General features: G+C 64.2%; 51 protein-coding genes (2 of these 51 cut by a window edge). 30 read left to right on the top strand and 21 right to left on the bottom strand.

From position 1 onward, the window contains the following. The 3 genes in view from UIB01_RS21120 to UIB01_RS21110 are tightly spaced (at most 43 nt apart) and all read left to right on the top strand, a layout consistent with a single transcriptional unit that may run on beyond the window. Positions 1–1,324 carry the 3' portion of a 3-hydroxyacyl-CoA dehydrogenase NAD-binding domain-containing protein gene (locus UIB01_RS21120; protein ID WP_038664936.1) on the top strand. Its footprint begins 782 nt before the window's first position, so the window shows 1,324 of its 2,106 coding nt (coding positions 783–2,106); its start codon lies off the left edge, out of view; the stop codon is at positions 1,322–1,324. A gap of 43 nt (positions 1,325–1,367) precedes the next feature. Next, complete coding sequence (locus UIB01_RS21115; RefSeq protein ID WP_038664933.1) at positions 1,368–2,564, top strand: acyl-CoA dehydrogenase family protein; 1,197 nt, start codon at positions 1,368–1,370, stop codon at positions 2,562–2,564. Between the two features lie 12 nt (positions 2,565–2,576). Continuing rightward, the gene (locus tag UIB01_RS21110) at positions 2,577–3,719 is read left to right on the top strand and encodes an acyl-CoA dehydrogenase family protein (protein ID WP_038664930.1); all 1,143 of its coding nucleotides are present in this window, start codon (positions 2,577–2,579) and stop codon (positions 3,717–3,719) included. A 310-nt stretch (positions 3,720–4,029) separates the two neighbouring features. Here UIB01_RS21110 and UIB01_RS21105 read toward each other — a convergent pair whose 3' ends face one another. The 5 genes from UIB01_RS21105 to UIB01_RS21085 all read right to left on the bottom strand — a co-directional run bounded on the left by UIB01_RS21105 (position 4,030) and on the right by UIB01_RS21085 (position 10,572). Continuing rightward, positions 4,030–5,073: a hypothetical protein gene (locus UIB01_RS21105; RefSeq protein ID WP_038664927.1), complete on the bottom strand. Its 1,044-nt coding sequence runs from the start codon at positions 5,071–5,073 to the stop codon at positions 4,030–4,032. Next, positions 5,070–6,971, bottom strand: a complete 1,902-nt coding sequence (locus tag UIB01_RS21100; protein WP_038664924.1) for a hypothetical protein — start codon at positions 6,969–6,971, stop codon at positions 5,070–5,072. The genes UIB01_RS21105 and UIB01_RS21100 overlap by 4 nt, the downstream gene beginning before the upstream one ends. Beyond that, complete coding sequence (locus UIB01_RS21095) at positions 6,971–7,855, bottom strand: SH3 domain-containing protein (RefSeq protein WP_038664921.1); 885 nt, start codon at positions 7,853–7,855, stop codon at positions 6,971–6,973. The genes UIB01_RS21100 and UIB01_RS21095 overlap by 1 nt, the downstream gene beginning before the upstream one ends. Before the next feature lie 340 nt (positions 7,856–8,195). Continuing rightward, positions 8,196–9,542: a spinster family MFS transporter gene (locus UIB01_RS21090; protein WP_038664918.1), complete on the bottom strand. Its 1,347-nt coding sequence runs from the start codon at positions 9,540–9,542 to the stop codon at positions 8,196–8,198. 145 nt (positions 9,543–9,687) lie between these two features. After that, entirely contained in the window at positions 9,688–10,572 is an 885-nt protein-coding gene (locus tag UIB01_RS21085) for an alpha/beta hydrolase family protein (RefSeq protein ID WP_038664916.1), read from the bottom strand. A 100-nt stretch (positions 10,573–10,672) separates the two neighbouring features. Between UIB01_RS21085 and UIB01_RS21080 the strand changes: the two genes are divergently transcribed. Continuing rightward, positions 10,673–11,251 carry a TetR/AcrR family transcriptional regulator gene (locus UIB01_RS21080; RefSeq protein ID WP_038664913.1) on the top strand — a complete coding sequence of 193 codons (579 nt, stop codon included), beginning with the start codon at positions 10,673–10,675 and terminating at the stop codon, positions 11,249–11,251. Positions 11,252–11,254: 3 nt separating this feature from the next. On the opposite strand, the gene UIB01_RS21075 is transcribed toward UIB01_RS21080, so the two are convergent. Then, positions 11,255–12,040, bottom strand: a complete 786-nt coding sequence (locus tag UIB01_RS21075) for an IclR family transcriptional regulator (RefSeq protein ID WP_038666060.1) — start codon at positions 12,038–12,040, stop codon at positions 11,255–11,257. A gap of 169 nt (positions 12,041–12,209) precedes the next feature. On the opposite strand from UIB01_RS21075, the gene UIB01_RS21070 reads away from it, so the two are divergent. The 6 genes from UIB01_RS21070 (at position 12,210) to UIB01_RS21045 (ending at position 18,867) form a co-directional block, all read left to right on the top strand. Continuing rightward, positions 12,210–13,835, top strand: a complete 1,626-nt coding sequence (locus UIB01_RS21070; RefSeq protein ID WP_038664910.1) for an AMP-binding protein — start codon at positions 12,210–12,212, stop codon at positions 13,833–13,835. Positions 13,836–14,133: 298 nt separating this feature from the next. Then, positions 14,134–14,370 (top strand): 50S ribosomal protein L28, encoded by a 237-nt coding sequence (gene rpmB / locus UIB01_RS21065; RefSeq protein ID WP_015278852.1) that lies wholly within the window; start codon positions 14,134–14,136, stop codon positions 14,368–14,370. 11 nt (positions 14,371–14,381) lie between these two features. Beyond that, on the top strand, positions 14,382–14,537 hold the full coding sequence (rpmG, locus tag UIB01_RS21060; protein ID WP_003284185.1) for a 50S ribosomal protein L33: 156 nt from the start codon (positions 14,382–14,384) through the stop codon (positions 14,535–14,537). 176 nt (positions 14,538–14,713) lie between these two features. Continuing rightward, complete coding sequence (locus UIB01_RS21055) at positions 14,714–16,861, top strand: adenosylcobalamin-dependent ribonucleoside-diphosphate reductase (protein ID WP_038664907.1); 2,148 nt, start codon at positions 14,714–14,716, stop codon at positions 16,859–16,861. A 61-nt stretch (positions 16,862–16,922) separates the two neighbouring features. After that, a complete protein-coding gene (locus UIB01_RS21050) occupies positions 16,923–17,630 on the top strand; it encodes a TSCPD domain-containing protein (protein ID WP_038664905.1) in 708 nt (235 codons plus the stop codon). 364 nt (positions 17,631–17,994) lie between these two features. Continuing rightward, positions 17,995–18,867 (top strand): DMT family transporter, encoded by an 873-nt coding sequence (locus UIB01_RS21045; protein WP_038664902.1) that lies wholly within the window; start codon positions 17,995–17,997, stop codon positions 18,865–18,867. Positions 18,868–18,906: 39 nt separating this feature from the next. On the opposite strand, the gene ppnN is transcribed toward UIB01_RS21045, so the two are convergent. The 3 genes from ppnN to UIB01_RS21030 all read right to left on the bottom strand — a co-directional run bounded on the left by ppnN (position 18,907) and on the right by UIB01_RS21030 (position 21,782). Beyond that, entirely contained in the window at positions 18,907–20,280 is a 1,374-nt protein-coding gene (gene ppnN / locus UIB01_RS21040; RefSeq protein ID WP_038664899.1) for a nucleotide 5'-monophosphate nucleosidase PpnN, read from the bottom strand. 239 nt (positions 20,281–20,519) lie between these two features. Next, positions 20,520–21,473, bottom strand: coding sequence for a homoserine kinase (locus UIB01_RS21035; RefSeq protein WP_038664895.1), 954 nt, complete (start codon positions 21,471–21,473; stop codon positions 20,520–20,522). A gap of 24 nt (positions 21,474–21,497) precedes the next feature. After that, complete coding sequence (locus UIB01_RS21030; protein ID WP_003291686.1) at positions 21,498–21,782, bottom strand: DUF2782 domain-containing protein; 285 nt, start codon at positions 21,780–21,782, stop codon at positions 21,498–21,500. A gap of 76 nt (positions 21,783–21,858) precedes the next feature. Here UIB01_RS21030 and polA point away from each other — a divergent pair, with 76 nt between their 5' ends. The 6 genes from polA (at position 21,859) to UIB01_RS21000 (ending at position 32,087) form a co-directional block, all read left to right on the top strand. After that, positions 21,859–24,603: a DNA polymerase I gene (gene polA / locus UIB01_RS21025; protein WP_038664891.1), complete on the top strand. Its 2,745-nt coding sequence runs from the start codon at positions 21,859–21,861 to the stop codon at positions 24,601–24,603. A 530-nt stretch (positions 24,604–25,133) separates the two neighbouring features. Next, the gene (locus UIB01_RS21020) at positions 25,134–25,652 is read left to right on the top strand and encodes an Hcp family type VI secretion system effector (RefSeq protein ID WP_003286458.1); all 519 of its coding nucleotides are present in this window, start codon (positions 25,134–25,136) and stop codon (positions 25,650–25,652) included. Positions 25,653–25,835: 183 nt separating this feature from the next. Beyond that, positions 25,836–27,890, top strand: a complete 2,055-nt coding sequence (locus tag UIB01_RS21015) for a type VI secretion system Vgr family protein (protein ID WP_038664887.1) — start codon at positions 25,836–25,838, stop codon at positions 27,888–27,890. After that, positions 27,887–28,462: a DUF4123 domain-containing protein gene (locus tag UIB01_RS21010; protein ID WP_230585271.1), complete on the top strand. Its 576-nt coding sequence runs from the start codon at positions 27,887–27,889 to the stop codon at positions 28,460–28,462. The genes UIB01_RS21015 and UIB01_RS21010 overlap by 4 nt, the downstream gene beginning before the upstream one ends. Continuing rightward, complete coding sequence (locus tag UIB01_RS21005) at positions 28,459–31,140, top strand: toxin VasX (RefSeq protein ID WP_038664884.1); 2,682 nt, start codon at positions 28,459–28,461, stop codon at positions 31,138–31,140. The genes UIB01_RS21010 and UIB01_RS21005 overlap by 4 nt, the downstream gene beginning before the upstream one ends. Beyond that, positions 31,131–32,087: a hypothetical protein gene (locus tag UIB01_RS21000; protein WP_038664881.1), complete on the top strand. Its 957-nt coding sequence runs from the start codon at positions 31,131–31,133 to the stop codon at positions 32,085–32,087. The genes UIB01_RS21005 and UIB01_RS21000 overlap by 10 nt, the downstream gene beginning before the upstream one ends. 90 nt (positions 32,088–32,177) lie before the next feature. Here the strand turns inward: UIB01_RS21000 and UIB01_RS20995 are convergent, their stop codons facing one another. From UIB01_RS20995 to UIB01_RS20970, 6 genes are all read right to left on the bottom strand, one after another. After that, positions 32,178–34,133: a DUF7844 domain-containing protein gene (locus UIB01_RS20995; protein WP_038664878.1), complete on the bottom strand. Its 1,956-nt coding sequence runs from the start codon at positions 34,131–34,133 to the stop codon at positions 32,178–32,180. Beyond that, positions 34,130–34,450 (bottom strand): DUF2388 domain-containing protein, encoded by a 321-nt coding sequence (locus tag UIB01_RS20990; RefSeq protein WP_038664875.1) that lies wholly within the window; start codon positions 34,448–34,450, stop codon positions 34,130–34,132. Before UIB01_RS20990 ends, UIB01_RS20995 begins: the two co-directional genes overlap by 4 nt. 42 nt (positions 34,451–34,492) lie before the next feature. Further along, complete coding sequence (locus tag UIB01_RS20985) at positions 34,493–34,789, bottom strand: DUF2388 domain-containing protein (RefSeq protein ID WP_038664872.1); 297 nt, start codon at positions 34,787–34,789, stop codon at positions 34,493–34,495. Between the two features lie 108 nt (positions 34,790–34,897). Beyond that, entirely contained in the window at positions 34,898–35,215 is a 318-nt protein-coding gene (locus tag UIB01_RS20980) for a DUF2388 domain-containing protein (protein ID WP_038664869.1), read from the bottom strand. A 111-nt stretch (positions 35,216–35,326) separates the two neighbouring features. After that, positions 35,327–35,527: a DUF1127 domain-containing protein gene (locus UIB01_RS20975; RefSeq protein ID WP_038664866.1), complete on the bottom strand. Its 201-nt coding sequence runs from the start codon at positions 35,525–35,527 to the stop codon at positions 35,327–35,329. Between the two features lie 164 nt (positions 35,528–35,691). Next, the gene (locus tag UIB01_RS20970; protein ID WP_038664863.1) at positions 35,692–36,492 is read right to left on the bottom strand and encodes an AraC family transcriptional regulator; all 801 of its coding nucleotides are present in this window, start codon (positions 36,490–36,492) and stop codon (positions 35,692–35,694) included. 88 nt (positions 36,493–36,580) lie between these two features. Between UIB01_RS20970 and UIB01_RS20965 the strand changes: the two genes are divergently transcribed. Together UIB01_RS20965 and mdaB are read left to right on the top strand one after the other, a co-directional pair. Beyond that, complete coding sequence (locus UIB01_RS20965; protein WP_038664860.1) at positions 36,581–37,570, top strand: bile acid:sodium symporter family protein; 990 nt, start codon at positions 36,581–36,583, stop codon at positions 37,568–37,570. A gap of 120 nt (positions 37,571–37,690) precedes the next feature. After that, positions 37,691–38,281, top strand: coding sequence for an NADPH:quinone oxidoreductase MdaB (gene mdaB / locus UIB01_RS20960; protein ID WP_038664857.1), 591 nt, complete (start codon positions 37,691–37,693; stop codon positions 38,279–38,281). 69 nt (positions 38,282–38,350) lie between these two features. Here mdaB and UIB01_RS20955 read toward each other — a convergent pair whose 3' ends face one another. The 3 genes from UIB01_RS20955 to UIB01_RS20945 are packed head-to-tail and all read right to left on the bottom strand — an operon-like array spanning position 38,351 to position 41,243. Further along, positions 38,351–39,787 carry an NAD(P)(+) transhydrogenase (Re/Si-specific) subunit beta gene (locus UIB01_RS20955; protein ID WP_038664854.1) on the bottom strand — a complete coding sequence of 479 codons (1,437 nt, stop codon included), beginning with the start codon at positions 39,785–39,787 and terminating at the stop codon, positions 38,351–38,353. Between the two features lie 3 nt (positions 39,788–39,790). Further along, entirely contained in the window at positions 39,791–40,108 is a 318-nt protein-coding gene (locus UIB01_RS20950) for an NAD(P) transhydrogenase subunit alpha part 2 (protein ID WP_003284152.1), read from the bottom strand. 13 nt (positions 40,109–40,121) lie between these two features. After that, positions 40,122–41,243, bottom strand: a complete 1,122-nt coding sequence (locus UIB01_RS20945; protein ID WP_038664851.1) for a Re/Si-specific NAD(P)(+) transhydrogenase subunit alpha — start codon at positions 41,241–41,243, stop codon at positions 40,122–40,124. A 521-nt stretch (positions 41,244–41,764) separates the two neighbouring features. Here UIB01_RS20945 and gspE point away from each other — a divergent pair. The 9 genes from gspE (at position 41,765) to UIB01_RS20900 (ending at position 49,427) form a co-directional block, all read left to right on the top strand. After that, positions 41,765–43,279, top strand: coding sequence for a type II secretion system ATPase GspE (gene gspE, locus UIB01_RS20940; protein ID WP_038664847.1), 1,515 nt, complete (start codon positions 41,765–41,767; stop codon positions 43,277–43,279). Between the two features lie 156 nt (positions 43,280–43,435). Further along, positions 43,436–44,650 (top strand): GspF family T2SS innner membrane protein variant XcpS, encoded by a 1,215-nt coding sequence (gene xcpS / locus UIB01_RS20935; protein WP_038664845.1) that lies wholly within the window; start codon positions 43,436–43,438, stop codon positions 44,648–44,650. Between the two features lie 5 nt (positions 44,651–44,655). Continuing rightward, positions 44,656–45,090 carry a type II secretion system major pseudopilin GspG gene (gspG, locus tag UIB01_RS20930; protein ID WP_038664842.1) on the top strand — a complete coding sequence of 145 codons (435 nt, stop codon included), beginning with the start codon at positions 44,656–44,658 and terminating at the stop codon, positions 45,088–45,090. 3 nt (positions 45,091–45,093) lie between these two features. Continuing rightward, a complete protein-coding gene (gspH, locus tag UIB01_RS20925) occupies positions 45,094–45,663 on the top strand; it encodes a type II secretion system minor pseudopilin GspH (protein ID WP_038664840.1) in 570 nt (189 codons plus the stop codon). Then, positions 45,660–46,079: a type II secretion system minor pseudopilin GspI gene (gspI, locus tag UIB01_RS20920; RefSeq protein ID WP_038664837.1), complete on the top strand. Its 420-nt coding sequence runs from the start codon at positions 45,660–45,662 to the stop codon at positions 46,077–46,079. The genes gspH and gspI overlap by 4 nt, the downstream gene beginning before the upstream one ends. Continuing rightward, positions 46,076–46,789 (top strand): type II secretion system minor pseudopilin GspJ, encoded by a 714-nt coding sequence (gene gspJ / locus UIB01_RS20915; protein WP_038664834.1) that lies wholly within the window; start codon positions 46,076–46,078, stop codon positions 46,787–46,789. The genes gspI and gspJ overlap by 4 nt, the downstream gene beginning before the upstream one ends. After that, the gene (gspK, locus tag UIB01_RS20910; protein ID WP_038664831.1) at positions 46,786–47,775 is read left to right on the top strand and encodes a type II secretion system minor pseudopilin GspK; all 990 of its coding nucleotides are present in this window, start codon (positions 46,786–46,788) and stop codon (positions 47,773–47,775) included. The genes gspJ and gspK overlap by 4 nt, the downstream gene beginning before the upstream one ends. Before the next feature lie 3 nt (positions 47,776–47,778). Continuing rightward, on the top strand, positions 47,779–48,912 hold the full coding sequence (gspL, locus tag UIB01_RS20905; RefSeq protein WP_038664829.1) for a type II secretion system protein GspL: 1,134 nt from the start codon (positions 47,779–47,781) through the stop codon (positions 48,910–48,912). Continuing rightward, entirely contained in the window at positions 48,912–49,427 is a 516-nt protein-coding gene (locus UIB01_RS20900; protein ID WP_038664826.1) for a type II secretion system protein M, read from the top strand. The genes gspL and UIB01_RS20900 overlap by 1 nt, the downstream gene beginning before the upstream one ends. A gap of 66 nt (positions 49,428–49,493) precedes the next feature. On the opposite strand, the gene UIB01_RS20895 is transcribed toward UIB01_RS20900, so the two are convergent. The 3 genes from UIB01_RS20895 to UIB01_RS20885 all read right to left on the bottom strand — a co-directional run bounded on the left by UIB01_RS20895 (position 49,494) and on the right by UIB01_RS20885 (position 53,970). Continuing rightward, complete coding sequence (locus UIB01_RS20895) at positions 49,494–50,897, bottom strand: aminoacyl-tRNA deacylase and HDOD domain-containing protein (protein ID WP_038664823.1); 1,404 nt, start codon at positions 50,895–50,897, stop codon at positions 49,494–49,496. Between the two features lie 75 nt (positions 50,898–50,972). Further along, positions 50,973–53,045 (bottom strand): ATP-dependent DNA helicase RecG, encoded by a 2,073-nt coding sequence (gene recG / locus UIB01_RS20890; RefSeq protein ID WP_038664819.1) that lies wholly within the window; start codon positions 53,043–53,045, stop codon positions 50,973–50,975. A gap of 4 nt (positions 53,046–53,049) precedes the next feature. Further along, the gene (locus tag UIB01_RS20885; RefSeq protein WP_015278820.1) at positions 53,050–53,970 is read right to left on the bottom strand and encodes a hydrogen peroxide-inducible genes activator; all 921 of its coding nucleotides are present in this window, start codon (positions 53,968–53,970) and stop codon (positions 53,050–53,052) included. Between the two features lie 134 nt (positions 53,971–54,104). Here UIB01_RS20885 and UIB01_RS20880 point away from each other — a divergent pair, with 134 nt between their 5' ends. The 3 genes from UIB01_RS20880 to UIB01_RS20870 all read left to right on the top strand — a co-directional run. Continuing rightward, the gene (locus UIB01_RS20880; RefSeq protein ID WP_038664816.1) at positions 54,105–54,965 is read left to right on the top strand and encodes an SDR family oxidoreductase; all 861 of its coding nucleotides are present in this window, start codon (positions 54,105–54,107) and stop codon (positions 54,963–54,965) included. 149 nt (positions 54,966–55,114) lie between these two features. Then, a complete protein-coding gene (locus tag UIB01_RS20875) occupies positions 55,115–56,287 on the top strand; it encodes a zinc-dependent alcohol dehydrogenase (protein ID WP_038664813.1) in 1,173 nt (390 codons plus the stop codon). Positions 56,288–56,348: 61 nt separating this feature from the next. Beyond that, positions 56,349–56,526, top strand: partial view of a hypothetical protein gene (locus UIB01_RS20870; RefSeq protein ID WP_038664811.1) — the 5' portion only. It continues 341 nt past the right edge of the window; the window shows 178 of its 519 coding nt (coding positions 1–178); the start codon lies at positions 56,349–56,351; its stop codon lies off the right edge, out of view.

Here is a 56,526-nt window from a genome sequence, read left to right as displayed (position 1 = left end):
CCTGAACTCGCCTCAGCGTGGCGCTCTGGTTCATTCGTTCTTCGCCGAACGCCAGGCTGGCAAGATCAACGATCTGCCGGCAGACGTGAAACCTCGCTCGATCAACACCGCCGCGGTGATCGGCGGCGGCACCATGGGTGTCGGCATCGCTTTGAGCTTCGCCAATGCCGGAGTGCCGGTGAAGCTGCTGGAAATCAACGACGAGGCCCTGCAACGCGGCCTGCAGCGCGCCCGCGACACCTACGCGGCGAGCGTCAAGCGCGGCAGCCTGACCGAAGACGCGATGGAGCAGCGCCTCGCGCTGATCGAGGGCATGACCGAGTACGCCGCGCTGGCCGATGCCGACGTGGTGGTCGAGGCGGTGTTCGAGGAAATGGGCGTCAAGCAGCAGGTGTTCGAACAGCTGGATGCCGTCTGCAAGACCGGCGCGATTCTCGCTTCCAACACCTCATCACTGGATCTGGACGCCATCGCCGCCTTCACCAAGCGTCCCGAGGACGTGGTCGGCCTGCATTTCTTCAGCCCGGCCAACGTCATGCGCTTGCTGGAAGTGGTGCGTGGCGAGAAGACCAGCAATGAGGTGCTGGCCACCGCCATGGCTATCGGCAAACAGCTGAAGAAGGTCTCGGTGGTGGTCGGTGTCTGTGACGGCTTCGTCGGCAACCGTATGGTCTTCCAGTACGGCCGCGAGGCGGAATTTCTGCTGGAGGAGGGCGCCACGCCACAGCAGGTCGACGCTGCGCTGCGCAATTTCGGCATGGCCATGGGACCGTTCGCCATGCGCGATCTGTCGGGCCTGGACATCGGCCAGGCGATCCGCAAGCGTCAGCGCGCGACGCTGCCGTCGCACCTGGACTTCCCCACCGTCTCCGACAAGCTCTGCACCGCTGGCATGCTCGGGCAGAAGACCGGCGCCGGCTATTACCGCTACGAGCCGGGTAACCGCACCCCGCAAGAGAACCCCGAGCTCGCGCCCATGCTGGAAGCCGCGTCGCGGGAAAAGGGCATCGAGCGAAAGGCGCTGGACGAGCAGTACATCGTCGAGCGCTGCATCTTCGCGCTGGTCAACGAGGGCGCGAAGATTCTCGAAGAGGGCATCGCCCAGCGCTCCAGTGACATCGACGTCATCTACCTGAACGGCTACGGCTTCCCGGCCTTCCGTGGTGGCCCGATGTTCTATGCCGACAGCGTCGGCCTGGACCGGGTGCTGGCGCGGGTCAAGGAACTGCACGCACGTTGCGGCGACTGGTGGAAGCCAGCGCCGCTGCTGGAAAAACTGGCCGCCGAAGGCCGCACCTTCACCGACTGGCAGGCCGGGCAATGAGTGCCGCCCGCCTGCAAACCGAACGCAGCATGAGGACTTTCCCATGAACGTCAACTACACGGCCGAAGAGCTCGCCTTTCGCGATGAAGTGCGCGCCTTTCTGAAAAGCGAGCTGCCGGCGGACATCGCCGCCAAGGTCAAGCTCGGCAAGCACATGTCCAAGCAGGATCACGAGCGCTGGCAGCAGATCCTGGTCAAGCGCGGCTGGTATGCACCGGGCTGGCCGGTGGAGCTGGGCGGCACCACCTGGGGCCCGGTGGAAAAGCACATCTTCGACGAGGAGTGCTCGGCCTTCGGCGCGCCGCGTACCGTGCCCTTTGGCGTCAACATGGTCGCCCCGGTGATCATCAAATTCGGCACCCAGCAGCAGATTGACCATTACCTGCCACGCATCCTCTCCGGTGAGGACTGGTGGTGCCAGGGCTATTCCGAGCCCGGTGCCGGCTCCGACTTGGCAAGCCTGAAGACCCGCGCCGTACGCGACGGCGACCATTATGTGGTCAACGGCCAGAAGACCTGGACCACCCTCGGCCAGCACGCCAACATGATTTTCTGCCTGGTGCGCACCGATCCCGAGGCGCAGCAGCAGCGCGGCATCAGCTTCCTGCTGATCGACATGAAAAGCCCAGGCATCAGCGTGCGGCCGATCATCACGCTGGACGGCGACCACGAGGTCAACGAAGTCTTCTTCGACAACGTCCGCGTCCCGGTGGAGAACCTCGTCGGCGAGGAAAACCAGGGCTGGACCTGCGCCAAGTACCTGCTGACCCATGAGCGTACGGGCCTCGCCGGCATCGGCTCGTCCAAGGCAGTGCTGGCGCATCTGAAGCGCATCGCCATGAAGGAAGTCTGCGACGGCAAGCCGATGCTTGAAGACCCGCTGTTCCGCGCCCAGGTCGCGGAGGTCGAGATGCAGCTGATGGCCATCGAGATGAGCACCCTGCGCATCCTTGCCGCGGCGAAGGAGGGCGGCGTACCCGGCGCGGAGTCCTCGATCCTCAAGGTCAAGGGCACCGAGATTCGCCAGGCGATCACTCACCTCTTGCGCAAGGTCATCGGTCCTTACGCGTTGCCGTTCCTCGAAGAGGAGATGCAGCTGGGCTACGACGGCGAGCTTTTGCACGCCGACTACAGCGCGTCGCTGGCCGGCGACTACTTCAACATGCGCAAGCTGTCGATCTTCGGCGGCTCCAACGAAATCCAGAAGAACATCGTCTCGAAGATGATTCTCGAGCTGTAAGGGGGCACCGCCATGGACTTCAAACTGACTGAAGAGCAGCAAATGCTGCAAGACACCGCGGCGCGCCTGGTGCGCGACGCCTACCCGTTCGAACAGCGCGAGAAATTCAGCGAGTCGGAGCTGGGCTTTTCTGCCGAGTTCTGGGGCCAGCTGGGCGAGTTGGGCCTGACCGCCGTGCCGTTCTCCGAGGATATCGGCGGCTTTGGCGGCGGCGGCGTGGAAACCATGCTGGTCATGACCGAGCTGGGCCGTGGCCTGACGCTGGAGCCCTACCTGCAATCGGTTATCTATGGCGGCGGCCTGCTTAACCAGCTGGGCGGCGACGCGCAGAAAGAAGATTTGCTGCCGCAGGTCGCGGCCGGTTCGCTGCAACTGGCGGTGGCCTTCGACGAGCCGCAGAGCCATTACAACCTCCACGACGTGCAGGCCAAAGCCGAAGCAGTCGACGGCGGCTATCGCTTGTCCGGACGCAAGGCAGTTGTCATCGGTGGACACAGCGCCGGCAAGATCATCGTCTCCGCGCGCACTTCCGGTGACAGTCGCGATGAAACGGGCATCAGCCTGTTCCTCATTGATCCGAACGCCCAGGGCGTCAGCCGTCGCGTCTACCCGACCATCGACGGGCGCAAGGGCTGCGACTTGTTCCTCGACAACGTGCAGGTCGGAGCCGATGCGCTGCTTGGAGAGATTGGCAATGCCTTGCCCGCGATGCGCTACCAGCAAGGCCGCGCGATCGCCGCGCAGTGCGCCGATGCCCTCGGCAGCATGGACGAAGCCTGCAAGCTGACCCTCGACTACCTGAAGACGCGCAAGCAGTTCGGCGTGCCGATCGGCAAGTTCCAGGTTCTGCAGCACCGCATGGTCGACATGCAGACCGAGCTGGAGCAGGCCACCAGCATGGCGATCCTCGCGGCGACCTTTGCCGACGGTGAAGACAACGACGAGCGCAGCCGCATCATCGCCGCCGCCAAATACATCTGCGCCCGCGCCGCGCGCAAGGTAGCCGAAGAAGCGATCCAGCTGCACGGCGGCATCGGCATGACCTGGGAATACAACCTCGCCCACCACGCCAAGCGCCTGGTGATGATCGCCCACCAGTTCGGTGACGATGACCATCATCTGAAGGCGTACGCCAAGCTGATGCAGGTGGCGTAAGGCGCCAATCGCGGCACTACGACCGGGCCCCTTGGCCCGGTTTTGCTTTGCAGAGAAAGGCCGGGTGCTTAGCCGACTGCGGGCAGGTGTGGAGAGGCATCGTTTTCATTTTTTTGTTGGGCGGCGTTCCGCTTCAGCTCGCCGCCAGCGCGGTAGGGTGGAGGTCGCCTTTATATCCAAGCGAAGCAACTTGGGTCGTGTCTCGGTGGATTATCCAGCGGGCGGTGATTGCACCGCTGTGAGTCATTTGATCCAGACATAAAAAAGCCGGGCAAATGCCCGGCCTTTCTACGACACGATTAGCTAGCGATCAGATGCTGTCGAGTTGGGGGTTCAGGCGGTCCAGCAGTCGCTTGCTGCGGCGGCTGTCCTGCAGGTCGCCCAGATCTGTCAGGCGCACGCGATCCTTCGGCTCGACCTTCAACTCCACGCCGCTGACCTTGCCGAGCAGAGCCTTGCTGAGCAGTTCGCAACCGTCTTTCATGCCCTTTGGCAGGTCCTTGAATTCACGGCTGCAGTCCTTTTCGGTCTGTTCAACGACCTTCTCGTAATGCGTCTTGCGCTGTTTTTCGGCGCTGCCTTCGGTGGGGTTCAGCGGGGTGTTGTAGCGCTGATACAGGGCAATGCTGCGCTCGGCCATGCCGCGATCCTTGACGCTGAACGAGGCGCTTTGCAATTCGGCGCGCTCGACGCTCGATGCCAACTCGCCCAGCTCGCTCATGAATGCCCGCTGCCCCCGGTCGTCGCCACCGAAGCTTTCGCTCAGGCGCTGCAGCTTGCGATTCAAATCCCGCAGGTTGCTCAGCCGGTAGCTGACACGCGAATCGAACAGTTCTGGCAGATTGACCGCCAGCTCTGTCTCCAGGGTGCCAGCATCGTCATCGATATCCACGTAGATCTCGACGTCGTAGGGCTTGAGTTCGGCCAGGCCGCTGATCAACGCGGGTTCGAAGCCGCGAGCGGTAGCCATGCCTCGGCCGAAGCCGCCGCCGGCCATCGCGCCGAGGCTGCTCAGGCCGCCGAGGGCACGGTTATCGGCCTCGACGCCATTGAAGCGCAGGCGCAAGCGGGTCCGCTCGTCATTGATGGAGCGGTCGCTGATGATCAACTCAGCCACCTGCAGGCTTGGCTCGCGTCCACCGGCTTCCACTTGCAGCTCGGAGATCGTCACGCGGCCGCCGAATGGGCTGGACGAAACCGACTTCCAACGCAGGGTGTCCTCAAGCTCGTGCTCGTAAACCCAGTCTTCGATCAGCTTTTCTGCCTGGCTGCTGCTGTAGGCGCTCAGGCCGAAGTAGCCGGCCACCAGTACGGCAACGGCAGCGCCGGCGATCAGGGGTAGGCGCTTGCTCATTCGTCATCTCCTTGGAGCTCGGCACGTTCGGGCCAGGCTTGTTGTATCAGCGATCTGGCCTCTTCCGGCGTCCAGTCCGGGTCACCGATTTCATGGCGTGCAAGTTTCAGCGGGTCGCGTAGATCGGCGCAGCCCTTTTCGCTGCAGGCTTGTAGCGTGGTGGCGCTGATTAGCGTCAGCGGCAGGTTTTGCTCATCCTTGCGCGACGCGTCCAGCCGCGCCTCGCCCTTGACCAGGAACCAGCCCTTGTCGGCGCTTTGCTCGCTGTCTTTGGTATCCAGTACGGCGGCGTACGGATAGTCGACCTCCCAGCCACCATCGGTTTTGCCATCGATATGCACGATCTGGCTGTAGCGTTGCGCACGGCCTTGCATCATCGAGGCATAGCCGCCGCCACTGAACGGCGCGTAGCTGGCATCGCTGAGGATGCGTCCATAGAGCTCTTCGGGTTTGCGGGTTTCACGGCGCAGCTGGCGATACAGTTGCAGCTGTTGCTCTGCCTGGCGGGCAAGCAATTCGCGCTGACGCTGGGCTTCACGCTCGCGCTCCAGCTCGGCTCGGCGCTGCAGTTCAGCTTCCTTGCGCTCGTAAGCGAACAGGTGGTTATCGGCCCGAGCCGGGTCGTATTCCCACTTCTGCGTACGGTAATGACGTGACAGCGATATGTCGTAAAGCCAGAAATCGCGGTCGCCTTCGTGCAGTCCTTTTTCCAGATCCCGCATGCCGTAGAAATGGATCGCCCTGATCTTCGGCGCGCTCTTGTCCAGGTGTGCAGTGGCGAGGTCGATTGTCCGGCGAATGCTTTCCAGATCGCGGAAAAGCTCACGATTCTCGGTCAGTGCGATCAGCGTGACGCTGCCGGCATTCCAGTGGCCGTTATAGCTATGGCCCATGCGCAGCAGGTAATGCACCTTGCTGGCAGGTTCGCTATGCAACAGCAACAGCAGATTCTTGCGCTGGTCGATGCCCACTACCGGAAGCTGCGGCGCGTCGCCGTAGATTTCCAGGCCATCGAGGAAGCTGCCTTTGAACTGATGCAGACGCACGCCGTCGCGGCGGTTGAGCGTCAGCGAGCCGGAGCCCTGCGCATAGCCGTCCGGGCCGCACGTCACGCCGCTGGATGTCGCGGAGATATTCGCTATGTCGTCCTCCGGCTTGAAGCCCAGGCGGAAGCGACAGCCGTTCTGATCGACAATTGCGGTAATGAAGTCGGCCTTGGCGAATACGTCGCGGGCCAGTGGCGGTTGCCAGCCGTTGACGCTGAACTCTTTGGCGATAACGGGAGCGGCGGCCACGGCCTGCGCAGCCGGGACTGGCGCTTCTGCCCGCTCAGCGGGTTTGGCATCGGCGACAGCCGCTACCGGCGCAGGTGATGCAGCCGGGGCTTGTGGTGCTTCGGCCTGCGTCGGCTTGGCCGGTTCCGGCTCTGCACTGGTCGGAGCGGTCTCGCTCGCAACAGGTGCAGCGGAAGCGGGGGCCTCAGCCGGTGCTTGGGCGACGGTTGGCGCAGGTGCTTGCTCGACTGCAGGTTGCGGGGCTGCCGGGGCAGTACTCGTCGCTTGCGCCAGCCAGCCGGCGGCCTGGCTGGCGTTACCGCTGGCCTGGGTCTTGCCCGTGCTATCGACGCCGCTCCAGCTCAGTTGCGTGGCGCTCGAGCACTGGCTGGCGAACAGGCCACCAAGTTTTGGCAGCAGGCGGTTGATGGCGTCCTGATCGGCTGGGCCGGCAAACGCGAAACGCAGCTTCAGGTTGTCGCTGCACCAAGGTTGGCCATCGGCATGGTCAACGAAAACCTCGACGTTCTCCGCCTTGGAGTAGGCCAGGCGGTGGCTGGCTGCCTGGGCCGAAGCCGCTACGGCCAGGCTGATGGCCAGTAGGGAAATGTGGCGTACGTTCATCAGATCAGCTCCCAGGCACCGTCGGCCGCCTGGCACGCCTTGGCAGTCTGCTGCTCATTGCTGCCCTGGGCTGTCACGTCGTACTTGATCGTCCGGCAGGTGGTCTGAGCCGTCATGGCTTGCTCTACTGGCACAGCGTCCAGATCGATGGCGTCCAGGTCGATGCCCTTGGACGCTGCGCTGGCGACATCAAGGCTGTCGAGATCGGTAGCCGTTTCGGCTGCAGCGGTTTGGGTTGACTGGACCGGTTTTTTGACCTGTACCACCAGCGGCGCATAGACGTAGCCGATGGTTACGCCGCGGCGGCCCACCATGATCCAGTCATTGTCGGTGCGACCAATCGCGGTAAAGGTGGTGCCGGCTGGCAACCCTGCAACCTTTTCGGCTTTAAGGTCGGGCGCATTGCGTACGTTCGCCGATTTCACCGCCTGGTAGGGCTGGTTGATCAGCGTCATGTTCGCTACCGGCTGCACCTTGGGCGTGCGTTTGACCGCAACTTCGCGCTGCACGGTTTCGGTCTTGATCGGCGTGATGGTGGCTTTGGCATCGCTGTGGCTCGACGACCACTGGGTGGCTTGACCATCCTGCGTGTGCTGCAGCGCTTGCTGGGTCTGCTGGGCCAACGCTTCGCGATCCCGCGCATCGAGCTTCGCGCCGATGGTCTTGCCAAGGTAACCGCCGGCCAGTGCGCCTGCGATCATCGCTGCGGTGCGACCGCTACCGTTTCCGACCTGGCTGCCGATGAGGATGCCTGCTGCGGTGCCGACGAGGGTGCCGATGTTCTCTTTGTTCGCCCACTCGTTTTCGGCCATGTTGGCGCAACCGGCGCTGAACACGATGGCGCTGCTGAGCAGCAGCACACTGGTTTTTTTTGCGAAGCCCATGAAGTAGTCCTTGTCTGAATGGCTGGCAGGTAGCATTCAGGACTGACGCGACGGCCGTTGCAGTGCCGACGGGGCTGCCGTTTCAATCCCTGAAATGGCCGGCAATTACACACAAATATGGCCTGCATCACAAACCCAAAAGCGTCTAGGACGGCAATCCGAGTCCGAGCGGCTGAAGCGGCAGTGGTTTGGCAGTACCGTGGTGGTCGGTTTTCAGCTCAGTGGGCCGACAATCCTGGCGGGCTGAAGTTGACGCCGCACAAGGCTTATTGGGCAGTAACGATCTGACCGCCGGCGACCAGTGCACGCAAGTATGTACTGGCCGCCATGCGTCGATCTGTCACGCCGGGGCAGGTGTGGCTGCACCTTGCGGTTTCCACTCCTGCAGCCGATCCAGGCTGCCGCGGTAGTGCTTGAGGCCCATGCTGAGCAGGATCATGGCGCCGACTAGTGCGATGCCGGTGACGATCAGCAGCGAGTAGCGCAGGGCGTTGTCGTCGCCGAAGACGAAATCGGTGCCCAGCGCCACCGCGGTCGGGCCGATGCCCAGGCCGACCATGGTGATGACGAACAGGTACACCGCCGACGCCTGGCCGCGCATGGAGTTGGGCATGATTTCCTGGATCGCCGCCGGGCCGACGCCGAAGGGCATGGCGATGGTGAAGACGTGCAGGGCGATCAGCGCCAGCGCCAGTTCGCCGGTGCCGGCCAGGTAGGCGAGGTTGAGCGGCAGGGTCAGCGCGGCGGAGATGATGCCGACGCGCAGCGGCGCGTCGCGATAACCGCGGCGGTGCAGCAGGTCCGACAGCCGCCCGCCGGCGATGATGCCGATCGAGCCGGCCACCGCCACCACCGAGCCATAGAGCACGCCGACGTCGCTGGCCGACCAGCCGTAGGTGCGGATGAAGAACGTCGGGATCCACGCCGAACTGCCATAAGCAGCGAAGGCCAGGCAGGCGAAGCCGAAGTTGTGGCAGAGCACGGTGCGACGATTCTGGCGGATATAGCCGGCCACCTCGCTCAGCGGTACCTCAACGCCGGCACCGATGCCCTTGCGCGACGGCTCGCGGATCAGCAACAGCACAGCAGTGAACAGCACGCCAGCCGCGCCGAGTACGAGGAAGATCAGCTGCCAGGGGCGCACCATGCCGAGCACCGGCAGCTCCACATCGCCCTGTGCCGAGGCGAACTTGACCACCAGCCCGCCGAGCAGGAAGGCCAGGCCGGAGCCGATGTAGATGCCCATCGAATAGACGCTCATCGCGGTGCCGCGCAGCTTGGGCGGGAAGCTGTCGGCGATCAGTGAATAGGCCGAAGGCGACAGCGCCGCCTCGCCGACACCGACGCCGATGCGGAACACGAGGAACTGCCAGAAGGTCCGCGCGGTGCCGCACAGCGCGGTCATCAGGCTCCACACCAGCACGCCGATGGCGATGATGCCGCGGCGGCTCTTGCGGTCGGCCAGGCGTCCGATGGGCACGCCGCAGATTGTGTAGAACACCGCAAAGGAGAAGCCCATCAGCAGGCTCATGTGGGTGTCGGTGATATCCAGATCACGACGGATCGGCTCGACCAGCAGGTTGAGGATCTGCCGATCGACGAAGGACAGCACATAGGCGAGCATGAGGATGGCGACCGTGACCCAGGCGCGGGTTTGCGAGGGGTAGCCGTTATTGTTGTTGTGCATGGCAAGGCTCCATTGGCAAGGAGGGCTGTAACCAGCCCATCCTCACTTTTGTCGGAGATCCGCCATCCGGCAAGGTGAATAACCCCTGCATATGTTTCGAAATATGCTAGCAGTGTTCCGCTCTGCGAAATTAGTGCGCTTGGAGTCACGCCACCGTTTGTGGTTGGCTCGGCATCAGCTCTGGCAACAGATGCGGCGTCCAGAGGTTGTCGGCGAAACCGCGACGGAAGAAGCCGAAGTGGCCGATCCGCGCGGCGCCGATTTCCGCGGGCGCGATGCGCTGCATGATCTTCGGCGCCGAGCTGTAGAAGCCATGCAGGGATTCGGTGTTGCGCGCCGACATCATTTCGTCGTCGCTGAAGGACAGCGAGGTCAGCGGTGTGCGTACCGCCGCGAAGGCCTGACGCACGGGCTCGCCTTCGACACCGACCAGATAGTCCGGATGCAGGCACCATCGCCGCCACTGGCGAATGACCCCGGCCGGCAGGTCGCCGACCGCCCCGATGCGAGCGCCCGGGAAGTAACCCGCCACCGCAGTCAGCACGGGCGCCAGACCATGCCAGAGCAGCCACGCCTTGTTGCGGATCTGCGGGCTGTTCTCGCGCCAGTAGCCGCTGCCGGCGGCGATGGTGACGATGCGGGTCAGGCGCTCATGGCCTTTGACCAGCGGCAGAATCTGCGCGCCGACGCTGTGGCCGATCCAGTACAGCGGCAATTCGCCGGCGGCTTCAGCGGCCACGTCCAGCATCGCGCTGCAGTCATGGCGCGCCCAGTCGAGGATGTCCACGTCCAGCTGGCGAAGCGGCATTCGCCGCGAGCGGCCCATGCCCAGGTAATCGAAGGTCACCACCTGATAGCCGCGCTCGGCGAGCCAGGTGGCGAAGTCGGTGTAGAAGCGCTGCGGCACGCCCATCGCCGGCGCGATCAGCACGACGCCGCATGGCGCGCTGCTCGGCTGATACCAGTAGCTGGACAGGGCATGGCCGTTGCCATTGTCGATGGAGCGTTCTTCAACCTGTATCGTCGCCATCTTGTTGTTCTCCGCGCTTCTGCGATTGCTGCGATCGGTGCAGTATACGAGGGGTAGAAGGTAATTCTAGAAAAATATTCTAGTTCAGACGGGAGGCCGGATGGCCCGTAGTAGCCGCAAGCAGGAAATCCTTCAGGCCGCACTCGCCTGTTTCACCGAGTTCGGCGTCGAGGCGACCACCATCGAGATGATTCGTGATCGCTCCGGCGCCAGCATCGGCAGCCTCTATCACCATTTCGGCAATCGTGAGCGGATCATCGCCGCGCTGTATCTGGAAGGCATTGGTGAGTATGCCGCGCTGCTGGAAGCCGGGCTGATCGAGACGCTGGATGCCGAGGCCTGCGTCCGGCTGTTCGTCACCAGCTACATCGACTGGGTGGTGGCGAACCCGGATTGGGCGCGCTTCGTCCTGCACAACCGCGGGCGGGTCGAGGCCGGCGAGATGGGCGAACGGCTGCGCGAGGTCAATCGCACCCACGGCGAGCGGGTCGGAGCGATTCTGCGGCGCCATCGGGAAAGCGGAGCCTTTCGGCGTATGCCCGGCGACTGCTTTCTCGCGGTGGTGATCGGACCCTGCCATGACATGGCGCGCAACTGGCTGGCGGGACGTTCCCGCACCGCGCTGGCGGACTGCCGCGAGCTGCTCGCGGACATTGCCTGGGCCAGCGTCAGGGCCTGACGATCAGACGCCGAGGCTTTCGATATCGCGGGCGAGCATTTCCAGCTGGTGGGCCAGCGAGTTCTTCAGGGTGTCCTCGCTGAGCTGGAATGACGGTGCACCGCAGGTCAACGCCATGATGCTGCCGTCGGCCAGGTGCAGCGGTACGCCGGCGGCCATTACGTTGCGGTCCCAGTCACCGAGCGACAGGCAGAAGCCGTGCTGTAAGAACTCCTCGAACGAGGCGTGCAGCGACGCCTCGATGGCGGCCCAGCCATCCCCATACTTGGCCGCCAGCGCGGCCATCAGATGCTCACGTTCCTTTTCCGGCGTGGCGGCGAGAAAGGCGCGACCGGCGGCGGTGGTGGCAAGCGGCAGACGCACGCCGGCGTCCATGCGTAGGGTGGTGACCTCGGCCGGGCGGCAGTTTTCCACGTAGATCATCGACAGCCGGTCGCGGCAGGTCAGGCCCACCGTGGTGTTGGAGCGGCGGGCGAATTCATCCATGTACGGCTTGGCCAGCTGGCGCACACGCAGATTGGAGACGTAGGCGTAGCCGAGCGCCAGCACGCCGGAATCGAGCTGGTACTTCTCCAGCTGCTGCGAATAGCTGAGGTAGCCGAGCTTGGTCAGGGTGTAGGTCATGCGCGACACGGTGGGCTTGGGTAGCCCGGTGATGCGTGCGATGTCCTGGTTGCCCATCACCACCGAGCCATGGGTAAAGGCACGCAGCACGTCCAGCCCGCGGGCGAGGGCTTCGACGAACTTGCGATCCTTGGGTGTGCCGGTGTCTTCGATGTCGTCGCTCATGGTCTCGGTCTGTCTGGCTAGTGGGCAGCGGTGGCGAACGATAGCAGATCGCCCGATGCCGGGCAGTGCGGCCATTGGCGATCATTGCGACGGAAAAAGCGATCTACTACTATCGGATTCGACATCCAGTTTCGCACAGTAAAACAATAATTCATTTTGGAGAATGTCGATGTCCGCTTCCGCGCAAGGCTACGTGGCTGCCGAACTCGCCCGTGGCGGCTACCAGAACGTCCATGACCTGCTTTCTCAAGCCTGCGCGACGCATCCGCAGCGCACGGCATTTTCCTGTGGTGACGACCACCTCACGTACGCCGAGCTGGGCAGTCGTGCCGACGCCTTCGCGCGCTACCTGCGGTATCACGCGGGTCTGCAACCGGGTGACCGGCTGGCGCTACAGCTGCCCAATTGCTTGCAGTATCCCATCGCCGTGTTCGGGGCGCTCAAGGCCGGGCTGGTGATCGTCAACACCAATCCGCAGTACACCGCCGCCGAAGCCCGCCATCAGTTCCACGATTCCGGCGCCAAGGCGATCCTCGTGCTTGATCGTCTGTTGCCGCTGGTACGCGCGGTGCAGGCGGATACCGAGCTGCAGCAGATCATCCTGACTAGTGTCGATGACCTGCAACAGCCAATCTACGAAAGCCAGGAGGACGGAACGCTGCGCTTCATGCAGGCGCTGCGCCTGGGCGAACAGAGATCGCCGGTGCAGCGCGAGGCAGGTCTCGACCGCCTGGCGCTGCTGCAGTACACCGGCGGCACGACTGGCGTGTCCAAGGGGGCGATGCTCACGCACCGCAACCTGCTGGCCAACGTGCTGCAGACCATCGAGCTGTTCGACCAGCCTGGTCTGCTCGAGCCGGAAAAGGACGTGCGTATCGCCCCATTGCCGCTGTATCACATCATGGCTTTCGCCACGAACTGCCTGAGTTCGGTGGGCATGGGCCTGCATACCGTATTCATCCGCGACGGGCGCAATCTGGACGAAACCATCGGTGCCATGCAGCGCCATCCGTTCAGCCTGCTCAGCGGCATCAACACGCTGTTCGTCGGGTTGATGAATCATCCGGAATTTCGCCGCATCGATTTCTCCCACCTGAAGTGGGCGACGTCCGGCGGCGCGCCGCTGAACAGTGAGGTCGGCCGCCGTTGGCAGGCGCTGACCGGCGCACCGATTCGCGAAGGTTTCGGCCTGACCGAGGCGTCGCCGGTGGTCGCGACCGGCACTCAGCTGAGCCCCTACCGCGAAGGCTACATCGGCCAGGCGCTGATCGAGACCGAGCTGCGCACCGTGGATGACGAGGGCAACGACGTGCCGCCGGAAACGCCGGGAGAATTGTGGCTGCGTGGCCCGCAGGTCATGCAGGGTTACTGGCAGCGTCCGGACGAGACGGCCAAGGTGCTCACACCCGATGGCTGGCTGAAGACCGGCGATATCGCACTGCTGGATGCCGATGGCTTCGTCAAGATCGTCGACCGCAAGAAGGACATGATCTTGGTCTCCGGCTTCAACGTCTTTCCCAACGAGATCGAGGATGTGCTGATGCAGCATCCATCCGTGCGCGAATGCGTGGCGGTGGGCGTGCCGGATGCGCGCAAGGGCGAGGCGGTAAAGGTTTTCGTCAGCCTCAAGGACGATACGGTTGATGAGCGGGCCTTGCTCGAACATTGCCGGCAATACCTTACCGGCTACAAGATGCCGAGCTTTCTCGAGCTGCGCGACGAGCTGCCGAAGACCGCGGTCGGCAAGTTGCTGCGCCGGCAGCTGCGTGATGAGGCGAGTGCGGCTGCCAGCTAATCGCTACTTATATATAGATGAGCGAGGCGACGAGCGGGACTACCGGCTGCATGCGCCCCGTATGCATGCTGCCGGGGCTCGGTGAGCCGCGAGCAGTCGGGCGGAAAAATCAATCCGCGCTTGTTGCTCTGGGGGGTTTCTGATATAAAGCAGCGCTCTTTTCTAGGGGCCCGGTATCTTCGTTCGCAACGTGGCCGGTAAGACCCCCATGAAACGTGGCGCTGAGCGCCGAACTGACAAGTGAATTCAAGCGGCCAACCCATGCCGGGTTGGGCATGTGGTTTTAGAGGGCTGAGGCATGTCGAGAGTCTGTCAAGTTACCGGTAAGGGTCCGGTAACCGGGAACAACGTTTCCCACGCAAACAACAAAACCCGTCGTCGTTTCCTGCCGAACCTGCAGCATCATCGCTTCTGGGTCGAGTCGGAGAACCGCTTCGTCCGTCTGCGCCTGAGTGCCAAAGGCATGCGCATCATCGACAAGCGCGGCATTGACGTCGTTCTGTCCGAGCTGCGCGCCCGCGGCGAAAAGGTTTAAGGAGAGCAATCATGCGTGACCTGATCCGTTTGGTGTCCAGCGCCGGTACCGGCCACTTCTACACCACCGACAAGAACAAGCGCACCACCCCCGACAAGATCGAAATCAAGAAATTCGATCCGGTCGTACGCAAGCACGTGATCTACAAGGAAGCCAAGATCAAGTAATTGATCGGCCCTTGAAGAAAGAACCCGCCTCTCGGCGGGTTTTTTCGTTTTTGGTGCCTGGTCAGCGCCGTTCGTCACTGCTCCGGGTAATTTGACAAGAGTCATATGCTTCGCCCGGAAATTCGCTATCGTACGAGCTTTCGTTTATCCACTTTCGGCACGAGGATGCGCAGCGCATGGCGAAGACGGACGGGCCCATCGCGGCAGACAGCAAGAGCACTTCCATCGCCCTGCAGGCGGCTTCCGAAGACATCTGGGCGCAGAAATACCGGCTCACCAGCAAGGACGGCGCCCCCATCGACGAGAGCGTCGATGACACCTGGCAGCGCGTCGCCCGAGCCCTGGCCCACGTCGAGCCGGCCAAGCAGCGCGAGCACTGGTACGAACGCTTCCTCTGGGCGCTGCGTAATGGCGCCATCCCGGCCGGGCGGATCATCTCCAACGCCGGCGCGCAGGATTACAAGCCGGCGACCTCGACCATCAACTGCACCGTCTCGGGTTCGATCACCGACTCGATGGACGACATTCTCGGCAAGGTCCACGAGGCCGGCCTGACGCTCAAGGCCGGCTGCGGCATCGGCTACGAGTTCAGCACCCTGCGTCCGCGCGGCTCCTTTGTCTCGGGTGCCGGCGCGCACACCAGCGGGCCGCTGTCGTTCATGGATATCTTCGACAAGATGTGCTTCACCGTCAGCTCCGCCGGCGGCCGCCGCGGCGCGCAGATGGGCACCTTTGATGTCGGCCATCCGGACGTGCGCGAGTTCATCCGCGCCAAGCGCGAAGACGGCCGGCTGCGCCAGTTCAACCTGAGCCTGTTGATCACCGACGAATTCATGCAGGCGGTGGAAGCTGATGGCGAGTGGCCGCTGATCTTCCCGGTACACGCCAAGGAAGCCGGCGAGCTCGACCTGGCAGACGCCGAGCATGTGCTCTGGCGCGAATGGCCGGTGCATGACGGCTACATCGTCCGTGACGACGGCCTGGTGGCCTGCAAGATCTACGGGCGAGTCAAGGCGCGGCATCTGTGGGACATGATCATGGTCTCCACCTACGATTATGCGGAGCCGGGCTTCATCCTCATCGATCGGGTCAACCAGCTGAACAACAACTGGTGGTGTGAAGCGATCCGCGCCACCAACCCCTGCGGTGAGCAGCCGCTGCCGCCGTACGGGTCGTGCCTGCTGGGCTCGATCAACCTGACCAACTTCGTCATCGACCCGTTTGGCGCCGATGCACGCTTCGACTGGGACAAGTACCGCGAAGTCGTGCGCGTCTTCACCCGCATGCTCGACAACGTGGTGGAGATCAACGGCTTGCCGCTGGAGCAGCAGCGCCACGAGATCGAAAGCAAGCGCCGCCACGGCATGGGCTTCCTTGGCCTCGGCTCGACGCTGACGCTACTCAAGCTGCGCTACGGCAGCCCGGAAGCCTGCGTGTTCACCGAAGAAGTCGCTCGCGAAATGGCGCTGGTCGGCTGGGAACAGGCGCTGGAGCTGTCCAAGGAGAAGGGCCCGGCACCGCTGCTGAGCCAGACCTTCGAAGTCACCGCCGAGATGCTGCGCAAGCGTCCGGAGATGGCCAAGGACGGCTACAAGGTCGGCGATCAGATCGCCGGTCGCGTGCTGCACGCCAAGTATTCGCGCTACATGCAGAAGATCGCCGAGTACGCGCCCGAGCTGATCGAGGCGCTGGCCGAGCAGGGCGCGCGCTTCACCCACCACAGCTCCATCGCCCCCACCGGCACTATCAGCCTGAGCCTGGCCAACAACGCCTCCAACGGCATCGAGCCGAGCTTCGCCCATCACTATTCGCGCAACCTGATCCGTCCGGGCCGCAAGGCCAAGGAGAAGATCGAGGTGTTCAGCTACGAGCTGCTGGCCTATCGCACGCTGATCAACGAGCGCGCCAAACCGGGCTCCGACGAACCGGGCGAGAAACTGCCGGACTACTTCATTACCGCCGATGATGTCAGCCCGACCCAGCACGTGGATATCCAGGCCGCCGCGCAGAAGTGGGTCGACTCGTCGATCTCCAAGACCGCCAACGTGCCAACCGATTACCCGTTCGAGGCGTTCAAGGACATCTACCGCTACGCCTGGCGCCAGGGCCTCAAGGGCTGCACCACCTTCCGCTTCAACCCGGCGGCGTTCCAGGGCGTGCTGGTCAAGGAAGCCGATCTTGAAAAGACCCTGTATCGCTTCACCCTCGAGGACGGCAGCGTGGTCGAGCTCAAGGGCAACCAGGAAGTCGAGTACGACGGCGAGGTGAACACCGCCGCCAACCTGTTCGACGCCCTCAAAGAAGGCTATTACGGCAAGTACTGAACCGGACTGCCAATCGTATAAGCGCCGGGCCATCGCTGCGCCCGGCAGGAGAATCTGCACAATGACCGTAAAGATCACCCAGCGCATCAAGGGCTTCAAGGTCGTCGACGAGACCCTCGAACGCCCCGCGGCCGCTGCGGCCAACACCGATAACAAGGCGAGCAAGGCCGTCAACGTAGTGGAAATGGACGAGAGCCTGCAGCGTCCGGAAACCCTCATCGGCATGACCTACAAGATCAAGTCGCCGCTGTTCGAGCACGCCCTGTACGTCACCGTGAATGACATCGTGCTCAACGCTGGCACCCCGCATGAGCAACGGCGGCCGTTTGAGATCTTCATCAATTCGAAGAACATGGACCACTTCCAGTGGATCGTTGCGCTTACCCGCATCATGTCCGCGGTGTTCCGCAAGGGCGGCGACTGCACTTTCCTCGTCGAGGAGCTGAAGGCGGTGTTCGACCCGCGCGGCGGCTATCTGAAGAAGGGTGGCGTCTACATGCCGTCGATCGTCGCCGAGATCGGCGCGGTGCTGGAGCGCCATCTGATCGCCATCGGCATGCTTGAGGGCCATGCGCTGGACGAAACCCAGCTCAAGTACCTGGCCGAAAAGCGCGCCGCCTACGAAGCCAGCCAGGGCGCGGTGGCTGTCGAGCCGGGCGAAGGCTTTCCGGCCGGCGCGCAGCTGTGCAACAAGTGCAACACCCAGGCTGTGGTGCAGATGGACGGCTGCGCTACTTGTCTGAACTGCGGCAACTCCAAGTGCGGCTAAACGGCTTGCACTGATTTCGCCTGCTGCTCGTCAGGCCCGCTTTACCCGGCGGGCCTGGCTCTGCTAGGTTGCGTTGCATCGTCGTCAAGACAACCTTCCGGGCCACGCTCCCATGTCCTTCCCTGCTCACAGCCTGTTCCCCATGAAGCCAGCCGATCTCGGCGCGGCCCGGCTGTGCGCAATCGCTCCACCTCCTTCTGTCGTTGCCGATCTGGCAATCGCGCCACCACCTCCACAGGCGGTTGCGCTGGGCTGATCCGCCCACACTTCGCAGCTCCGGTTTTCGCTTCCGATCCTTCCGGGTCGGTGCGCGCTCGCTTTCGGCGTTCGCTGGAGCCTGTTTGGCTTCGACAGGTAATCACTGATGACTTTCAACAAATCGTTATGGACGTCCTATGGCGTCATGACTGTGTTCGTATTGCTGTGGGGCAGTGCGGCCATCTTCACCCGCTGGGGACTGGACCACGCTACCCCCTTCGCCCTGCTGATCGTACGCTTTGCTCTGGCGCTGACTGCAGTTCTGCTTATCGGCCTCTACCGTAGGCGCTGGCGGCCGGCGCCTGGCACTGCTTGGCAGACGGCGGCGACCGGGCTGCTGATGATCGGCTGCTATTCGATCTGCTATTTCCAGGCCATGGCCCATGGCGTGACCCCAGGCGTGATCGCGACGCTGCTCGGCGTGCAGCCGATCCTCACCTTGCTGCTTCTCGAAAGGCGCTTCTCACCGCTGCGCCTGCTTGGATTGCTGGTGGCATTGGCCGGGCTGGCCGCGGTGGTCTTCCAGAGTCTGGTACTGGCGCGTTTCTCGCTCGCCGGGATGCTCTTCGCCCTCGGCGCGCTGCTGTGCATGACGGTGGGTGCGATCCTGCAGCAGCGCGTTCGCCAGAGTCCGGTGGAGGTGCTGCCGGCCCAGTACGGGATAAGCCTGCTGCTGTGCCTGGCATTCGTACCGCTCCAGCCAATCCGCCTGGAAGCGGTGACCGGCTTCATCATTCCGGTGCTGTGGCTGGGCCTGGTGATCTCGGTGGCGGCGCAGCTGCTGCTGTACCGCATGATCCAGACCGGTAATCTGGTCAATGTCACCAGCCTGTTCTACCTGGTGCCGGTGGTGACCGTGGGGATGGATTACCTGTTCCTCGGCAATCAGCTGTCGCGCGTCGGACTGCTCGGGATGGGCGCGATTCTGCTGGGGCTGGCGCTGGTGTTCAGGGCCGCGCCGCAGCCGCATCGCGGATGAACAAAGGCCGGGCGGTTGCCGCCCGGCCTTTCGGCAGCTTCAGCTGACCACGCGGTAGCACGGCGTGTAGGGCACGCCGCCGGGCAGCTTCATGCGGTGCTGCTCGACGAAGGCCTGCAGCAGCTTGTCCAGCGGCTGCATGATCGCCGCGTCGCCGTGGATCTCGTAACGGCCGTATTGCTCGATGCGGCGGATGCCCTTGTCCTTGACGTTGCCGGCGACGATGCCGGAGAACGCGCGGCGCAGGTTGGCAGCCAGCTCGTGTGGCGGCAGATCGCGGCGCAGCGGCAGGCTGGCCATGGCTTCATGGGTCGGATCGAAGGGGCGCTGGAAGCCTTCCTCGATCTTCAGCAGCCAGTTGAAGTGGAAGGCATCGTTGCGCTCGCGGCGGAAGCGACGGACTTCGCGCAGCCCCTCGGTCATCTGTCGGGCCACTTCGGTGGGGTCGTTGAAGACGATTTGGTAGCGCTTCTGCGCTTCTTCGCCAAGGGTCGCGCCGACGAAATCGTGCAGCTGCTGCAGATAGTCTGCGGCATCGCTCGGGCCGGTGAGGATGACCGGGAAGGGCACGTCGCAATTGGCCGGGTGCAGCAGGATGCCGAGCAGGTAGAGGAATTCCTCGGCCGTGCCGACGCCGCCGGGAAAGATGATGATGCCGTGACCGACGCGGACGAAGGCCTCCAGGCGTTTCTCGATGTCCGGCAGGATGACCAGCTCGTTGACGATCGGGTTCGGTGCCTCGGCGGCGATGATGCCGGGCTCGGTCAAGCCCAGATAGCGGCTGCCGTTGCGGCGCTGCTTGGCATGGGCGATGGTGGCGCCCTTCATCGGCCCCTTCATCACACCCGGGCCGCAGCCGGTACAGACATCCAGGCTGCGCAGGCCCAGTTCATGGCCGACGCGCTTGCTGTACTTGTATTCCTCAGTGCTGATCGAGTGACCGCCCCAGCACACCACCATGTTCGGCTCGATGCCTGGGCGCAGCGTGCGGGCGTTGCGCAGCAGGTGGAACACATAGTCGGTGATGCCGTGGGAGGTGCTCAGGTCGATGCGTGCGCTGCTCAGTTCGCTTTCGGTATAGACGATATCGCGCAGGGCACTGAAGAGCATCTCGCGGGTGCTGGCGATCATCTCGCCATCGACGAAGGCATCGGCCGGCGCGTTGAACAGCTCCAGGCGTACGCCGCGATCCTGCTGCAGGATGCGCACCTCGAAGTCCTCGTAAGCTTCGAGAATGGTCTTGGCGTTATCGATTCGCGTGCCGGTGTTGAGGATCGCCAGGGCACACTGGCGGAACAGCTTGTGCGTGCTGCCGGAACCGACTTCGCTCAGTTGCTGTACTTCGCGTTGCGAGAGGGTTTCCAGGCTGCCTTTGGGGCTAACCGAGGCGTTGATTACGTTGCGTTGGGTCATTCGTCGTTCCCTGAAATACCGCCGTTTCGGCCGCATTGCGATGGTGAGCCCGCGGGGGGAAACCCCGGGGCTGCCGGTTCAAGGCGTGTCGAAGACGCTGGCTTCGCAAGAGCTCGTGAACGCGGCAGGGTAAAGGTGCGCCATCTTACCTGCCATCGTGGAACGCAGGCTGGCGCTCGATCGTGCATTGCATCCGCGGGTGGCCGGCAGCGTTCGCTCTGGCCGCAGGGCCGCGGCTGTCAGAATGCAAAAGGTAAGACACTCTGCGGGTGCTGGCGTGCGGAGAGCAGCCGATGAAATTCGCCGGGATCTTTCACCTGCACGTCCGTCTTGCCTTCGTGACGCTGCGCCGCGATCAGCCGGGATAGCCAGAAGCGCACGCAGGCCACGCGCAGCATCGGCTGCCAGAGTTCGGCTTCGGCCGGGGTGAAGCGGCGCAGTGCGGAGTAGGCCGCCAGCAAGGGTTCGCTGCGTTCACCGTCGATCTCGCCATTGGGGTGCGAGCACCAGTCGTTCACGGCGATAGCCAGGTCGTAGAGCATCGGCCCGGAGCAGGCGTTGTAGAAGTCGATCACGCCGGTCAGGTGGCTGCCTTCGAAGAGCACGTTGTCGCGGAACAGATCGGCATGCAGGTTGGCGCGGGGCAGGGCGAGCAGTTTCGGCCGTAGCTCGGCGATTTCCGCCAGGCCATCGCGCAACAACGGCAGCTGGTCTTCGGGCAGACTCAGTGCCAGGCTTGGCCCCTGTTCCTGCATCCAGTCCAGGCCGCGGTCGCTGGCGCGCTCGAGGATGTGTTCGCGGGTGGCCAGGTGCAGCCGCGCCAGCAGCCGGCCGACTTCGGCGCATTGGTGTGGATTGGGCTCCACCACATGCTTGCCCGGCAGGCGCGGTTGCAGCAACGCGGGCTTCTCCGCCAGTTCGCGCAGTGCGTCGCCATCCTCGCTGCGCAGCGCGTAGGGCACCGGCAGGCCGGCGCGGTGCAGCACGTCGAGCAGCTCGATGAAGAACGGCAGATCCTGGCGCGGACCGCGCTCGATCAGGGTCAGGACGTATTCGCCCTGTTCGAGGCTGACGAAAAAATTGCTGTTCTCGCTGCCTGCGACGATGCCCTGAAAGTCGCGCAGCCGGCCGAGCCGGTACGGCGCCAGAAAGGCCTCCAGTTCATCGCGCTGCAGGGGCGTGAATACCGACATGCTGTCCTCCCGGCGGTTGATGGCTTACCAGCTGAAGATCTTCCAGGAGGGGATCAGCATGTCCGGCTGGTCGGAACGGACGAAGTTGCCGTCGTTGCCGTCTGCGCGCACCAGGAAGTACGGTTTGCCATGCTTCGGCGTGACTTTCACGGCGTAGAGGAAGCCGTTGACGCGGTATTCCTCGACGGTACGGTCGCCCTCCTGACGGATGGTTACGTCGGGCTCGCCGTCGACCGATTCCTGGGCGAAACCGGCCAGGGGAGCGCACGCCAGCAGGCTGGCCAGCATCAGGTGTTTGAGAGCGCGCATGGTAACCTTGTCCCTTTGTCGATAAGTGGTCCTTGGCATTCTAGCTCCGGGCCCGCCGAAAAGGTTGATTCCGCTCATGAGCCAAGCTCCCCTCATCCTGGTGGACGGTTCGTCCTACCTCTATCGCGCCTTTCATGCCCTGCCTCCATTGACCACCTCCACCGGCAAGCCGACCGGCGCGGTCAAGGGCGTGCTGAACATGCTGCTCAGCCTGCGCAGGCAGTATCCGGACAGCCCGTTCGCCGTGGTTTTCGACGCCAAGGGGCCGACCTTTCGCGACGCGCTGTTCGAGAACTACAAGTCGCACCGCCCGCCGATGCCGGATGATCTGCGCTCGCAGGTCGAGCCGCTGCATGCCAGCGTCCGTGCCCTCGGCATGCCGCTGCTGTGCGTGGAAGGGGTCGAGGCCGACGACGTCATCGGCACCCTGGCCCGGCAGTGCGCGGCGCTGGGCCGTGATGTGGTGATCTCCACCGGCGACAAGGACATGGCCCAGCTGGTCTGCCCCCACGTCACCCTAGTCAACACCATGACCGGCAGCGTCTATGACACCGAAGGCGTGAAGACCAAGTTCGGCGTTGGCCCGGAGCTGATCATCGATTTCCTCGCGCTGATGGGCGACAAGGTCGACAACATTCCTGGCGTGCCAGGCGTCGGTGAAAAGACTGCCTGTGGCCTGCTCAACGGCATCCCGGGCGGCCTCAAGGGGCTTTACGACAACCTCGACCAGGTCGCCGGCCTGCCGATCCGCGGCGCCAAGTCACTGGGCGCCAAGCTCGCCGAACACCGCGACGCCGCCTTCATGTCCTACGAGCTGGCGACCATCAAGATCGACGTGCCGCTGGACGTCGAGGTCGGCGACCTGATGCCCGGCGAGCCGCACCGCGAAGCGCTGATCGCGCTGTACCGCGAACTGGAATTCAAGAACTGGCTGGACGACCTGCTGCGCGAGGCCAAGGCCGCGGGCGAGAACTGCGAGGTGCAGCCCGAAGGTTGCTCGATCCAGGCCGAGGCACAGTACGAAACACTCCTTGAGCAGGCCGATTTCGAGCGTTGGTTGGATCGACTGAAGACAGCCGAATGCTTCGCCTTCGATACCGAAACCACCAGCATCGATGCCCAGCGCGCCGAGCTGGTTGGCGTGTCGTTCGCCGTCGAGCCGGGCCAGGCGGCCTATGTGCCGCTGCGTCATTCCTACATGGGCGTGCCGCAGCAGCTTGAGCTGGATGCCGTCCTCGCCGTGCTCAAGCCGTTGCTGGAGGATCCGGCGAAGACCAAGATCTGCCAGCACGGCAAATACGACATGAACGTGCTGATGCATTACGGCATCGAGATGCGCGGCATGACCTTCGACACCATGCTCGAGTCCTATGTGCTGGACGCCACCGCCACCCGCCACGACATGGACAGCCTGGCGCTCAAGTACCTCGGCCGCGGCACCATCCGTTTTGAGGACATCGCCGGCAAGGGCGCCAAGCAGCTGACCTTCGACCAGATCGCCATCGAGCAGGCCGGCCCCTACGCCGCCGAGGACGCCGATGTCACCCTGCGCCTGCACCAGACGTTGCTTGGCAAGCTGGAACAGACGCCATCGCTGCTCAGGGTGTTGACCGAGATCGAGATGCCGCTGGTGCCGGTGCTGGCGCGCATCGAGCGCAACGGCGCGCTGGTCGATGCTCAGCTGCTCGGCCAGCAGAGCGTCGAGCTGGGCGACAAGCTGGTGCAACTGGAACGCGAGGCGTTCGAGATCGCCGGTGAGGAATTCAACCTCGGCTCGCCCAAGCAGCTCTGCGCGATCCTCTATGACAAGCTCGGTTGCCCGGTGATTTCCAAGACCGCCGGCGGCCAGCCGTCCACCGCGGAAAGCGTGCTGGCCGAACTGGCCGAGCAGGATTACCCGCTGCCGAAGGTGATCATGCAGCATCGCAGCTTGAGCAAGCTCAAGGGCACCTACACCGACAAGCTGCCGCAGCAGATCAATCCGCGCACCGGGCGCATTCACACCAGCTACCACCAGGCGGTGACCGCCACCGGGCGGCTGTCCTCCTCGGACCCGAACCTGCAGAACATCCCGATCCGCACCGCCGAGGGCCGGCGCATTCGCCAGGCCTTCGTCGCAGCGCCGGGCTACAAGCTGCTGGCGGCGGACTACTCGCAGATCGAGCTGCGCATCATGGCGCATCTGGCGCAGGACGCCGGCCTCTTGCATGCCTTCCAGAACGACCTGGACGTGCACCGCGCCACCGCTGCCGAGGTGTTCGGCGTGCCGCTGGAGCAGGTCAGCAATGACCAGCGCCGCAGTGCCAAGGCGATCAACTTCGGCCTGATCTATGGCATGAGCGCGTTTGGCCTGGCCAAGCAGATCGACGTCGGCCGCAAGGAAGCGCAGGAGTACATCGACCGCTATTTCGCCCGCTACCCCGGCGTGCTCGCCTATATGGAGCGCACCCGCACCCAGGCCGCCGAGCAGGGCTATGTCGAAACGCTGTTCGGCCGGCGCCTATACCTGCCCGAGATCAATTCGAAGAACGGCGCCATGCGCAAGGGCGCCGAGCGCACCGCGATCAACGCGCCGATGCAGGGCACCGCAGCGGACATCATCAAGCGCGCCATGATCGCCGTGGACGGCTGGCTGCAGGACAGCGGGCTGGACACGCGGGTGATCCTGCAGGTCCACGATGAATTGGTGCTGGAAGTGCGCGAAGACCTGGTCGAGCAGGTCCGCGAAGCCATCTGCCCGCTGATGAGCGGTGCCGCCCAGCTGGACGTGCCGCTGCTGGTCGAAGCGGGCGTTGGCAACAACTGGGACGAGGCGCACTGACCGGGCTGCCGAAAAATGTCGCTAGTCGACGAAATTTTTTTCGCCCGAGTTGAACTTCCGCTGCAACCATCCGGTCAGAGCATGCGAAGGGTGTAAAAGCCCTTTGATGCTCCTTGTTGTGTTAAGTGTTGGCAGATCTCTGGACCCCGCCCTAGCGGTCCGGATTTGGACCTCGAACTTCCCCCTCCCCCAATGAAGTTCGAGGTTTTTTTTGCCTGCAGAAAAGTGGCGTGGGCGCCGCGACAGCGACAATGACCTGCGCAGTTTCTTGCGCAGGCGTTCTGTGGATAACCTTGTGGGTAAGCTGTTCGCAGTGCGATCAGCCGCGAGTTGCGGCAGTGTTGCGCAACTTGTTGCCGCGGCTGCGCAGGAACTTGCGCAGCTTTCTGTGTTAGCGATCACTTCTGCTAGTCGGGCTGCATGCTGTTAATTTCATATCTATTTGAAAAATAAGAGGTTTTCTTATCTGGCACGCTGCTTGTTGTTATGAGATGGCCATTCGGCACTCATATCAGACAAGGAGAGCACCCATGCCAACACCCGCGTATCTGTCCCTCGAAGGCACCAAGCAAGGCCTGATCACCGCCGGCACCTTCACCGAGGACTCGGTTGGCAACATCTTCCAGGAAGGCCATGAGGACCAGATCCTGGTGCAGGCCTTTCAGCATCAGGTCATCATCCCGCGTGACCCGCAGTCCGGCCAGCCGACAGGCCAGCGTGTGCACAAGCCACTGATGATTACCAAGGTGTTCGACAAGTCGTCGCCGCTGATCTTCAACGCCCTGACTTCCGGCGAGCGCCTGAACAAGTGCCGTCTGGAGTGGTACCGCACCTCGTCCACCGGCACCCAGGAACACTACTTCACCATCGAGTTGGAAGATGCGGTGATCGTCGATGTGCAGTCGCGCATGCCCAACTGCCAGGACCCGAACATGTCCCATTTCACTCATCTGGAAGACGTGTACTTCACCTACCGCAAGATCGTCTGGACCCACGAGGTTTCCGGCACCTCCGGCTCCGACGACTGGCGCACCCCGATCGCCGGCTGATTCGCCGCGGTCCCGCTTCGGCCAGGCTCGCCTGGCCGAACGCTTTTTGCGAAGCACTGAACATATTCCGCCATCGTCACTCTGGAATGCGCGAGCCATGCGTTCTAGAGCGGCCGGCCTGTGTTACACGGGGCTCCGCAAGCGCCCATGCGCTGATACATGGACTGAACAGGAGGAACATGGATGTTCGCCCCAGCCAACCAGGCCCACTTCACACTTTCCCTCGAAGGCATCGAGCACGACTTCAAGGTGCTCGAATTCCGGGGCCGTGAAGCCATCAGCCAGCCCTATCGCTTCGACCTGGAACTGGTCAGCGAGCGCCCCGACCTGGATCTGGAAAGCCTGCTGCATCGCCCGGCCTTTCTTGCCTTCGCGCCGGATGGCAGCGGCATCCACGGGCTGGTGCATCAGGCCGCCCAGGGTGAATCCGGCCAGCGCCTGACCCGCTACTGTCTCACGCTCGTGCCGCAGTTGGCCTACCTTACCCATCGCACCAACCAGCGCATCTTCCAGCACCTGACGGTGCCGCAGATCATCGCCCGGGTGCTCGAGGAACACGGCATCCAGGCCGATGCCTACCGTTTCCAGCTCGGCCCGGTGATCTACCCGCCGCGCGAATACTGCGTGCAGTACGACGAATCGGACCTGCACTTCATCCAGCGCCTGTGCGAGGAAGAGGGCATTCACTATCACTTCAGGCACAGCGCGGCCGGTCATGCCCTGGTCTTCGGCGATGACCAGACCGTCTTCCCCAGGCTCGCTGCCACCGCCTATCAGCAGGACAGCGGACTGGTCGCCGACCAGCCGGTGATCAAGCGCTTCGGCCTGCGTCTGGAAACCCGCCCCAGCCGCGTTATGCGCCGCGACTACGATTTTGAGAAGCCACGCCTGAGCATGGAGGCCGCTTTCCACAGCGACTTCCAGCCCGCTCTCGAGGACTATGACTACCCCGGCCGCTTCACCGAGCGCGCCCGCGGCAAGCACCTGTCGCAACGCGCCCTGGAACGCCATCGCCACGACTACGAGCTGGCCGAAGGCGAAAGCGATCAGCCGCGGCTGGCGAGCGGGCACTTCCTCCCGCTCACCGAACACACGCGCAGCGACTGGAACCAGCTCTGGCTACTTACCGAAGTGCTGCACGAAGGCAAGCAGCCGCAGGTGTTGGAGGAGTCCGTCACCAGTCCTGTCGATAGCGGTGACGGCTTCGTCCAGGGCTACCGCAACCGCTTCAGCGCCACGCCCTGGGATATCCCTTTCCGCCCGACGCTTTGCCATCCGAAACCGAAGGTGCTCGGCAGCCAGACCGCCGTGGTCACCGGCCCCGTCGGCGAAGAAATCCACTGCGACGAGTACGGCCGCGTAAAAGTCCAGTTCCACTGGGACCGCGAAGCCCAGGCCGATGACAAGACCAGTTGCTGGCTGCGCGTCAGCTCCAGCTGGGCCGGCGACCGCTACGGCGGCATCGCCATCCCGCGGGTCGGCATGGAAGTGCTGGTGACCTTCCTCGAAGGCGATCCCGATCAACCGCTGGTGACCGGCTGCCTGTACCACAAGGAGCATCAGGTCCCCTACGACCTGCCGGCGGACAAGACCCGCACGGTGTTCAAGACCCTGAGCAGCCCGGGTGGTGGCGGCTACAACGAACTGCGCATCGAAGACCGTAAGGGCGCCGAACAGATCTACCTCCACGCCCAGCGCGACTGGGACGAGAGCATCGAGCACGACCAGAAGATCCGCGTCGGCCACGAGCGCCACGACACCGTCGAAGCCAACAGCTACAGCGAATTCCGCGCCGAAGAACACCGCACCACCCACGCCGACCGCAAGACAGAAATCCGCGCCAACGACCACCTCACCGTGGGCAACAGCCAGCACCTGAAGATCGGCACCGGCCAGTTCATCGAGGCGGGTAATGAAATCCACCTTTCCAGCGGCCTCAAAGTGGTGCTCGAAGCCGGCAGCGAGCTGACCTTCAAGGCTGGTGGCAGTTTTATCAAACTCGATGCCAGCGGCATCACCATGGTCGGGCCTTTGATCAGGATGAACTCGGGTGGAAGTCCGGGAAAGGGATCGGCCGCGGCGCCGATATTGCCGGGGCAGGTGAAGGCAGCGGATGCAGATATGCCGGGAATTCCACTGGAAGCCCTGATAAAACAAAACATGCTGTTTCGCAGCACCCGAGCTGGCGTATGTGAAGTGTGCGAAGCCGCTAAGGCATCAAAGGGAGATAAGGCATGAGCGCCCCAATGCCCAATGGAAACGGTGCCATTCTGCTCGACGGAGCTCGTTACGAGAGTGCGACGGCGTGGCTTTATCAGTGCTTCCCTAGCCATCAACCAAGACCGTTATTGCTCGGTACGGCCTATGAACCCATAGCGGACGCTGGCCCGATTTTGCTGGATGCTCCGGTTGGCAGCATGGCCTATGACGCCTGGCGACACGGAACCGAAATCAAGGATGGTCTCTGGCTGGAAAGCGATGCTTCGATGGACGATCTGCAGCACATACTGCAGCGCCGCCTGCGCATCTTTACCCCAGAACATCGCGAACTCTGGCTACGCCTGGGTGACGCCCGGCCTCTGTATCAGGCATGGCAGCGCGAAGGGCAATGGCCGGTGGGATTCTGGCACCGTATCTCACGCATCTGGCTTCATCACGAAGGCACAATCTTCTGTGCCTGGCAAAACGAACAGCCCGAGAAAGAAGGCGCGCCAGCCGAATTAGATCTCGCCGCGCAAATGACGCTCGACTGGCGACTGCTGGAAGCACTTGCCGAACAGGACGACACGGCACAGGAGGCTCTTCTATGACTGCCCAAACTCCCGCCCCATCCAGCTTGACGGTCGCTGGATGCCCCCTGCTCAGTGCTGTACTCCCGCTACGCTATGCGCTCGGCCCGACCCTGACAGTGGATACCAGCGCCTATGGCTTGCCAGCTGTACAGGGAGACTTTCCTGCAATAGGCGATTACTTCGAGCCACTCAAGGGCCGTCCGCTGAACTACACCGCCCGCCTGTTACGCGATGGCTGGCTGTACGTCTGGCAGAGCGGCCTAAAACAATTGGTCGAATACCGTGTCAGCGCGGCCGTTTTTACCCAAACAGCTCGCGGCGGCAAAGTCATCGACGGGCGTAGCCTGCCCTATTTACTCCTTCCCGCTGCAACACCGGCCATGCTGGCGTGGTCGCCTCGCCAGTGGAGCGATAGCCAGTTCAAATCAGCCAAGGGAAAAGAGGATGTACGTCAGCGCGTGATGCGCACCATCACCCCTGGAGCAGCACCTTTCAGCGGTCAAGCCCGCACGATTCACGAACGTATCGGCGACTACATGGACGCCAACTGGTATGGCTGGAGTTGCGAGCCCTCTACCAGTCACCGCCCGGCATGGCCAAAGCTGCTCGACGACATGCAGCGCTGCGAGCAACAAGCCTATGCCTTGATCGACGACCCGTGGGGCGTACTGCTGGATCTGGCCAAGCTGCTTCGCGCTCGTCAGCAGGCGTTCAAAGTCACCCGGGAAGTGCACGGTGAAGATTGGGCAATGGCAGGCGTGCTCAAATCTCTGGCAGAAGGCGACCCGCAAATCGGCGGCCAACTGCGCAGCATCACTGATTACCGCCTGCTACAAACTACCTGGCAGCAGCAAACGCAAGAGGAGGAAGAATACAGCGCCGATGTGCGCCGCCTCAGCGAGCTCTGGTCAGCCTGGCTAAATACCCTAGCGCAGCGCGGCCCTGCCAGCCTAGATACTGCCTGTGGCCATTTCGACATCACCCAACCGGATCCACGTGCAGAGTTGGAACTCCACTTCGCTGCAGCCTGCCTCGGCCCGGCGACAACAGGTCCCGGAGCCAAGGCCATAACCGATGCTCTGACACTCCAGCAGCAAGAGGGCAAACCATGGTTGGTTTGGGCGTTACTGGGTTTGGGCAAACGCCTCGGTGTCGGCGAAATCAATTCCCTGGTAGGGCTGGCTGACGGCGCAAGAGACAACGGCGCAAGCGCGCTGAGCGAAGCACACAAACTGGCGCAATTGCTGAACCAGGCAGCCGATAAACTGGGCCGACATATTCTGGGTTCGCCACTGGAAGCCCTGTTCACAGCGCTCGCTCCCATCGTCGGCTTGGGCCTGCAGAAAGCCGACAACGGCTCCAAGGCCGCCGGGCGCCTCTACCTCGCCGCAGCTCTGGCGCGAAGCCAGCAGCGCCTGGCTATCGAGGCCGTCAGCCAGCGGCAACTCGGCGAATGGATGAGCGATCTGATGGGCACACGCCCTAACCTGCCAGCCCGTCTAAAACCCACACAACTCAGTGTTGCAGTCAGCGAGGCACTGCCGTTCTTCCGCCTGCTACCAGCCAAGGACTTGCCGCCCTTGCCTACATCCATGGCGCCGGATGTAAACCTCAAGGGAATGCTTGATCTTGGCAAAAGGACACTAGAAAAAGCCCCCATCAAGTGCCTGGTAGCACTTGTGGCGGGGGTGAATTTTGTTTGGGCAGGCAAAGAGTTTTATCAGGAGCGGAATATCAAACGCTTCATAAACGCAATGGGTAGCGCGTTCGGTATTTCTTCTGCTGTTTTCGCAACCCTACAAAAAGTTGCTGAAGTCGACTGGGAAACAGCAGTCAAGCTCAATGGGGCCACGCACATCGCTTCGCAGAAAGCTTTGGCTGATGCACTGGGCGTAGGCGCTAAAGCATCGATCCTACAATCGGTGACCTCTGGCTTCGACGTATTGGTCTATGGCATCGAAGCGCTAGAGAGCTACCAAGCAGGCGACTTGGACACCACAGCCATCAATGTCGGGTTGACCCTGGCCTCCGCCGCCAACTTGCGCCTTTACGTGCAGAGCTTCCGAGCCATACGTGCCGCACGCGCCGCAGTCATCGCTGGCGAGGCTGCCGTCATAGGCCGCGGCGTTAGCGTGGCGCCACACCTGGCCGCCCGCGCTCTGGGGTGGACCATCCTGATCGTCGGCGGAGTAATTGCTCGCCAATATACTCAGGACACACCTCTTGAAACCTGGGTTAAACGTACCCGATTCGGCACCCGGCCTGCCGACTGGTCGAACAGTTACGAAAAGTCTATGACCGAGTTTTACAAGGTAGTATTCCCCATCAGTTTCGAGGCTTACCGTCTCAACGAATTGAATCCATATCGTGGCATGCAAACCACCACCTACGTCTTGCTAAGGCTGCCAGGCAAGAGTGCGCTGACTGATGACATGATCCATTTCAAAGGGCACGAAACCTGGGGCAGCTTCTTCGGCTTGGGCGGCACACGCAAGGCCGTGGAATGGAGCGGGAAGGACTTCGATCACCACGGCGGCACACGGGTCAAACCCGAACCTGGCGTGGCTGTCTACCGCCGCGTTTATCACGAAGAGAACGGTGACAAGCTCGACGCCATTCGCGGTGAGCTGAGCTATTCACCCGTCGAGGGACTGACTCTCCCCCCCATAGAAATCAAGGAGCTTGCATGGCTGTAAGTGACCTAATCCAGCAAGCCCGTAATCGCTTCGGGCAGGCCCCGAATTTGCTGTTGCGCGCCAATGAACCCACTGGTGAAAAGCCTTGGGAGATGTTCGTTACCGATGAACATACCGAGCATTACCTAGCACTGAAGCCCGGCGGGGATACTGATCGAGGAATGCTCACCGGGGCAGTAGGAGGAACCGGCGGATTAGTGATGATTATGTTCTCCTTGGTATTCGCATTACAGGGAGATATTAGTGATGCACTTTTTACACTCTTATTGACCATCAGTATTGTCCTACCAGTCTTCTTATGGGAAACCCGCCGTCCACTCCCCTTACCGATACTCTTCAACCGCCGCACCCGAGAAGTCTATTTCGATCACAACGGCAAGCTGTACCACAGCCCCTGGGACAGTATACAGGCGCTGGCAGGCGAGTTCGTTATGGTTGGTCCACATACCGGGGGTATGCGAAATGCCTCACTGGAAATCCTCGTACGCCGCCTCGGTGAGCCCGATACTGCCTTGCTGGTAAGCCTCGGTTTACCAATGGGTAAAACTCTTCAAATGCAGAAGGGTTTTTGGGAATGGCTACGTGCCTATATGGACAATGGTCCTTGGTTCGATGAAGACGGCCAGCACAGCGCGTCCGACGCCTACGTCAAGAAAATGCTTTCTGCCCATACCAACCCCACCGGGTTTCTTGCCTACCGGCGGCAAAGGATTGCCGAGAAAAAAGAAGCCAACGAGGGCAAGAACTACTTGGAATGGACGGATGCGGTACTTTACTTGGGACACTTGCTCTTCTTTCCGATGAACTGGTTGCAGGAGTTCACATACAACATTGCCAAGCGGCGTTCCCGTAACCGCTGGCCACAGATCGTCACCGAACGTCTGCAACCCAATGGCCCGACTACACGTTTGCTCGACCTGGAGCGAGAGCGGGGATTGGACGTGTGAGTCAACCCTCGTACCCGACGCAAGAGGTAGGTGTCCGATTACTGCAATTGAGTTATTTGGCTAATCGGATTACTACCGAAACGTAACTTGTCACGGCAACTCCAACCCACCCCCAGCCTTATGCAGTCCACGCAGATGCTCGCCGATCTGCGCCAGGTTCACTTCGATCGCTTCGAGCTCCTCCCGCCGCTCGTCCCCCAGCAGCACGCGCACTTCCTGGTCCAGCTCTTCGCTCAGTTGATTCAGGCGCAGCTGGCGTTGTTCGCTTTCGCGTTCCAGGCGGGTCCATTCGCTGGGCTGTGGCAGGCCGTAGCCTTGGCCGTCGAGCAGTTCGGCGGGGCGGCTGAGGTAGCCGCTGTTGGCGAGGATTTCCTGCAGGGCGCCGTCGGCTTTGTTCAACGTGGCATCCCGACCGCGGCCGCCGAGGTAGCGGTTCTTCAGTTCGTCCTGGGCGAGGAGTAGCTGGCGGCGCAGCGCGGCCTGTTCGACTAGCAGCAGGGCGGCAGAGGCGCGCAGGTCGGCGTGGTCGATCCATGGCTGGCGCTCGACGGCGTCGAGTTCCAGCCACTGTTCCACGCTTTCCTGCGGCAGACCCAGGCGTTCCTTGAGCACGGCGAACATGGCCTGGTAGCGGTCGCGGTAGGAGTCGAAGTGGTAGCCCAGGCGCAGCGCCTCGCGGGGATCGTCGAGCACGCTGGCGTCGGCCAGGCCGCGGTGGATCAGCACTTCCAGCAGCCCGTTGGGCATGATGCTGTCCAGTGCGACCAGATCGCTGCGCGCCGTGCCGCTGCGCAGCAGTTTCAGGGTTTCCACCGCGCAGTTGTTGGACAGGAAATAGTAGTCGCCGTCGTAGCTCCAGTGCAGTTCGGCACTGCGCTCGACCAGTGCGCGAATCTCCTCGCGCTGCAGTTTCAGCGGCACCGAAGCCAGCCCGCGCAGCTCCACCTTGGTGTATTCGTCGATCACCTGGCCCAACGGCAGGATGAACAGGCGAGAGGGATAGACGCCGGTGAGGCCGTCCCAACTCGACAGCTGCACATCGTCGACGAAGGCGCGGAAAGACAATACCAGGTGGTGATCCAGATCCAGCCGGCAATCGGGACCGGGTTCGCGTCCGGGGGCGCAGATCACCAGGCGCAGCATGCTGTGGCCCCAGCGGCTGACCCAGGCATCGTTTGCTTCGGCGAACAGGTAGTCGACCTCGTAGACGCGCGACGGATCGAGGCTCAGCAGTGGCGTGCGGCCGAACTCGCGACCAGCATTCAGGAATGGGTAGTCCTCGGTGCAATCGGCAGCGGTATCCGGTGCCCAGCCGAAGTGTTCGCTGAAGTAGCGGTGCAGGGACGGGCGCCGGCAGGCGTAGCTGGGGTCGAGCAGGAAGTACTCGAGGTTCACCGCGACGAATTCCAGCGGGCTGGTCAGCTCGTACGGATCTGGGCTGCGTGCAAGGTGGGCGTTGTCCTGTTCGCGCAGGCCGCGCTTGCCGACCCGTTGCGGCCAGCCGGCCAGATCGAGCAGGCGCGGCTCATCGCTGAGGGTGAAGCGGCGGTCGATCTGTCCCCGGCAGTGATCCGGCAGGCCGACCTGCCCGAGGTGGCTGGCGCGCTGACGGCACTGGCCCTGCAGCAGGTGCTGACTGGGCGACCACAGGCGCGCGCGGTCATAGAGATGCGCCACTTCGTGAATGACGGTGGCGAGCAGCTCGCGGCGCACCGTCCCGTGGGGGCGATTGGTCTTCTGCTCGGCAGCGCTGCCGTCGGTAAGCGCCGGCAGCAGGCGGCGGTTGAGCTCCAGGCGCTTGCCGCCGGCGCGGCCATAGGCCTGGTCCGGCAGGTTGTCGCGCCATTGCACGCGCACCTCGCGATCGAGACTCTGCACCAGGCGCGGGGGCAGGGCGGCCATGGCTTCGTCCAGCAGCGCCTGGCTGGCGGCGCGTTGCTCGGCGTTCAGCGTGCGTGAGTCGAGAACCAGGCGCAGCTCGGCATGAGCCGCGATGCTGGCCAGGCTCAGGCAGCTCGCCAGCAGCCACGCACCGAGGCGGGTCACAGGGCGAGGATGGCTTCGGCCAGTTGCAGGTCGCTGGCATTGCGCGCTGCGGGGAATTCGCTGCGCAGGGTGCCGATCGCGGCCTCCAGATGGGCACCGCGGATTTCGCCAGCGCTGGCGACGAAGCTGGCGGCGTCTTCACGCGCTTCGACGACGACCTTCATGTCACTGATGCGGCTGGTGACATCGGAGGTGAAGTTGATGCTGCGGTCCAGCGCGCGTACCACGATGTTGCTGGTGGCGACGAGGGTCTGCGCCTGGGCTGTGCCCGCGGCAATGGCCAGCGCCAGCGGGGCGGCGAGCAAAAGCTTGTGCATGGATGAATTTCTCACGGGTCGGGGCACCGGCAGCCGGTGCGATTATTGGACGAGGATCGCTTCGGCCAGTTCCAGGTCGCTGGCGGCGAGCTCCGGGTGTTCCTGGCGCAGCCGCGCCATGGCCGCCTGCAGGCGAGCCGCTGCGAGCTGGCCTTCGCTGGCGACGAAGCCGGCCGCGTCGTCGCGGGCCTCGGCGATCAGCTTGTTGTCGAAGGGGGCGCTGGTCAGTTGGCTGCTGACGTAGCTGGTCTGCACGACGCCTGCGGTGGTGACATCGAGGGCGTACGCTGAGCCGGCGGTGAAAGCGATAAGCAGAATGGCGATGGAAAACGAACGCATGTGAACCCTGTTGCCGAGTAAAACGGCGCCAAGGCTAGCGAAACACCTGCTGCAGAGCCAGTGCCCGGTTGCATCCGCAGGTTTCGGCAGCGTCCGCTGCCAGGCTCATCAAAGGGCGAGTATCGCCTCGGCCAGCTGCAGGTCGCTGGCCTGCAATTGTGGTTGCTGGCTGCGAATGTGCTGCAGCGCCGCCTCGAGATGGGCGCCGCGCAGATCACCACGGCTGGCAACGAAGCGCGCGGCATCGTCACGGGCGTCGAGCACCAGCTTGTCGTCGCGCAGGGACGAGGTGAGGTCCGAGGTGGCATCCACGGTATTGATCAGGCCGCCGACCACCATGTCGGTGGTGGCGGTGAAACTGGCTGCCGAGGCAGCGCCGCTCAGCAGCAGGCCGGCAGCGAAGAAGGGGAGCAGGATTCGGGACATGGCAGATCTCCAGTGATGAGGCTCTAGACCGCGCCATGGGTGCGTCGTTCCCGATGCTGCGGCCTTGCAGCACGCAGCATAGGCTCGAATGAGTAGGCGCGGAAGGACGCCTCAGCGCCAGAACGGCTTGTCCAGTTCCGCCGCGCGGTCGCTATGGCTGATGCCGACATCCGCCAGCTGGCGGTCGTCAAGTTGCGCCAGTTGCTGCCGGGTACGGTAGTTGCGCTGCCAGCGCTGCAACACTTGCAGCAGCTGTAGCCAGTTGCGGCGGGCGCGGGTGGCGACGTACGGACGAGACAGCGTGCGGTCCATGCCGCGCTCCTTCCCGGTGTGACCGGGTACGGGTTATGGGAGTACAGGATCGCGCGCGTCAGCCAAGTGCAACAGCCACAGGGATTCTCGATTGTGCCGGTGCAGTTCCAGAATGGATGAAACTGTATTGGTCGCGAATGCGCCAACTGTTTTGGCTGCTGTTCCTATCGGCCCGGTGTGCGCGCCAGAGCGCCCGGTGTGGTGCCGAACTGTTGGCCGAAGGCCGCGATGAACGCCGAGGTGGATTCGTAGCCGCAGGCCAGCGCGACGTCGGTTACCGGCTGGCCCTGCTCCAGCAGAGGGAGCGCGCTGAGCAGGCGCAGGCGCTGGCGCCAGGCGCGGAAGCTGAGGCCGGTGTCACGCTGGTACTGGCGCGTCAGCGTTTTCTCCGAGACCTGCAGGCGCTCACTCCATTGCTTAAGGCTGAGCGGAAGATCGGGTTGCTCATAGAGCGCTTCGCACAGCTGACGAAGCCGGGCATCCCCGGGCCAGGGCAGGGAATAGCCAATTGCCGGCGCCGCCCGCAGCTGGTCCAGCAGCACCGCTGCCAGGCGGCCTTCGGCACCTTGCTCGTCATACTCCGCCGGCAGCGCGCCAAAGGCGCGGATCAGCTCGCGCAGCAGTGGGCTGACTGCGAGCACCTGGCAATGCTCGGGCGCCCAGGCCACGGCGCGCTGGTCGATGTACAGGCTGCGCATCTCGGTCTGCGGCGAGCTGATCACCTCGTGCAGCAGGCCCGGCGGAATCAGGATGGCGCGCTGCGGCGGAGCGAGGAAGCGCCCGCGCTCGGTATGCACGCGCAACACGCCGCTGATGGCGTAGGACAGCTGCGCCCAGGGGTGGCTGTGGCGGGGTGTGATGGTCCGTTCGGCGAGGGATTCGCTGCGGGCGAACAGCGGTCGGGGCAGCGCATCCATGACCGGAATGCTGCGTTGGGCGAGGCTGGCCTGTCCTTTTCTCGACATTTGTGTGGCTGATAGCGTTAGTCGGATGTTCGCGCCGACAGTAGACTCCTGAGCCATTCGCTGCAAGCCACACGCATCAGGAGCGCCCATGGCCAGACCCCGCCTGCTACCGGACAATTTCACCCTCGCCCTGCTCGGCGCGGTGGCCATTGCCACGCTGCTGCCGGCGCGCGGGCAGGGCGTGGTGGTGTTCGAGTGGATCACCAACCTGGCCATCGGCCTGCTGTTCTTCATGCACGGCGCCAAGCTGTCCGGCACTGCGATCCTCGCCGGCATGGGCCATTGGCGCCTGCATCTGCTTGTATTCAGCTGCACCTTCGTGCTGTTCCCGCTGCTCGGCCTGGCGTTGCGTCCGGTGCTGACGCCGATGATCGGGCCGGAGCTGTATCTCGGGATCCTCTATCTCTGCGCCCTGCCGGCCACGGTGCAGTCGGCCATCGCCTTCACCTCCCTGGCGCGCGGCAATATCCCGGCGGCGGTATGCAGCGCGGCGGCTTCCAGCCTGATCGGCATCTTCCTCACGCCGCTGCTGGTACTGCTGCTGATGGGCGCGCAGGGCGAAGGCGGCTCGACGCTGGATGCTATCGGCAAGATCGTCGTGCAGCTGCTGCTGCCGTTCATCGCCGGACAGATCGCGCGGCGCTGGATTGGCGACTGGGTGGCGCGCAACAAGGGCTGGCTAAAGAACGTCGACCAGAGCTCTATCCTGCTGGTGGTCTACACCGCGTTCAGCCATGCGGTGGTCGAGGGCATCTGGCAGCAGGTGCCGCTGCCGCAGCTGCTGGGGCTGGTGCTGGCCTGCTGTCTGCTACTCGCGTTGGCCCTGCTGATCACCTGGCTGGCGGCGCGCTGGCTGGGCTTCGACCTGGAGGACCGCATCACCATTCTCTTCGCCGGCTCGAAGAAGAGCCTGGCCACCGGCATCCCCATGGCGCAGGTGCTGTTCGCCGGCGGTGCGCTGGGCACGCTGATCCTGCCGTTGATGCTGTTCCACCAGATTCAGCTGATGGTCTGCGCGGTACTGGCGCAGCGCTATGCGTCGCGACCAGAAACAACAGCGGTCGCAAAAGCGAGCTGACTCGAAGCCAATCAGCGGCGGATTCGTGACTGCAGCGCAAAGATCATTTGCCCGTTACGGTCTGGGAGCGGTGCGCAGGGGTGGCTAAGCTGCGCGCCATTCTGTTGCTGAGGCATTCCCATGAAGAAGATTCTGCTACTCAACGGCGGCAAGGCCTTCGCCCACTCGGCCGGCCAGTACAACGCCACGCTGCATCAGGCAGCCAACGAAACTTTGACGGCGGCCGGCTTCGAGGTCCGTACCACCGAGATCGATGCTGGCTACGACGTGCAGCAGGAGGTGGAGAAAATCCTCTGGGCCGATGCGCTGATCTATCAGATGCCCGGCTGGTGGATGGGCGCACCCTGGACGGTGAAGAAGTACCTCGACGAGGTGTTCACCGCCGGCCACGGCAGCCTCTACGCCAACGACGGCCGCACCCGCTCCGACGCCTCGCAGAAATACGGCAGCGGCGGTCTGTTGCAGGGCAAGCGCTACATGATTTCCGCGACCTGGAACGCGCCACAGCAGGCCTTTGACGATCCCAGTGATTTCTTCGCCGGCAAGGGCGTGGATGCGGTCTACCTGCCGTTCCACAAGGCCAACGAGTTTCTCGGCCTGCAGGGTCTGCCGACCTTCCTCTGTGTAGACGTGATGAAGCGGCCGCAGGTCGAGGCGGATGTCGAGCGCTATCGCCGGCACTTGGGTGAGGTGTTCGGCTTCAGCGTCTGACCTTCGACAGGCAAAGAAAAACCCCTCGCGGCATGGCCGGGAGGGGTTTTTCGTTTCGGCGCGAGGTGATCAGTCCACGGCCTTGACCATGTCCTCGACGACTTTCTTGGCGTCGCCGAAGACCATCATGGTTTTGTCCATGTAGAACAGCTCGTTGTCCAGGCCGGCATAGCCGCTGGCCATGGAGCGCTTGTTGACGATGACTGTCTTGGCCTTGTACGCCTCAAGGATCGGCATGCCGGCGATGGGCGACTTCGGGTCGTTCTTCGCCGCCGGGTTGACCACGTCGTTGGCGCCAAGTACCAGCACCACGTCGGCCTGGCCGAACTCGGAGTTGATGTCCTCCATCTCGAAAACCTGCTCGTAGGGCACCTCGGCTTCGGCCAGCAGCACGTTCATGTGTCCCGGCATGCGGCCGGCGACCGGGTGAATCGCGTACTTCACGGTCACGCCCATGTGCGTCAGCTTCTCCGCCAGCTCCATCAGCGCGTGCTGTGCGCGGGCCACCGCCAAGCCGTAGCCGGGAACGATGATCACGGTGTCGGCGTTGGTTAGCAGGAAGGCGGCGTCGTCGGCCGAACCGGACTTGACGTTGCGTTCCAGCTGCGCGCCCGCCGGGCCGCCGGCATCGGCGTCGGCACCGAAGCCGCCGAGGATCACGTTGAAGAACGAGCGGTTCATCGCCTTGCACATGATGTACGAGAGGATCGCGCCGCTCGAGCCCACCAGTGAGCCCGCGATGATCAGCATCGAGTTGTTCAGCGAGAAGCCGATACCGGCGGCCGCCCAGCCCGAGTAGCTGTTGAGCATCGACACCACTACCGGCATGTCCGCACCGCCGATGGGGATGATGATCAGCACGCCGATGACGAAGGCCAGCGCCACCACGATCGCGAAGGCGGTCAGGTTGCCGGTGAAGGTGTAGACCAGACCCAGGCCGACGATCGCCAGGCCCACGGCCAGGTTGACCATGTGCTGGCCCTTGAATACCACCGGGGCGCCCTGGAACAGGCGGAACTTGTACTTGCCTGACAGCTTGCCGAAGGCGATCACCGAACCGGAGAAGGTGATGGCACCGATGGCCGCACCAAGGAACAGCTCCAGGCGGTTGCCCACCGGAATGGCGTAGCCCATGTGCTCGACAATGCCCAGCGACTGCGGCTCGACCACCGCGGCAATCGCGATGAATACCGCGGCCAGGCCGATCATGCTGTGCATGAAGGCGACCAGCTCGGGCATCTTGGTCATCTCGACGCGCTTGGCCATGACGGTGCCGACGCTGCCGCCGATCAGCAGGCCGACGATCACGTAGCCGATGCCGGCGGTGGCCAGCTCGCTGCCGAGCTTGAAGATCAGGCCGACCGTGGTCAGTACGGCCAGGCCCATGCCAATCATGCCGAACAGGTTGCCGCGACGTGAGGTGGTGGGGTGGGACAAGCCCTTCAGTGCCTGGATGAAGCACACCGAGGCAACCAGATAGAGCAGGGTGATCAGGTTCATGCTCATGGCTTACTTGCCCTCCGCCTTGGCCGCGCTGCGGTCCTTCTTCTTAAACATTTCCAGCATGCGACGGGTGACCAGGAAGCCCCCGAACACGTTGACCGCGGCCAGCGCCACGGCCAGGGTGCCCATCGCTTTGCCCAGCGGGGTGACGGTCAGCGCGGCGGCCAGCATGGCGCCGACGATGACGATCGCCGAGATCGCGTTGGTGACCGCCATCAGCGGCGTATGCAGAGCCGGGGTGACGTTCCAGACCACGTGGTAGCCGACGTAGATCGCCAGCACGAAGATGATCAGGTTGTAGATGCCGTCTGAAATCAGATCCATGTTCGCGTCTCCCTTAACCGTTGGTCCGCACGACCTGGCCGTCGCGGCACATCAGGCACGCGGCGACGATGTCGTCTTCGAGGTTGAGCTGGAACTGGCCGTCCTTGTCGATGACCAGCTTGAGGAAATCCAGCAGGTTGCGGGCGTACAGCGCCGAGGCGTCGGCCGGCACCAGCGTCGCCAGGTTGGCTTGGCCGACGATGGTCACACCGTGGCGCACCACCACCTGATCGATCTCGGTCAGCGGGCAGTTGCCGCCATGGCCGGCCGCCAGGTCGACGATCACTGAGCCGGGCTTCATCTGCTCGACGGTGGCTTCCTGCAGCAGCGTCGGCGCGTTGCGGCCAGGGATCAGCGCGGTGGTGATGACGATGTCCGACTGCAGCGCGCGCTCGTGCACCGCCTGCGCCTGACGCGCCATCCACGAGGCCGGCATCGGCCGCGCATAGCCACCGACGCCTTCGGCGCATTCGCGCTCCTCGTCGGTCTCCAGCGGCACGTCGACGAACTTGGCGCCGAGCGATTCGATCTGCTCCTTCACCGCTGGGCGCACGTCCGAAGCCTCGACCACCGCACCCAGGCGCTTGGCCGTGGCGATGGCCTGCAGCCCGGCGACGCCGGCGCCGAGGATCAGCACGCGCGCGGCCTTCACCGTACCGGCGGCGGTCATCAGCATCGGCATGAAGCGCGGGTAGTGATGGGCACCGACCAGCACCGCCTTGTAGCCGGCGATGTTGGCCTGCGACGAGAGCACGTCCAGGCTCTGTGCACGGGACGTACGCGGCGCGGCCTCCAGGGCGAAGGCGGTGATACCGCGGGCAGCCATGCGCGCGATGCAGTCATTGTCGAACGGGTTGAGCATGCCCAGCAGCACGCTGCCGGACTGCATCTGCGCCAGTTCGGTCTCGTCCGGCGCATTGACCTTCAGCACCAGCTCGGCGGCAAGTGCCGCGGCCGCATCGCCGATGGTCGCGCCGACCGCTTCATAGGCGCTGTCCGGCACGCTGGAAAGCAACCCGGCGCCGCTTTGCAGCGTCACCCGGTGCCCTTGGCCGATCAGTTTCTTGACGGTTTCCGGGGTCGCGGCGACGCGCGTTTCCCCGGAGTGGGTTTCGAGAGGAACACCGATGTGCATTGTTGTTGTTCTCCTGCGTGATCATGACCGGTGCTGCGGCGGACCGCGCACCGACGTGCTTTTCACCCGCCCGCTGCTCTGGCGGACGGGGTATGGAACAGGTGAAGCCAGCCGGGCGAAGCGCAAAAACGGATCGCCCGGCGCGGCATTCTGCAAGCCTTGAAAAAATCAAACAACTGTTTCAATCAAACGATTGTATTTGACGCGCCGGTCGCAGGATGACTGCCTGTTTTCCGCGCTTCGCTGCAGATTGCGTCCTGTTTGGCTCTGCGTACGTCCAAGTCGTCCGCGCCAGGCACACGACACGGCCGCATCATGAATGACGCGCCATTGACGGGGTATTCGTCAGCGGTGCCAAGCGCCTCCGACCTTGGTGTCGGGTTAAGTCGATATGCAGGAAAAACGCGCGCCCGTTGAAATGTCATCCAATCCTTGTAGTCCAACTAGGCTGGTTGGACCCGATTGGAGTGTTTCGAACGCAGTGACGTCGGGTCGCTGCGTATCGCTGGTGGAGCTGCACGATGTCCGAACTCGATGTAAACGAAGTCACCACGCTGCTCGAACAGCCGGCCCAGCGCCGTCTGCCGTTCGCCTTTGCGCGGCGGCACGGCGTGATCCTGCTGGAGCGCGGCAGTGAGCTGCGTCTGGGCCTGCGCGAAGGTGCCGCGCTGACTGCGGTGCAGGAGGCGCAGCGGGTGGTCGGTATGCGCTTGCCGATGCAATGGCTGCCGCAGGCGGATTTCGAACAGGCGCTTGGCGCGGCCTATCAGCATGATTCCTCGGCGGCGATGCTGATGGTCGAGGGGCTGGGCAACGACCTCGACCTGGCCAGCCTGGCCGACCAGATCCAGGAAACCGAGGACCTGCTGGAGCAGGAGGACGACGCGCCGATCATCCGCCTGATCAACGCCATTCTCGGCGAGGCGATCGCCGAGAACGCCTCGGATATCCATATCGAAACCTTCGAGAAGCGCCTGGTGATCCGCTTTCGCGTTGACGGCATCCTCCGTGAAGTGGTGCAGCCAAAGCGCGAGCTGGCAGCGCTGCTGGTCTCACGGATCAAGGTCATGGCCAAGCTGGATATCGCCGAGAAGCGCATCCCGCAGGACGGGCGCATCTCGCTGCGGGTCGGCGGGCGCGAGGTGGACATCCGCGTTTCCACCTTGCCTTCGGCCAATGGTGAGCGGGTGGTGTTGCGTCTGCTCGACAAGCAGGCCGGGCGCCTGACCCTGCGCCACCTGGGCATGAACGAGCAGGACCGCGACCACCTGGAACAGGCGGTGAAGAAGCCCCACGGCATCATTCTGGTCACCGGCCCTACCGGCTCGGGCAAGACCACCACGCTATATGCTGCGCTGACCACGCTCAATGACCGCACGCGCAATATCCTCACCGTCGAGGACCCCATCGAATACCACCTCGAAGGCATCGGCCAGACGCAGGTCAACACCAAGGTCGACATGACCTTCGCCCGCGGCCTGCGCGCCATCCTGCGCCAAGACCCCGACGTGGTGATGGTCGGCGAGATCCGCGATCAGGAAACCGCCGACATGGCGGTGCAGGCCTCGTTGACCGGCCACTTGGTGCTCTCCACGCTGCACACCAACAGCGCCATCGGCGCCGTCACGCGCCTGGTGGACATGGGCGTCGAGCCGTTCCTGATTTCCTCCTCGCTGCTCGGTGTGCTGGCCCAGCGCCTCGTGCGGGTGCTGTGCAATGACTGCAAACGTGCCTACGTCGCCGATGCCGCCGAGTGCGCGCTGCTCGGTGTGAGTCCGGACAACGCACCCACGCTGTATCACGCCGAAGGCTGCGAGCAGTGTCGCGGGCTCGGTTACCGCGGGCGTACCGGCATTTACGAATTGGTGCTGTTCGACGATGCCTTGCGCACCATGGTGCACACCCGCGCCAGCGAGCAGGACATGCTGCGTCACGCGCGGGTACTGGGGCCGAGCATCCGCGACGACGGCCTGCGCAAGGTGCGCGAAGGCGTGACCACCATCGAGGAAGTGCTGCGGGTGACGCGTGAGGAATGAGGGGATGAGGTTGTTTCCGGCTCGCCTGGTGAGGCAGCTGCGGAGCGGCAGGTGGTGCGTCATGGCGCCATTCGCGGCCAGGGCCACTTCCATGCACCCAGGCAGTTCAGGTGGGAGCGGCCGTGACCGCGAATCGCCCATGTTGGAGACCGCCTGATGGCTGCCTTCGAATATCTTGCCCTCGACCCGCGTGGCCGTGAGCAGAAAGGCCTGATCGAGGCCGACAGCCCGCGTCAGGCGCGGCAGCTGCTGCGAGAGAAGCAGTGGGCGCCGCTGGAGGTGAAGCAGGCCAAGTCCAAGGAAGACGTCAGCCGTGGCGGTTTCAGCTTCGGCCGCGGGCTGTCGGCGCGCGATCTGGCATTGGTCACCCGCCAGCTGGCGACGCTGGTGCAGGCCGCGCTGCCGATCGAGGAGGCCCTGCGCGCGGCGGCGGCGCAGTCCACCTCGGCGAAGATCAAGTCGATGCTGCTGGCCGTGCGTGCGCGGGTGATGGAGGGCCACAGCCTTGCCGCGGCGCTGCGCGAATATCCGTCGGCCTTTCCCGAACTCTACCGCGCCACCGTGGCGGCCGGAGAGCACGCCGGCCATCTCGGGCTGGTGCTCGACCAGCTTGCCGACTACACCGACCAGCGCCAGCAGTCGCGGCAGAAGATCCAGCTGGCGCTGCTCTATCCGGTGATCCTGATGGTCGCCTCGCTGGCCATCGTCGTGCTGCTGCTGGGCTACGTGGTGCCGGACGTGGTCAAGGTGTTCGTCAACACCGGCCAGGAATTGCCGGCGCTGACCCGCGGCTTGATCGCTACCAGCGATGTGGTGAAGAACTGGGGCTGGCTGATCGTGCTCGGCATCATCGCCGCGTTCCTGGCCATGCGGGCGGCATTGCGCGACCCGGCCGTACGCCTGCGCTGGCATGCGTTCATTCTGCGGATACCGCTGATCGGCCGCCTGAGCCGGGCGACCAATACCGCGCGCTTCGCCTCGACCCTGGCGATCCTGACCAAGAGTGGCGTGCCGCTGGTGGAGGCGCTGTCCATCGCTGCCGCGGTGATCGCCAACCTGCGCATCCGTGAGCGGGTGGTCGAGGCCGCGCAGAAGGTGCGCGAGGGCAGCAGCCTGACCCGCGCCCTCGACGCCACCGGCGAATTTCCGCCGATGATGCTGCACATGATCGCCAGCGGCGAGAAATCCGGTGAACTGGATCAGATGCTGGCGCGAACCGCGCGCAATCAGGAGAACGACCTTGCCGCCCAGGTGTCATTGCTGGTCGGCCTGTTCGAACCGTTCATGCTGGTGTTCATGGGGGCTGTAGTGCTGGTCATCGTGCTGGCGATCCTGATGCCGATCCTTTCTCTCAACCAACTGGTGGGGTAACGACAATGAAGTTGCAACGACGCACGCAAGGGGGCTTCACCCTCATCGAAATTATGGTGGTGGTGGTCATCCTCGGCATCCTTGCCGCGCTGGTGGTGCCGCAGGTGATGAGCCGGCCGGATCAGGCCAAGGTCACCGTGGCCAAAGGCGACATCAAGGCCATCGGCGCTGCGCTGGATATGTACAAGCTGGACAACTTCACCTACCCCAGCACCCAGCAGGGCCTGGATGCGCTGGTGAAAAAGCCTTCCGGCAATCCGCAACCGAAGAACTGGAACCGCGACGGTTATCTCAAGCGCCTGCCCAAGGACCCTTGGGGTAACGACTACCAGTACCTGTCGCCAGGTACCCAGGGCCAGTTCGACCTGTACTCCTTCGGCGCCGACGGCAAGCCCGGCGGCAGCGACCTCAACGCCGACATCGGTAACTGGGACCTCTAATCGATGCGGCAGCGCGCCCGCGCCTTCACGCTGATCGAACTGCTGGTGGTGATCGTCCTGCTGGGCATTCTGGTCAGCGTGGCGGTGCTCAGTGTCGGCGGTTCGAGCACCTCGCGCGAGCTGCGTGACGAGGCGCGCCGCCTGGCCGCGCTGATCGGCGTGCTCAGCGACGAGGCGGTGCTCGACAGCCGGGAGTACGGCCTGCTGGTCAACAGCGAGGGCTATCGCGTACTGCGCTACGACGAGGCGGCCACACGCTGGCTGGAAGTCGAGCGACGCAAGGTGCACAAGGTGCCGGAGTGGATGCGCCTGGATCTGGAACTGGACGGCACGCCGCTGGAACTGGTGGCGCCGACCCAGCGCGAGGACGACCGCGCCGGGCTGTCCCGCGATGATGAGCGCACGGCACGGCGGGCACCGCGACTGGAACCGCAACTGCTGATCCTTTCCAGCGGCGAGCTATCGCCGTTCAGCCTGCGGCTGTCCGAACGCAAGCCGCGCGGCGGTGCCTGGCTGATCGCCAGCGACGGCTTTCGTTTGCCTGAGGCGAAAGTCATCGAGGACAGGCGATGAGCAGACGCTCGGCCAGGGCCGGCCGCGGTTTCACTCTGCTGGAAGTGCTGGTGGCACTGGCGATCTTCGCCAGCGTGTCGGCGGTGGTGCTTACCGCTGCCGGACGAAGTCTGACTAACGCAGTGCGTTTGGAAGAACTGACCCTGGCGGGCTGGATCGCCGACAACCGCATCAGCGAACTGCAGTTGCAGCAGACCCCGCCTGCCATCGGCCGCGAAACCCAGGAGCTGGATTACGGCAGCCGCAAGTGGCAAACGCTCAGTGAAATCGAGGCCAGCGCCGACCCTGGCCTGCTGCGCGTAACCGTCTGGGTCGCGCTGCAGACGCCGCGCGGACGCAGCGGTTCGGTGTCTGAGCGAGCGGTGACCAGCCTCACCGGCTTCATTGCGGTCGGCCCGGGAGTGGCGCGCCAATGAACGTTCGCCCGCGCGACTGCGCCGGCTTCACCCTGCTCGAACTGCTGATTGCCATCGCCCTGTTCGCGCTGCTTGGCCTCGGCACTTACCGCATGCTCGAGGCGGTGCTGCAGAGCGATGAGGCCGTGCGCGCCCAGGAGCTGCAGTTGCGCGAGCTGAGCCGTGCGGTGTGGGCCTTCGAGCGCGACCTGCAACAGGTGATCGGGCGGCCGATTCGCGACGGCTTCGGTGACGAGCGCAACGCCTTTATCGGCCAACTGGGCGGTGAGGATGGCGCGCCGGTGCTGGAGCTGACCCGCGCCGGCTGGCGCAACCCCACCGGACTGCGCCGCGCCAATCTGCAGCGGGTGCGCTGGCGCCTGGCTGGCGACAACCTCGAGCGCGTCTACTGGGTGGTGCTCGACCGCGACCTCGACAGTGAGCCACGCGTGCAGCGGGTGCTGGAGAACGTGCAGGGCCTGCAGTTGCGCTATCTGGACGAGGAGGCCGTGTGGCACGAGGAGTGGCCGCCATTCGATTTCGGCCGCGGCAGCCCGGAAGACGCTGCCGAGCGCTTGCCGGTCGGGCTGGAGCTGAGTATCGAACATGCCCGCTACGGTCGGGTTACGCGCGTGCTGCGGCTGCCGGATGCTGCCGAGCAGGCGACGCAGCAGGCATTGCCGGGTGCCGAGGGCGTGCCCGAGCCGTTCGAAGGGGAGCTGCCGCAATGAGGCGCCAGCGCGGCGTTGCCCTGATCACCGTGCTGCTGGTGGTGGCCATCGTCACCGTGGTCAGCGCGGCGATGGTGGCGCGCCAGCAGCTCAGCATCCGTGCCAGCAGCAACCAGCTGCAGGCGCGCCAGGCCTGGCATTACGCGCTGGGCGGCGAGGCGCTGGCGCAGGCCATCCTCGCTCGCGATCTGCGGACCGGCGCGACTGGCGAGACGGGCGCCAATGGTGAGGCCGCGGCGGTCGATCATCTGCTCGAACCCTGGGCGCAGCCGTTGCCGGCATTCGAGATCGATCAGGGCGAGATTCTGGTGCGCATCGAGGATCTGGCCGGGCGCTTCAATCTCAACGACCTGCTCCGCGACCAGCAGCCCAATACTGCAGCAGTCGAGCAGTTTCGCCGCCTCTTGCTGCGCCTGCAGATCAGCGCGCCGTATGCCGAGCGCCTGCTCGACTGGCTCGACCCTGACCAGCAGGCGAGCGGCGAATTCGGTGCCGAAGACAATGCCTATCTCGCGCTCGACCCGCCGTACCGCAATGCCGGGCGCCGGTTGCATGACCTGTCCGAGCTGCGCCTGCTGCTGGACATGCGCGAGGAGGACTTCCAGCGGCTGGCGCCCTATGTCGCTGCGTTGCCGCCCAACGTGCCGCTGAACGTGAATACGGCGAGCGCGATGGTGCTGTCCAGCCTGAGCGACAATCTCAGCCTCGGTGCGGCCGAGTCGCTGGTGGAATTGCGCCGCGCCGCGCCGTTTCGCAACAGCGCGGCGTTCCTCGCGCAACCGGCGCTGGCCGGGACTACGCTGCAGGGCACTGCGCTGGCGGTTGGCAGTCAATTCTTCCAGGCCACCAGCGAAGTGCGCCTGGGCGACCGCCGGTTGGCGCTGGTCAGCCTGTTGCAACGCGAGCAGGACGGCAGCGTGCGCGTGCTCGCGCGAAATCTTGGCCAGCCTGCCCGGTTGGCTCGCTCATCCGATGGAGAACGCTAGATCATGGATTGCCTGTTTCTGCCCGCCGACAGCCCTGCCAGGCTCGATGGCGATACGCGTGTCTATTGGCTGCCCAAGGACGGCCCTGGCCGCTGGCAGCCCCTGGCCGACTGCAGCGGTGGCAGTGGCGCGATCAGCCTGATTCTGCCGGCCGAAGTCTGCAGCTTTTTCGCCGTCACTCTCCCGACCCGCAAGGCGCGCTGGATGCAGCAGGCGCTGGCCTACGCCGCCGAGGAGCTGCTCGCCGAAAACGTCGATGATCTGCATCTGGCCCTGGGCGAAACGCTGCCGGATGGCCGCCAGCGCGTCGTGGCGATTCGTCGCCAGCTGCTGGCCGATTGGCTGGAGCAGCTGCGCGAGCTGGGGCTGCTGATCGTGGCGATTCATGTCGACGCCGATCTGCTGCCGCGCGAGGACACGCAGCTGTTGTTCATCGGTGAGCGTGGGCTGCTCGGCGGCATCGGTGAGACACGACTCGCTTTCGCCAGCGAGGACTGGCCACAGCTTTCCGCCTTCTGCCCGGCGCCCTGGCATGCCCAGGGCAGCGAAAGCGAGCCGCCGCTGGCGCTCGACGACTATCGGCAGGTGGACGACCCCTATGCGTTTCTCGGTGCGCAGCGCGCGGCAGCGATCAACCTCGCGCAGGGCGACTTCGCCGTGGAAGTCGGCAACACCGGCCTCGGCTACTGGAAACCGTTGTTCGCCGTAGCCGGCCTGATCCTGCTGGTGCAGCTGGGCTTCAACCTGAGTCAGGCCTGGTATTTCCAGCGTCAGGGCGATGCCTACGCCGAGGCCAGTCTGGCGCTCTATCGCGAGCTGTTTCCCGAGGACATCCGCATCGTCAACATGCGCGCGCAGTTCGATGATCACCTGGCCCGCGGCAGCGGTGGTCAGGCGGGCTTCCTGCGTCTGCTCGACCATGCCGCCGCAGCGCTGGAAGATGGCATTCCGGTGACCATCGGCCAGCTCGACTACAACCAGGATCGCGGTGATCTGGCGCTGCAGGTACAGGCGATGGACTTTGCCACGCTGGAAACCCTGCGCCGGCGTCTGGGTGAAGCGGGGCAGAGCGTGCAGCTGGGCTCGGCCAGTCGTGAAGGCGACGGCGTCAGTGCGCGCGTGGTGATCGGAGGCTGATGATGAATCTCAAGCAACAACTGGCCGTGCGCCTCGCCGATTCTCCACTGTGGCAGCGCTGGCAACGGCTGGCCCCACGCGAGCGCACCTCGCTGAGCCTGCTTGGCGCCTTTCTGCTCGCGGTGCTGTTCTACCTCTGGCTGTGGCTGCCGGCCCAGCGCCAGGCCGCCGATGCTCGCGAGTACTACCAGGCGCAGCGCGAGCTGCACGCCTATATGGAGCAGAACACCGAACTGGCGCGGCAGATGGAGCGCAGCAATCAGGTCGAATTGGCGCCGGAGCAGCTGCAGGGCGTGATCACCGAAAGCGCGCAGCAGGGCAATCTGCTGATCGAGAGTTTCGACAACGGTAGCGACGGCAGTCTGCAGGTCAGCCTGCCGGGCGCTTCCTATGCGCTGCTGCTGCGCTGGTTCGACACGCTGCAGGGCCAGGGGGTGAGCGTTACGGAAGTCAGCCTGGAGCGCGCCGGAGAGGGGTTGGTGAATGCGCGGGTGAGCTTTCGCGCCAGTACTTGACGGTGCCTGAATCCGGATCTGCCGCCGGGCCTGCAGCCTTTGGCGCAGACCCGATGGCATCGGCCGTCAGTGTGGGGTATTGAACTGCATCGCCAGCGCACGTAGCGCAGCTTCGGCGGCAAGCACCTTGTTCACCGCGTCGTTGGCTTTTTCGCGGGTAATACCCAGGCGATCGAACAGCTCCTGCGGCACTTCGGCATCCGGCCCGCTGCCGATACCGCGGTTGCGCAGCATGCGCACCGCCAGGCAGACCAGGTTTGGATAGGCCGCATCCTCGCCGTCGTAGCCCGGGTCGTTCTGGAAGCGCAGGGCGGCGGCCAGTTCCTCGGGCATGCCCCACAGACGCATCAGCCAGGCGCCGATCTGCTCACGGGTGATGCCCAGCAGATGCTGTTCGACGTGGCTGTGCGACAGGTGCGGGTTGGCTTCCAGATGCCGACAGATCAGCGAGAAATGCGGCGGAAAGACGTGCGCCAGCACCAGGTAGCCGAAGCTGTGCAGCAGCCCGGCGAGGTAGCTCAAGCCGGGCTCCGGACGCTGCTCGCGCGGGATGGCGCGGGTCAGCCCCTCGATCACCGCCGCGGTATAGATCGCCTGCTGCCAGTAAGGGGTGGCGTCCTGCGGCTTGTCGTCGGGCAGGCTGATGGTCTTGCCCAGCGCCAGGCCGAGGGCGAGGTTGATCACCAGGTCGAAACCGAGCACGCGGACGATGGCGTCTTCCACCGAGCGGATACGCCCAGGCGCGGCGTAGTAGGGCGAGGCCGCCCAGCTGATCACCTGCGCCGCCAGCGCCGGGTCGGTTTCCACTACGCCGGTGATGTCGTCGACGGTGGCGTCGGGGTTGACCCGCAGCTTGATGATCTTCTGTGCGGTGTGCGGCAGCGGCGGAATCTCGATGGTTTCTTCCAGGCGCTTCTGGATGCGCCGCGCGGTGAAACTCTGCACCGCCTGGGTGATTTCTGCACGGTCGTCGTTCGGGCGGTCGAGATTGGGCCGGATAGTGCTCAGCGGCACGGCGAAGCTGCCCGCCGTGGCTTTGCTCAGCATGCGCTTGAATTCGCTACCGACAACCTCGACCAGCAGGCCCGGCTGACCGGACTCCACCAGCAGGCGCGGTTGCTGCAGCAGCTGCTCCTCGTACAGGCAGGGTGAACTGGTCAACGGCGGCAGGCCAGGCAGGCGGGTCAGCTCGTGCTTGGCGAGCATGCGCGCCAGCCGTTCCGGCTTCACCGCCGCCAGCTCGCGGCCGGTGAGTTCGGCCAGTCGCGGCAGGTCGAGCAGATGATCCTGCGGGAAAAGCACCAGCATGGCGCCGATGCTGTCGTCCAGCAGTACTGCCTGAACCCGCTGGGCGGCGGGAAGATTGGGGCGATCGCGCTGAATTTGGTAACTCACACCGAGGTCTTTCAACAGCTTGGTGATCAGCAGGGGCAGTTCGGAGTAGCTTTCGGTGTCGACAGCAGAATTCATATGCGGACCCGTTGTGGTGACCTGCCGGAGTATAGCGAAGCCGTCGGACGCGGACGTTGCGGCGACGGATGGTTGTCACACCTGGCCGTATTCCTGGCCGTGACGCAGCCAACGTTCGAGTAGTGGGCTGACGTGTTGCGGCCAGCGTGCCAGCAACTCCTGGGCGGCATCGCGCACCGCCGGGAGCAGCTCGGCATCGCGCATCAGATCGGCAACCTTGAACTGTAGGAGGCCGGTTTGGCGGGTGCCGAGCATCTCGCCGGGGCCGCGCAGTTCCAGGTCCTTTTCAGCAATCAGGAAGCCGTCGCAGGTTTCGCGCATGATCGCCAGCCGTTCACGGCCCAGTTGCGACAGTGGCGGATGGTACAGCAGCACGCAATGACTTGCCGCACTGCCGCGGCCGACCCGCCCGCGCAGCTGGTGCAGCTGCGCAAGGCCCAGACGTTCCGGGTTTTCGATGATCATCAGGCTGGCATTGGGCACGTCGACGCCCACCTCGATGACGGTGGTGGCGACCAAGAGCTGCAGCTCGCCGCGCTTGAACTGCTCCATCACCGCGGCTTTCTCGGCCGGTTTCATGCGCCCGTGGATCAGCCCGACGCGCAGCCCGACCAGCGCCGCCGAGAGGTCTTCGAAGGTGGTTTCCGCGGCTTGGCAGGTCAGCTCTTCGGACTCTTCGATCAGCGTGCACACCCAGTAGGCCTGGCGCCCCTCGTTGCAGGCGATGCGTACCCGTTCGATCACTTCCAGGCGGCGGCTGTCGGCGATCACCAGGGTGTTCACCGGGGTGCGCCCCGGCGGCAGTTCGTCGAGGATCGAGGTGTCGAGATCGGCGTAGGCGCTCATCGCCAGGGTGCGCGGGATCGGCGTGGCGGTCATGATCAGCTGATGCGGGCAGAGTCGACCGTCGATGCCCTTCTGCCGTAGCGCCAGACGCTGCTGCACGCCGAAGCGGTGCTGCTCGTCGATGATCACCAGCGCCAGGCGCTTGAACACCACTTCGTCCTGAAACAGCGCGTGGGTGCCGACCACCATCGGGCAGCCGCCGGCGATCTGCTCTAGCGATGCGGCGCGCGCCTTGCCCTTGAGCTTGCCGGCCAGCCAGGCGACCTCGATGCCGAGCGGTTCGAGCCACTTGCTGAAGTTGAGGAAGTGCTGCTCGGCGAGAATCTCGGTCGGTGCCATCAGCGCCACCTGATAGCCGGCTTCCAGCGCCTGCAACGCGGCGAGGGCGGCGACCACCGTCTTGCCGGCGCCCACGTCACCCTGCACCAGGCGCAGCATGGGCTCGTCCTGAGCCAGGTCGTAGGCGATCTCGGCGCCTACGCGCTGCTGCGCGCCGGTCGGGGCGAAGCCGAGGTTGGCGAGAAAGCGCTGCGGCAAGGCTTTCGCTGCTGGCAGCGCCGGTGCCTGCTGGGCGCGCACCCGCTCGCGCAGGCGCTGCAGCGACAGCTGATGGGTCAGCAGTTCCTCGAAGGCCAGGCGATGCTGGGCCCAGTGGCGGCCTTCGGCGAGTTCTTCCAGATTGGCATCGGCCGGTGGGCGGTGCAGGTAGCGCAACGCCTGATCCAGCGGGCCGAGCCGATAATCACGGGCCAGTTCGGCGGGCAACCAGTCCGGCAGGCTGTGCGGCCCGAGACGGCTTAACGCCTGTTCACTGAGGTTGCGCAGGCGCTGCTGGGTCAGGCCTTCGGTGGTCGGGTAGATCGGCGTCAGGGTCTGCTCGACCGGTGCCGGCTCGCCGGTCAGCGCGCGGTATTCCGGGTGGTAGATCTCCAGCCCCGAGGCGCCGGGGCGTGCCTCGCCATAGCAGCGCAGCTGGGTGCCGCGCTTCATGGCTTCCTTCTGCGCCTGGCTGAAGTGATAGAAGCGCAGGCTGAGGGTGCCGCTGCCATCCTGCAGGCGTACCAGCAGACTACGGCGGCGACCCATGACGATATCGGCGCCGGATACCACGCCTTCGATCACCGCATCCTGTCCCGGTCGCAGTGCGCCGATCGGCACCACACGGGTGCGGTCCTGGTAGCGCAGCGGAAGGTGGAAGAGCACGTCCTGCAGGGTTTCCAGGCCGACCCTGGCGAGCTTCTCGGCCAGGGCGGCGCCGACGCCCTTGAGTGCGGTGACCGGAACGGCCGCCAGTTCGCTCATGGCCTCAGGATTTCGCCGCCGTCGGTTTGCCTACCGAGCACAGGCGAATCGAGTCGGCGAGGATTTCGATGGCCTTTGGCCGTGGGAAGCTGGCGCGCCAGGCGATGGCCACGGTACGGAACGGTACCGGCGGCGTCAGCGGGCGGATTTCCAGCACGCCGGGCGAGTAGTGATGGCTCTCCACCGCCGATAGCGGCAGGATCGACACGCCCAGCCCCGAGGCGACCATGTGGCGGATGGTTTCCAGCGAGCTGGATTCCACCGTGGTGTGGCTCGGCGCCTCGCCCTTGCGGGTGGTCGGACAGGCTTCGAGCACCTGATCGCGGAAGCAGTGGCCTTCACCGAGCAGCAGCAGGCTCTTGTCGTTGAGCATCTCGGCGTCGATGGTTTCCTTGGCCGTCCACGGATGGTCGGCCGGCATCAGCACGTAGAAGGGCTCGTCGTAGAGCGGCTTGGTCAGCACGTCAGCTTCCTGGAACGGCAGCGCGACGATGATCGCGTCCAGCTCGCCGGTGCGCAGCTTGTCGCGCAGGATGTGGGTGAAGTTCTCTTCGATGTAAAGCGGCATGTCCGGCGCCACGCGATGCAGCTGCGGAATCAGGTGCGGGAACATGTACGGGCCGACGGTGTAGATGGCGCCGACCTTGAGCGGTGCGGCCAGCTGATTCTTGCCGACCTGGGCCAGCTCGCGGATGCTCTGCGCCTGCTCCAGCACCTTCTGCGCCTGGGTGACGATGCCTTCACCGACCGGGGTCAGGCGCACCGCGCTCTTGGTGCGTTCGAAGATCAGTACGCCGAGCTCGTCCTCGAGCTTTTTCACGCCGACCGAGAGGGTCGGTTGGCTGACATGGCAGCGTTCAGCGGCGCGGCCGAAGTGCTGTTCCTGGGCAAGCGTGACGATATAGCGCAGTTCGGTCAGAGTCATAGTCAGCATCCATCAAAGTGCCTGCAAGCATAGCCTTTTGCGCAGCCCAGAACCAACCAGTCGGCCGTGGCACGAAAGTCGGTACACTCCATTGCATACGGCCCGCTTAGCGGGTGCAACTGAGGGAGCAGAACATGGGCAAGCGCCTTAGCGTATTGATCGCAGGTTGCGGCGACCTTGGCAGTCGTCTCGGCCTGCAAATGAGCCGTGCCGGCTGGACGGTGTACGGCGTGCGGCGTAACGCCGCCGAGCTGCCGGTGCCGATCCTGCCGATCAAGGGAGACCTCGCCGACCCCGCCTGCCCGCGCAGCTGGCCCAATGGCGGGCTGGACTATCTGGTCTACGCTGCCTCCGCCACCGAACATGACGAGGCCGGCTACCGCCAGGCCTATGTCGAGGGGCTGCGCAATGTGCTCGGCTGGCTGCAGCAGCGCGGTCAGCAGCCACGGCGTGTGCTGTTCGTCTCCAGCACCGGGGTGTATGCCCAGCGCGACGGTGAATGGATCGACGAAGCCTCGCCCACCGAGCCCGGCGGTTTCACCGGACAGGTGATGCTCGAGGCCGAACGGCTCGTTCTCGGCAGTGGCGTACCGGCCACCTGCGTGCGCATGGGTGGCCTCTACGACCCGTCGCGGCCCTGGCTGCAGAACCAGGTGCGTGCCGGCTTGCGCGTCGAGCGTGATCCGCCGCAGTACAGCAATCGCATCCATCGTGACGATGCCGCCGGGCTGCTGGCGTTCCTGCTGCAGGCCGACGCCAGTGGTGCTGCGCTGGATGATTGCTATCTCGGTGTGGATGACGATCCAGCACCGCTACACGAGGTAGTCGACTGGCTGCGGGAACTGCTGGGGGTCACCCAATGGGCCGAGCAGAGCATGACCCGCCGCGCCGGTAGCAAGCGCTGCAGCAATGCGCGCGCCCGAGCGCTGGGCTGGAAACCCAGGTTTCCCAGCTATCGCGACGGCTACGCCTCGCTGGGTCGCAATCGGCATTAGTGCAGCCCGTCGGTAAACGGGCAACTCTGCTGCGGCGCTGCTTACTAAATCCCTGACAGCACGCCGCACCGGCCACAGAGGAGCTACAGCGAGGCAGCAAAGGAGAATCACCGAGACGGCGTTTCCGAAACCCGACCAGGAGATTGTCCATGAGAGCCCTCCGCTGGCACGGCAAGCACGACATCCGCTGCGACAACCACGTCCCCGATCCCTCCATCGAAGACCCGCGCGACGCCATCATCAAGGTGTCGTCCTGCGCCATCTGCGGCTCCGACCTGCACCTGTACGACGGCTTCATGCCCGGCATGCAGCACGGCGACATCATGGGCCACGAGTTCATGGGCGAGGTGATGGAGGTCGGCTCGGCGAACAAGAAGCTCAAGGTTGGCGACCGCGTGGTGGTGCCCTTCACCATCGTCTGCGGCGAGTGCGACCAGTGTCGGCGCGGCAATTTCTCGGTGTGCGAGCGCACCAACCGCAACAAGGACATCGCCGACAAGGTCTTCGGCCACACCACAGCCGGCCTCTATGGCTACACCCACCTCACCGGCGGTTATGCCGGTGGTCAGGCTGAATACGTGCGCGTGCCCTACGCCGATGTCGGGCCGGTGGTGATTCCCAATGGGCTGACCGACGAGCAGGTGCTGTTCCTCGGCGACATCCTGCCCACCGGCTGGCAGGCCGCGGCGCAATGCGACATCCAGCCCACCGACACGGTGGCGATATGGGGCGCAGGGCCGGTTGGCCAGTTCGCCATCCGTAGCGCGGTGATGATGGGCGCCGAGCAGGTCATCTGCATCGACAACGTGCCCGAGCGGCTGTCGATGGCCCGCGCTGGCGGCGCCATCACCATCAACTTCGAAGAAGAGAGCGTACTCGAGCGGCTCAAGGAACTGACCCGCGGCAAGGGCCCGGAGAAGTGCATCGACTCGGTGGGCATGGAAGCGCATGCGGCGCGCTCAATCGATTCGATGTACGACCGCGCCAAGCAGGCGCTGATGCTCGAGAGCGACCGCCCGCACGTGCTGCGCGAGATGATCTACGTCTGCCGTCCGGCCGGCATCATCTCGATTCCCGGCGTCTACGGCGGGCTGATCGACAAGATCCCGTTCGGCGCGGCGATGAACAAGGGCCTGACCTTCCGCATGGGCCAGACCCACGTCAATCGCTGGACCGACGACCTGTTGCGGCGCATCAAAGAAGGCGAGATCGATCCGAGCTTCGTCATTACCCACAGCGTCAGCCTCGAGCAGGGTCCGGAGATGTACAAGACCTTCCGCGACAAGCATGACGGCTGCATCAAGGTGGTCCTCAAGCCATGAACCGGTCGCCGATCCCTAAAGTAGGGATCGGCCGAATCACGTTATCGAGCGAGGAGACTTTATGAGCATTCCACGTCAAGTCACCCGGCCCAATCATTCCGCGCGCTCGCTGGCGCGTGGGCTGGGCTGGTTCAGCATCGGCCTGGGCGTCGTCCAGCTGGTGGCGCCGCGGCAGGTTGCGCGTTTCATCGGCATGCCTGGCAGCGACGGGCTGGTCCGCGCCTGCGGGCTGCGCGAGA

Origin of the sequence: Stutzerimonas decontaminans (genome assembly GCF_000661915.1) — a bacterium.
In the GTDB taxonomy this organism is placed as follows: domain Bacteria; phylum Pseudomonadota; class Gammaproteobacteria; order Pseudomonadales; family Pseudomonadaceae; genus Stutzerimonas; species Stutzerimonas decontaminans.
Note: the sequence above shows the minus strand (reverse complement) of the source record. Positions and strands in the feature narration are given on the sequence as shown.

Coding starts and splice junctions, on each gene's coding strand:
- UIB01_RS21115 (WP_038664933.1), top strand. CDS start 1,368: ATGAACGTCAACTACACGGCCGAAGAGCTCGCCTTTCGCGATGAAGTG.
- UIB01_RS21110 (WP_038664930.1), top strand. CDS start 2,577: ATGGACTTCAAACTGACTGAAGAGCAGCAAATGCTGCAAGACACCGCG.
- UIB01_RS21105 (WP_038664927.1), bottom strand. CDS start 5,073: ATGAGCAAGCGCCTACCCCTGATCGCCGGCGCTGCCGTTGCCGTACTG.
- UIB01_RS21100 (WP_038664924.1), bottom strand. CDS start 6,971: ATGAACGTACGCCACATTTCCCTACTGGCCATCAGCCTGGCCGTAGCG.
- UIB01_RS21095 (WP_038664921.1), bottom strand. CDS start 7,855: ATGGGCTTCGCAAAAAAAACCAGTGTGCTGCTGCTCAGCAGCGCCATC.
- UIB01_RS21090 (WP_038664918.1), bottom strand. CDS start 9,542: ATGCACAACAACAATAACGGCTACCCCTCGCAAACCCGCGCCTGGGTC.
- UIB01_RS21085 (WP_038664916.1), bottom strand. CDS start 10,572: ATGGCGACGATACAGGTTGAAGAACGCTCCATCGACAATGGCAACGGC.
- UIB01_RS21080 (WP_038664913.1), top strand. CDS start 10,673: ATGGCCCGTAGTAGCCGCAAGCAGGAAATCCTTCAGGCCGCACTCGCC.
- UIB01_RS21075 (WP_038666060.1), bottom strand. CDS start 12,040: ATGAGCGACGACATCGAAGACACCGGCACACCCAAGGATCGCAAGTTC.
- UIB01_RS21070 (WP_038664910.1), top strand. CDS start 12,210: ATGTCCGCTTCCGCGCAAGGCTACGTGGCTGCCGAACTCGCCCGTGGC.
- rpmB (WP_015278852.1), top strand. CDS start 14,134: ATGTCGAGAGTCTGTCAAGTTACCGGTAAGGGTCCGGTAACCGGGAAC.
- rpmG (WP_003284185.1), top strand. CDS start 14,382: ATGCGTGACCTGATCCGTTTGGTGTCCAGCGCCGGTACCGGCCACTTC.
- UIB01_RS21055 (WP_038664907.1), top strand. CDS start 14,714: ATGGCGAAGACGGACGGGCCCATCGCGGCAGACAGCAAGAGCACTTCC.
- UIB01_RS21050 (WP_038664905.1), top strand. CDS start 16,923: ATGACCGTAAAGATCACCCAGCGCATCAAGGGCTTCAAGGTCGTCGAC.
- UIB01_RS21045 (WP_038664902.1), top strand. CDS start 17,995: ATGACTTTCAACAAATCGTTATGGACGTCCTATGGCGTCATGACTGTG.
- ppnN (WP_038664899.1), bottom strand. CDS start 20,280: ATGACCCAACGCAACGTAATCAACGCCTCGGTTAGCCCCAAAGGCAGC.
- UIB01_RS21035 (WP_038664895.1), bottom strand. CDS start 21,473: ATGTCGGTATTCACGCCCCTGCAGCGCGATGAACTGGAGGCCTTTCTG.
- UIB01_RS21030 (WP_003291686.1), bottom strand. CDS start 21,782: ATGCGCGCTCTCAAACACCTGATGCTGGCCAGCCTGCTGGCGTGCGCT.
- polA (WP_038664891.1), top strand. CDS start 21,859: ATGAGCCAAGCTCCCCTCATCCTGGTGGACGGTTCGTCCTACCTCTAT.
- UIB01_RS21020 (WP_003286458.1), top strand. CDS start 25,134: ATGCCAACACCCGCGTATCTGTCCCTCGAAGGCACCAAGCAAGGCCTG.
- UIB01_RS21015 (WP_038664887.1), top strand. CDS start 25,836: ATGTTCGCCCCAGCCAACCAGGCCCACTTCACACTTTCCCTCGAAGGC.
- UIB01_RS21010 (WP_230585271.1), top strand. CDS start 27,887: ATGAGCGCCCCAATGCCCAATGGAAACGGTGCCATTCTGCTCGACGGA.
- UIB01_RS21005 (WP_038664884.1), top strand. CDS start 28,459: ATGACTGCCCAAACTCCCGCCCCATCCAGCTTGACGGTCGCTGGATGC.
- UIB01_RS21000 (WP_038664881.1), top strand. CDS start 31,131: ATGGCTGTAAGTGACCTAATCCAGCAAGCCCGTAATCGCTTCGGGCAG.
- UIB01_RS20990 (WP_038664875.1), bottom strand. CDS start 34,450: ATGCACAAGCTTTTGCTCGCCGCCCCGCTGGCGCTGGCCATTGCCGCG.
- UIB01_RS20985 (WP_038664872.1), bottom strand. CDS start 34,789: ATGCGTTCGTTTTCCATCGCCATTCTGCTTATCGCTTTCACCGCCGGC.
- UIB01_RS20980 (WP_038664869.1), bottom strand. CDS start 35,215: ATGTCCCGAATCCTGCTCCCCTTCTTCGCTGCCGGCCTGCTGCTGAGC.
- UIB01_RS20975 (WP_038664866.1), bottom strand. CDS start 35,527: ATGGACCGCACGCTGTCTCGTCCGTACGTCGCCACCCGCGCCCGCCGC.
- UIB01_RS20970 (WP_038664863.1), bottom strand. CDS start 36,492: ATGTCGAGAAAAGGACAGGCCAGCCTCGCCCAACGCAGCATTCCGGTC.
- UIB01_RS20965 (WP_038664860.1), top strand. CDS start 36,581: ATGGCCAGACCCCGCCTGCTACCGGACAATTTCACCCTCGCCCTGCTC.
- mdaB (WP_038664857.1), top strand. CDS start 37,691: ATGAAGAAGATTCTGCTACTCAACGGCGGCAAGGCCTTCGCCCACTCG.
- UIB01_RS20955 (WP_038664854.1), bottom strand. CDS start 39,787: ATGAGCATGAACCTGATCACCCTGCTCTATCTGGTTGCCTCGGTGTGC.
- UIB01_RS20950 (WP_003284152.1), bottom strand. CDS start 40,108: ATGGATCTGATTTCAGACGGCATCTACAACCTGATCATCTTCGTGCTG.
- UIB01_RS20945 (WP_038664851.1), bottom strand. CDS start 41,243: ATGCACATCGGTGTTCCTCTCGAAACCCACTCCGGGGAAACGCGCGTC.
- gspE (WP_038664847.1), top strand. CDS start 41,765: ATGTCCGAACTCGATGTAAACGAAGTCACCACGCTGCTCGAACAGCCG.
- xcpS (WP_038664845.1), top strand. CDS start 43,436: ATGGCTGCCTTCGAATATCTTGCCCTCGACCCGCGTGGCCGTGAGCAG.
- gspG (WP_038664842.1), top strand. CDS start 44,656: ATGAAGTTGCAACGACGCACGCAAGGGGGCTTCACCCTCATCGAAATT.
- gspH (WP_038664840.1), top strand. CDS start 45,094: ATGCGGCAGCGCGCCCGCGCCTTCACGCTGATCGAACTGCTGGTGGTG.
- gspI (WP_038664837.1), top strand. CDS start 45,660: ATGAGCAGACGCTCGGCCAGGGCCGGCCGCGGTTTCACTCTGCTGGAA.
- gspJ (WP_038664834.1), top strand. CDS start 46,076: ATGAACGTTCGCCCGCGCGACTGCGCCGGCTTCACCCTGCTCGAACTG.
- gspK (WP_038664831.1), top strand. CDS start 46,786: ATGAGGCGCCAGCGCGGCGTTGCCCTGATCACCGTGCTGCTGGTGGTG.
- gspL (WP_038664829.1), top strand. CDS start 47,779: ATGGATTGCCTGTTTCTGCCCGCCGACAGCCCTGCCAGGCTCGATGGC.
- UIB01_RS20900 (WP_038664826.1), top strand. CDS start 48,912: ATGATGAATCTCAAGCAACAACTGGCCGTGCGCCTCGCCGATTCTCCA.
- UIB01_RS20895 (WP_038664823.1), bottom strand. CDS start 50,897: ATGAATTCTGCTGTCGACACCGAAAGCTACTCCGAACTGCCCCTGCTG.
- recG (WP_038664819.1), bottom strand. CDS start 53,045: ATGAGCGAACTGGCGGCCGTTCCGGTCACCGCACTCAAGGGCGTCGGC.
- UIB01_RS20885 (WP_015278820.1), bottom strand. CDS start 53,970: ATGACTCTGACCGAACTGCGCTATATCGTCACGCTTGCCCAGGAACAG.
- UIB01_RS20880 (WP_038664816.1), top strand. CDS start 54,105: ATGGGCAAGCGCCTTAGCGTATTGATCGCAGGTTGCGGCGACCTTGGC.
- UIB01_RS20875 (WP_038664813.1), top strand. CDS start 55,115: ATGAGAGCCCTCCGCTGGCACGGCAAGCACGACATCCGCTGCGACAAC.